48 protein-coding genes and 2 riboswitches (2 of these 50 cut by a window edge) are annotated in these 57,671 nt (G+C 57.6%); of the genes, 29 read left to right on the forward strand and 19 right to left on the reverse strand.

Annotation, left to right across the window (positions count from 1 at the left end; genetic code table 11):
- Positions 1–2,207 carry the 3' portion of an efflux RND transporter permease subunit gene (locus K419_RS0119175; protein ID WP_026842951.1) on the forward strand. It extends 901 nt beyond the left edge of the window, so 2,207 of the gene's 3,108 nt are visible here — the last part of the coding sequence; the start codon falls outside the window, past its left edge; its stop codon occupies positions 2,205–2,207.
- 27 nt (positions 2,208–2,234) lie between these two features.
- Positions 2,235–2,825: a hypothetical protein gene (locus tag K419_RS0119180; RefSeq protein WP_026842952.1), complete on the forward strand. Its 591-nt coding sequence runs from the start codon at positions 2,235–2,237 to the stop codon at positions 2,823–2,825.
- Positions 2,826–3,022: 197 nt separating this feature from the next.
- On the opposite strand, the gene cadR is transcribed toward K419_RS0119180, so the two are convergent.
- Positions 3,023–3,436 carry a Cd(II)/Pb(II)-responsive transcriptional regulator gene (gene cadR / locus K419_RS22505; protein WP_035497632.1) on the reverse strand — a complete coding sequence of 138 codons (414 nt, stop codon included), beginning with the start codon at positions 3,434–3,436 and terminating at the stop codon, positions 3,023–3,025.
- A 146-nt stretch (positions 3,437–3,582) separates the two neighbouring features.
- On the opposite strand from cadR, the gene K419_RS0119190 reads away from it, so the two are divergent.
- The 23 genes from K419_RS0119190 (at position 3,583) to K419_RS0119305 (ending at position 29,338) form a co-directional block, all read left to right on the forward strand.
- Positions 3,583–4,215, forward strand: a complete 633-nt coding sequence (locus tag K419_RS0119190; RefSeq protein ID WP_026842953.1) for a cation diffusion facilitator family transporter — start codon at positions 3,583–3,585, stop codon at positions 4,213–4,215.
- Between the two features lie 899 nt (positions 4,216–5,114).
- Complete coding sequence (gene istA, locus K419_RS22510) at positions 5,115–6,632, forward strand: IS21 family transposase (RefSeq protein ID WP_051293129.1); 1,518 nt, start codon at positions 5,115–5,117, stop codon at positions 6,630–6,632.
- Positions 6,629–7,408 carry an IS21-like element helper ATPase IstB gene (gene istB, locus K419_RS0119205; protein WP_026842954.1) on the forward strand — a complete coding sequence of 260 codons (780 nt, stop codon included), beginning with the start codon at positions 6,629–6,631 and terminating at the stop codon, positions 7,406–7,408. Before istA ends, istB begins: the two co-directional genes overlap by 4 nt.
- A gap of 656 nt (positions 7,409–8,064) precedes the next feature.
- Entirely contained in the window at positions 8,065–8,658 is a 594-nt protein-coding gene (locus tag K419_RS0119210; protein WP_026842955.1) for a YceI family protein, read from the forward strand.
- Between the two features lie 283 nt (positions 8,659–8,941).
- On the forward strand, positions 8,942–9,121 hold the full coding sequence (locus K419_RS0119215) for a hypothetical protein (RefSeq protein ID WP_026842956.1): 180 nt from the start codon (positions 8,942–8,944) through the stop codon (positions 9,119–9,121).
- A 33-nt stretch (positions 9,122–9,154) separates the two neighbouring features.
- Positions 9,155–9,769 carry an NUDIX hydrolase gene (locus K419_RS22515; RefSeq protein ID WP_051293131.1) on the forward strand — a complete coding sequence of 205 codons (615 nt, stop codon included), beginning with the start codon at positions 9,155–9,157 and terminating at the stop codon, positions 9,767–9,769.
- 319 nt (positions 9,770–10,088) lie between these two features.
- Positions 10,089–10,325 carry a CDGSH iron-sulfur domain-containing protein gene (locus K419_RS23360; protein ID WP_084154293.1) on the forward strand — a complete coding sequence of 79 codons (237 nt, stop codon included), beginning with the start codon at positions 10,089–10,091 and terminating at the stop codon, positions 10,323–10,325.
- A 267-nt stretch (positions 10,326–10,592) separates the two neighbouring features.
- Positions 10,593–11,441 carry a Fe-S cluster assembly protein NifU gene (gene nifU / locus K419_RS0119230; protein ID WP_026842958.1) on the forward strand — a complete coding sequence of 283 codons (849 nt, stop codon included), beginning with the start codon at positions 10,593–10,595 and terminating at the stop codon, positions 11,439–11,441.
- Positions 11,438–12,610 (forward strand): cysteine desulfurase NifS, encoded by a 1,173-nt coding sequence (gene nifS, locus K419_RS0119235; protein WP_026842959.1) that lies wholly within the window; start codon positions 11,438–11,440, stop codon positions 12,608–12,610. The genes nifU and nifS overlap by 4 nt, the downstream gene beginning before the upstream one ends.
- Before the next feature lie 23 nt (positions 12,611–12,633).
- Positions 12,634–13,905: an NAD(P)/FAD-dependent oxidoreductase gene (locus K419_RS0119240; protein WP_035497677.1), complete on the forward strand. Its 1,272-nt coding sequence runs from the start codon at positions 12,634–12,636 to the stop codon at positions 13,903–13,905.
- Between the two features lie 74 nt (positions 13,906–13,979).
- Positions 13,980–14,447, forward strand: coding sequence for a hypothetical protein (locus K419_RS23755; RefSeq protein WP_156912261.1), 468 nt, complete (start codon positions 13,980–13,982; stop codon positions 14,445–14,447).
- A 300-nt stretch (positions 14,448–14,747) separates the two neighbouring features.
- Positions 14,748–16,352, forward strand: a complete 1,605-nt coding sequence (gene secD / locus K419_RS0119245) for a protein translocase subunit SecD (protein WP_026842961.1) — start codon at positions 14,748–14,750, stop codon at positions 16,350–16,352.
- 12 nt (positions 16,353–16,364) lie between these two features.
- Positions 16,365–17,285 (forward strand): protein translocase subunit SecF, encoded by a 921-nt coding sequence (secF, locus tag K419_RS22520; protein WP_051293133.1) that lies wholly within the window; start codon positions 16,365–16,367, stop codon positions 17,283–17,285.
- Between the two features lie 25 nt (positions 17,286–17,310).
- Positions 17,311–19,065 (forward strand): cation:proton antiporter, encoded by a 1,755-nt coding sequence (locus K419_RS0119255; protein WP_026842962.1) that lies wholly within the window; start codon positions 17,311–17,313, stop codon positions 19,063–19,065.
- A gap of 40 nt (positions 19,066–19,105) precedes the next feature.
- Entirely contained in the window at positions 19,106–19,573 is a 468-nt protein-coding gene (locus K419_RS0119260) for a universal stress protein (RefSeq protein WP_026842963.1), read from the forward strand.
- Between the two features lie 530 nt (positions 19,574–20,103).
- Positions 20,104–20,733: a type IV toxin-antitoxin system AbiEi family antitoxin domain-containing protein gene (locus tag K419_RS0119265; RefSeq protein ID WP_026842964.1), complete on the forward strand. Its 630-nt coding sequence runs from the start codon at positions 20,104–20,106 to the stop codon at positions 20,731–20,733.
- Positions 20,734–20,745: 12 nt separating this feature from the next.
- Positions 20,746–21,612, forward strand: coding sequence for a nucleotidyl transferase AbiEii/AbiGii toxin family protein (locus K419_RS0119270; protein ID WP_026842965.1), 867 nt, complete (start codon positions 20,746–20,748; stop codon positions 21,610–21,612).
- Between the two features lie 660 nt (positions 21,613–22,272).
- On the forward strand, positions 22,273–23,013 hold the full coding sequence (locus K419_RS0119275) for a nucleotidyltransferase family protein (protein ID WP_026842966.1): 741 nt from the start codon (positions 22,273–22,275) through the stop codon (positions 23,011–23,013).
- On the forward strand, positions 23,010–23,786 hold the full coding sequence (locus K419_RS0119280) for a sugar phosphate isomerase/epimerase family protein (RefSeq protein WP_026842967.1): 777 nt from the start codon (positions 23,010–23,012) through the stop codon (positions 23,784–23,786). The genes K419_RS0119275 and K419_RS0119280 overlap by 4 nt, the downstream gene beginning before the upstream one ends.
- 747 nt (positions 23,787–24,533) lie before the next feature.
- The gene (locus K419_RS0119290) at positions 24,534–25,025 is read left to right on the forward strand and encodes a pyridoxamine 5'-phosphate oxidase family protein (RefSeq protein WP_026842969.1); all 492 of its coding nucleotides are present in this window, start codon (positions 24,534–24,536) and stop codon (positions 25,023–25,025) included.
- A gap of 220 nt (positions 25,026–25,245) precedes the next feature.
- Positions 25,246–28,239: a cache domain-containing protein gene (locus K419_RS0119295; protein WP_026842970.1), complete on the forward strand. Its 2,994-nt coding sequence runs from the start codon at positions 25,246–25,248 to the stop codon at positions 28,237–28,239.
- 179 nt (positions 28,240–28,418) lie between these two features.
- Positions 28,419–28,580 carry a hypothetical protein gene (locus tag K419_RS23945; protein WP_012528954.1) on the forward strand — a complete coding sequence of 54 codons (162 nt, stop codon included), beginning with the start codon at positions 28,419–28,421 and terminating at the stop codon, positions 28,578–28,580.
- A 38-nt stretch (positions 28,581–28,618) separates the two neighbouring features.
- Complete coding sequence (locus K419_RS0119305; RefSeq protein WP_026842971.1) at positions 28,619–29,338, forward strand: YkgJ family cysteine cluster protein; 720 nt, start codon at positions 28,619–28,621, stop codon at positions 29,336–29,338.
- A 123-nt stretch (positions 29,339–29,461) separates the two neighbouring features.
- Here the strand turns inward: K419_RS0119305 and K419_RS0119310 are convergent, their stop codons facing one another.
- Both K419_RS0119310 and K419_RS0119315 read right to left on the reverse strand, forming a co-directional pair.
- Positions 29,462–31,270 (reverse strand): amidohydrolase, encoded by a 1,809-nt coding sequence (locus K419_RS0119310; protein WP_026842972.1) that lies wholly within the window; start codon positions 31,268–31,270, stop codon positions 29,462–29,464.
- Positions 31,271–31,296: 26 nt separating this feature from the next.
- The gene (locus K419_RS0119315) at positions 31,297–31,959 is read right to left on the reverse strand and encodes a hydrolase (RefSeq protein ID WP_026842973.1); all 663 of its coding nucleotides are present in this window, start codon (positions 31,957–31,959) and stop codon (positions 31,297–31,299) included.
- A gap of 224 nt (positions 31,960–32,183) precedes the next feature.
- Between K419_RS0119315 and K419_RS22525 the strand changes: the two genes are divergently transcribed.
- Together K419_RS22525 and K419_RS0119325 are read left to right on the forward strand one after the other, a co-directional pair.
- Entirely contained in the window at positions 32,184–32,561 is a 378-nt protein-coding gene (locus tag K419_RS22525) for a response regulator (protein ID WP_051293135.1), read from the forward strand.
- A gap of 33 nt (positions 32,562–32,594) precedes the next feature.
- The gene (locus tag K419_RS0119325) at positions 32,595–34,259 is read left to right on the forward strand and encodes a sensor histidine kinase (protein WP_026842974.1); all 1,665 of its coding nucleotides are present in this window, start codon (positions 32,595–32,597) and stop codon (positions 34,257–34,259) included.
- Positions 34,260–34,369: 110 nt separating this feature from the next.
- Here the strand turns inward: K419_RS0119325 and K419_RS0119330 are convergent, their stop codons facing one another.
- The 3 genes from K419_RS0119330 to K419_RS0119340 form a co-directional block, all read right to left on the reverse strand.
- Complete coding sequence (locus tag K419_RS0119330) at positions 34,370–38,008, reverse strand: DUF748 domain-containing protein (RefSeq protein WP_026842975.1); 3,639 nt, start codon at positions 38,006–38,008, stop codon at positions 34,370–34,372.
- Between the two features lie 193 nt (positions 38,009–38,201).
- A complete protein-coding gene (locus K419_RS0119335; RefSeq protein WP_026842976.1) occupies positions 38,202–38,666 on the reverse strand; it encodes a DoxX family protein in 465 nt (154 codons plus the stop codon).
- A gap of 42 nt (positions 38,667–38,708) precedes the next feature.
- On the reverse strand, positions 38,709–38,954 hold the full coding sequence (locus K419_RS0119340; protein ID WP_026842977.1) for a hypothetical protein: 246 nt from the start codon (positions 38,952–38,954) through the stop codon (positions 38,709–38,711).
- A gap of 339 nt (positions 38,955–39,293) precedes the next feature.
- Between K419_RS0119340 and K419_RS0119345 the strand changes: the two genes are divergently transcribed.
- The gene (locus K419_RS0119345; protein WP_226377744.1) at positions 39,294–39,890 is read left to right on the forward strand and encodes a DUF922 domain-containing Zn-dependent protease; all 597 of its coding nucleotides are present in this window, start codon (positions 39,294–39,296) and stop codon (positions 39,888–39,890) included.
- Between the two features lie 73 nt (positions 39,891–39,963).
- Here the strand turns inward: K419_RS0119345 and K419_RS0119350 are convergent, their stop codons facing one another.
- The 3 genes from K419_RS0119350 to K419_RS0119360 all read right to left on the reverse strand — a co-directional run bounded on the left by K419_RS0119350 (position 39,964) and on the right by K419_RS0119360 (position 44,146).
- Positions 39,964–40,554 (reverse strand): hypothetical protein, encoded by a 591-nt coding sequence (locus tag K419_RS0119350; protein WP_226377745.1) that lies wholly within the window; start codon positions 40,552–40,554, stop codon positions 39,964–39,966.
- A 511-nt stretch (positions 40,555–41,065) separates the two neighbouring features.
- Entirely contained in the window at positions 41,066–42,886 is a 1,821-nt protein-coding gene (locus K419_RS0119355; RefSeq protein WP_026842980.1) for a KUP/HAK/KT family potassium transporter, read from the reverse strand.
- Positions 42,887–42,979: 93 nt separating this feature from the next.
- Positions 42,980–43,111, reverse strand: a riboswitch (cyclic di-AMP (ydaO/yuaA leader).
- An 84-nt stretch (positions 43,112–43,195) separates the two neighbouring features.
- A complete protein-coding gene (locus K419_RS0119360) occupies positions 43,196–44,146 on the reverse strand; it encodes an HD-GYP domain-containing protein (protein WP_026842981.1) in 951 nt (316 codons plus the stop codon).
- Between the two features lie 332 nt (positions 44,147–44,478).
- On the opposite strand from K419_RS0119360, the gene K419_RS0119365 reads away from it, so the two are divergent.
- Entirely contained in the window at positions 44,479–44,757 is a 279-nt protein-coding gene (locus K419_RS0119365) for a hypothetical protein (protein ID WP_026842982.1), read from the forward strand.
- A gap of 79 nt (positions 44,758–44,836) precedes the next feature.
- On the opposite strand, the gene K419_RS0119370 is transcribed toward K419_RS0119365, so the two are convergent.
- The 10 genes from K419_RS0119370 to K419_RS0119415 form a co-directional block, all read right to left on the reverse strand.
- Positions 44,837–45,685, reverse strand: coding sequence for a ChaN family lipoprotein (locus K419_RS0119370; RefSeq protein WP_026842983.1), 849 nt, complete (start codon positions 45,683–45,685; stop codon positions 44,837–44,839).
- A gap of 27 nt (positions 45,686–45,712) precedes the next feature.
- Positions 45,713–47,377 carry a sensor histidine kinase gene (locus K419_RS22530; protein WP_051293136.1) on the reverse strand — a complete coding sequence of 555 codons (1,665 nt, stop codon included), beginning with the start codon at positions 47,375–47,377 and terminating at the stop codon, positions 45,713–45,715.
- 306 nt (positions 47,378–47,683) lie between these two features.
- Positions 47,684–49,279: a hybrid sensor histidine kinase/response regulator gene (locus K419_RS0119380; RefSeq protein WP_026842984.1), complete on the reverse strand. Its 1,596-nt coding sequence runs from the start codon at positions 49,277–49,279 to the stop codon at positions 47,684–47,686.
- A gap of 284 nt (positions 49,280–49,563) precedes the next feature.
- Positions 49,564–49,640, reverse strand: a riboswitch (cyclic di-GMP riboswitch).
- A 108-nt stretch (positions 49,641–49,748) separates the two neighbouring features.
- Complete coding sequence (locus K419_RS0119385) at positions 49,749–51,644, reverse strand: Lnb N-terminal periplasmic domain-containing protein (protein ID WP_026842985.1); 1,896 nt, start codon at positions 51,642–51,644, stop codon at positions 49,749–49,751.
- Between the two features lie 108 nt (positions 51,645–51,752).
- On the reverse strand, positions 51,753–52,217 hold the full coding sequence (locus K419_RS0119390; RefSeq protein WP_012528973.1) for a DUF3015 family protein: 465 nt from the start codon (positions 52,215–52,217) through the stop codon (positions 51,753–51,755).
- 204 nt (positions 52,218–52,421) lie between these two features.
- The gene (locus K419_RS0119395; protein WP_026842986.1) at positions 52,422–53,732 is read right to left on the reverse strand and encodes an NCS2 family permease; all 1,311 of its coding nucleotides are present in this window, start codon (positions 53,730–53,732) and stop codon (positions 52,422–52,424) included.
- A 2-nt stretch (positions 53,733–53,734) separates the two neighbouring features.
- Complete coding sequence (locus K419_RS0119400; protein ID WP_026842987.1) at positions 53,735–54,286, reverse strand: hypoxanthine-guanine phosphoribosyltransferase; 552 nt, start codon at positions 54,284–54,286, stop codon at positions 53,735–53,737.
- 147 nt (positions 54,287–54,433) lie between these two features.
- Positions 54,434–56,038, reverse strand: a complete 1,605-nt coding sequence (locus K419_RS0119405; protein WP_026842988.1) for an amino acid adenylation domain-containing protein — start codon at positions 56,036–56,038, stop codon at positions 54,434–54,436.
- Positions 56,039–56,062: 24 nt separating this feature from the next.
- Positions 56,063–57,208, reverse strand: a complete 1,146-nt coding sequence (locus tag K419_RS0119410; RefSeq protein ID WP_026842989.1) for an acyl-CoA dehydrogenase family protein — start codon at positions 57,206–57,208, stop codon at positions 56,063–56,065.
- A gap of 39 nt (positions 57,209–57,247) precedes the next feature.
- Positions 57,248–57,671 carry the 3' portion of a hypothetical protein gene (locus tag K419_RS0119415; RefSeq protein ID WP_026842990.1) on the reverse strand. The gene runs 236 nt beyond the window's last position, so only the last 424 of its 660 coding nucleotides appear in the window; the start codon falls outside the window, past its right edge; the stop codon is at positions 57,248–57,250.

The following is a 57,671-nucleotide window of genomic DNA, read 5'->3' on the forward strand; positions in this document are numbered from 1 at the left end:
AGATACGTCTCGAAGAGGTCAAGAAAACGCTCCCCAAGGGTGTGCAGGTAGCAACAGCCTACGACCGGACCTCCCTTGTCAACAAGGTCCTGCACACGGTGGAAAAGAACCTGCTGGAAGGCGCACTGCTGGTCGTGGCCGTCATCTTTGTCTTCCTGGGGAACCTGCGCGCCGGGCTCATGGTGGCCCTGGCCATTCCGCTCTCCATGCTCTTCGCCTTCGACCTCATGCTTCGTTTCGGCATCGCCGGCAGCCTGATGAGTCTTGGGGCCATCGACTTCGGCCTCGTGGTGGACAGCTCGGTCATCATGATCGAGAACTCGGTGCGCCGCCTCTCCGAGGAGGGCGAGGAGCGCAGCATTATCGACGTGGTGCGCGACGCGGCCATCGAGGTGAGGAAGCCGACCATGTTCGGCGAACTCATCATCATGATCGTCTACCTGCCGATCCTCGCCCTGGAGGGGATCGAGGGGAAGATGTTCCGCCCCATGGCGCTTACCGTCATCTTCGCGCTGATGGGCTCCATGGCGATGTCGCTCACCCTGATGCCCGTGCTGGCGACCTTCGGCCTCAAGCGCAGAAAGGAGGAGAAGGAGCCTTATGTGGTACGCCGGCTCAAGGAGGTGTACCGGCCGGTATTGAGCCTGGCCCTGCGCCAGCGCAAAAAGGTGATTGCAACCGCCCTGGTCTGCCTGGCCGGCGCCGGCTTTCTCGCCACACGCCTGGGCTCCGAGTTCGTACCGCGCCTTTTGGAGGGCTCCATTGTCATCAACACGGTGCGTCTGGCCAGTGTCTCGCTGGACGAGTCGGTGCGCTACGGCAACCAGTTGGAGAAGGCGCTCCTGGAGAAGTTCCCCGACGAGATAGAGCGGATCTGGACCCGCACCGGAAGCGCCGAAATCGCCACCGATCCCATGGGGGTCGAGCTCTCCGACATTTTTCTGACCCTGAAGCCCCGGGATCGGTGGAAAAAGGCGAAAACCCAGGGGGAGCTGGTCGCCGCCATGGAGAAGGAGCTGAAGAAGATGCCGGGTATGCGGATGATCTTCACCCAGCCCATCGAAATGCGGGTGAACGAGATGGTTGCCGGGATACGGTCCGACGTGGGGATCAAGATCTTCGGCGATGATTTCGAGATCCTTAAGGCGAAGGCAAAGGAAGTGGAAAAGGCGGTCAAGGCGGTTGCCGGAGCTGCCGACGTGAGCGTCGAGCAGATCACCGGCGCCCCCCTGCTGCAGATAGAGGTCGACCGCAACGCCACGGCGCGTTACGGGATCCCCGCCCGGGAAGTCCTGGAGGTAGTCGAGGCCATGGGTGGTCGTGACGTGGGGGTGATGCAGGAGGGTGACCGGCGCTTCCCCATCGCCGTGCGTATCGCCGACCAGTACCGGGTGGAGCCGGAGGCCTTGGGACGCATACTGGTGACCGCCCAGGGTGGGGAGCGCATCCCGCTCTCGCAGTTGACCAAGATAAAGTCGTCCGAAGGGCCCTCCACCATCAGCCGGGAGTGGGGCAAGCGTCGTGTCGTGGTACAGACCAACGTGCGCGGCCGCGACGTGGGAAGCTTTGTGGCCGAGGTGCAGCAAGCCATAGAGCGAGAGGTGAAGTTGCCCAGTGGTTACTACGTCCGTTACGGAGGACAGTTCGAGAACCTGCAGCGTGCCCAGAAGCGGCTCATGATCGTGGTGCCGGTGGCACTGGGACTGATCTTCACGCTGCTCTATTTCACCTATGGCCGGGTTTTGGATGCCGCCCGGGTCTTCACCGGTGTCCCCTTCGCGGCAGTAGGCGGCATCGTCGCTCTCTGGCTGCGGGATATCCCCTTCAGCATCTCCGCAGGAGTTGGTTTCGTCGCCTTGTCGGGTGTCTCTGTTCTGGCAGACATGGTGCTGGTCTCCGCGGTGCGGGACCTCCTCGCCAAGGGGGTCCCGCTGCTAGAAGCGATCCAGAAGGCTGCCGAGCAGCGTCTTCGGCCGGTGCTGATGACTGCGCTGGTAGCCAGCTTCGGTTTCATACCGATGGCGCTCAACACTGGCATTGGCGCAGAGGTGCAGAGACCGCTCGCCACCGTGGTTATTGGAGGCGTCGTCTCTTCGACGCTGCTCACTCTGTTGGTGCTCCCCGTGCTGTACGCGGTATTCGGCAAGGCTAAAGCCACGGATGGTGAAAAAGAAAGTGTTAAGGTTGCTGAAGCTGGATCTATCTAAAGCTATTTTCTATCAAAGGAGTGGACCATGAAGAAAATTAACCTTTTGGTACTGATGGTAGCTTTGACAGTGACAAGTGGCTGCGCAAACAGTTCGGCGTTAATAAAGGCGTCAAGCACAAGCTCTCGCAAAGATGTTTTTCAGGAAACAACAAAAGGAGGATCTATTCCGGCCGGTTTTGCGGACATGATGACGTACATATCATTCAAGACCCACAAACCCGGCGCCTTCTCTGCAAAAGACGTTCACGGCACTCCCGAATACCGGCTGTTGATCAATATCGATGGCCAATCAACCCAGTTGCAGGGCAGCCTCTCCGAAGAGAATATCGATTCCCGTCTTCTTATGGAAGAGGCCGGCAATGGGATACGTTACCACTTCAAAAAAGGTTTCCGACTTAAAGCAGGCGCGCACAGGATTGTGGTAGCCAGTCCTGATGATGGCTTCGCCGTTGAGCACCAAATAGTGTTACCGGAAGGGATCAGCAGTGAATTGGTGTTGGAACCGATTTACGGAGAGGTAGCTGGGAAGCCGCGACCGGGATTTTACGGAGCCACCAGGTTCAGTGAGGGGCTGGAAGGGTTCAGGGTGATGCTTAACGGGAAACCTTTGCAGTAGAGTGAAGGATTTGCAATCAGGCCCCCCCGGTTCTGCCTGATTCTGATGGATGGCCTAATTTGTCCACTGGGAAAACTCCACTGCCTAGAGTCACGCTTTACCGTCGCTGCAGTACGGCGATGTTTGTTATCGGCACACCCTGTGTCCTCCTCCGGGGTGTGCCGCTTTTTGACCTACGGATGATGTTTATGTCGCAGCTACCTCTCTTTTCCCGGAGAGAGGGCCTGCAGAATGCGGCAATCCTTCGAAGCCTTGGCACTTAGGCACTGACCGCGTAAGTCTCGAAGTTGCGCTTCCAGTAATTTAAGTTGGACGATACGGTCAGCGACGTGCCCGATGTGCTCGTCGAGCAGAGCATCTACTGGACCGCAATTTTCCTCCGGTGCATCCCGAAACTTGAGCAGCAGTTTGACATTGTCGAGTGTCATGTCCAGCGACCGGCAGTGACGGATAAAGCGCAAGCGCTCCACATGCTCCCTGCCATAAAGGCGGTAGTTGCCCTCTGAACGGCCTGGTGTGGGTAGTAGCCCCTGCTGCTCGTAATAGCGGATGGTTTCTATCCGGCAGGTCACCATCCTCGCCACTTCACCTATCTTCAAACAGTTGGACATACATCCCCCCCCTTTTTCTTTGATTTTACCCTTGACCCTATAGTAGCTTCATGGTGTTGGATGGTCAATACAATGTGGCTAAGGGCCAGCGCTGAGGGACCGCATACAAAGCAGAACGACCGGGAAAGGTAAGGGGGAGGAAGCGAATGGCAAACTGTTGTGAAGATAAAAGTTGTGAACTAGCATCTATGCGCCAGAACCACGGTAGGGTTCTTTGGATCGTGCTGATCGTAAATGCGCTGATGTTTCTAGTGGAAGGCTTCGCCGGGGTGGCAGCACATTCAACATCGCTTCTCGCCGATGCGCTTGACATGTTTGGAGATACCCTGGTGTACGCGTTTAGTCTCTTCGTGCTTAAGCGTTCAGCGCGCTGGCAAGCCGGTGCTGCGCTAACAAAAGGCGGATTCATGTTTGTCTTTGGTCTGGGGGTTATTGGTGAGGCCATACACAAGATCGTGCATCCCGTCGTTCCGGGCGCCGAGACTATGGGATTTGTCGGGGTATTGGCACTCGCCGCGAATCTAGTTTGCTTCTTACTGCTTTACCGACATAGGTCCGACAACCTAAACATGAGTTCTACCTGGCTGTGCTCGCGAAACGACCTAGTCGCCAACGTGGGAGTATTGTTCGCCGCCGGAGGCAGCTTTCTATTCACATCGCGTTGGCCGGACATCATTGTCGGAACCATAATTGCGGGCCTGTTCCTCTGTTCTGCGCTCAATGTCCTGACGAACTCAATAAAAGCTCTGCGCCCACAAGCGCTACAAGGCCGCGCATGACTCTGGGCCATAGCTGGCGGGCTTGCTTCCACTTGGGAGAATTTCAGGGTCGATTATGCTCCCAACCTCAGCGCGGACATTTGGCTACTCAGCATTCTTTGAGAAGTTCATAAACCCTATAACCACACGGCATCACGCGGACGCTAACTCGCCGGTGCCGCCGCTGGCCCGTTAAATTGCTGGTCCTACCTTAGAACAACCTTGATGTACTTTAACAAGTGCAGATGCCACTCCTGCCCCGTTGTCTCCGAAGCTTTTAAAATTTTCGGGTCCTCTAGTATGTCAAACAAAGATTTTTGCTTCTTCTAGTTGCTCAAAGCTCTTTCCTTCAGAACCATAACCACCTAATTTTTCTTGATCCCATTTGGATCCTCTTGTGGATTTTACCCAGAATGGAATGAATGGGTAAGAGGGATAAGTGGAACCCAGAGGAGACAAGAGGAGCCGAATGGAGAACCGCAGATGTGAGGGGGGCTGTCGCACTTTGGGCGGGAGCATCAAGTAGCCGATATGCTCATTAGAGCACGCAAGTCCTGCAATTCCCCTTCATTAGACGTACAGGTAGGACGGATTAGGGTGGTTCAAGCAGACAGAAATCCACATTTAGGGATTTACCCCTTCGTGGTGTCCGGCGGAGGAGGCGACCGGTACTAAAGTAAATAAGAGCATTGATCACCATTCGCCGCTGTCGAGAACCATGGTAATTGAGCAGTTGGCAAGGGTGCAGTGCCAACCGAATTGAGCACCTGAACCAACGGAATTGAGCAGGTCAAGACAGGGCAGTGCCAACGGAATTGAGCACCCCCTGTTTCAGTTTTTGGTGGGCCGCAGCCGTCATGGAGTATGCTCCTCAGATCTATTGTTCTGAGGGAGGTTCCATGGCAAGGAGGCCCATTCCTATGGTTGAACTAGACGAGCTGCTTTTTCGCTGGCAGCAGGGAGAGAACCTCTCTCAGCTCTCCCGCTCTCTCGGACAAAGTCGCCAGACTGTCCGAGCGTATCTCAAACGTGCACAGCACCTGGGATTCACTAAAGACGCTGATGACTCCCGTCGTGCTGAAGTAGTCCGGTCCATGCTGCGCAAGGCCCCTGCCGCGCCATCGCCTGCCAGGGACGACCTGGAACCGTGGACTGAGCAGATCAAGCAGTGGCTAAACGAGCCGGATATGACCGTAAAACAAATCTGGCGTCTGTTAGGTCGTAAGGGACTCAAAGTCAGCTACCAGAGCGTAAACCGGTTTGTACGGGACTACGTCGCACCAGTTCTGCCGCGGAACACCGTGCGCTTGGAAACCCCTCCTGGTCGGCAGGCTCAGGTTGATTTTGGAAAGGTCAGAGTGCGGATCGGCGACGGCCTGGTCTGGCTTTGGGCCTTCGTCATGACCCTGTCCTATAGCCGCCATCGCTTCGTCCGCTTCGTTGCCCGCCAGGATCTTCCCTCCTGGCTTGAGTGCCATACCCGCGCCTTTGAGTTCTTCGGCGGAGTACCGGAGACGGTGCTTTTGGACAACCTCAAGGCTGGAGTGGTACGGCCGGACCTGTACGATCCGACCATCAACAGGGCATATGCCGAGCTTGAGCGCCATTATGGCTTCGTGGCAGATCCTGCAAAGGTGCGCACCCCCGAGCATAAAGGGAAGGTGGAGCGCTCCATGCCGGTGGTACGACAGCAATTGGCAGCGGGAAGAGAGTACGACTCGCTTGCCGACCTCAACGACGCGGCTTTGACCTGGTGTCTCGAAGAGGTAGGGACTGTGCCCAACGGCACTACCCAAGAGGCACCAGTTACCCGTTTTGAGCGCGATGAGCGCACTTGCCTTAAGGCTTTGCCGACGGCCGCATTCGCCAACCCAACTTGGTCCGAGTGCAAGGTCCACCCGGACCACCATATCGTCTTCGAGCGGAGCTACTACTCAGTGCCCACTCGCTACGTGGGCAAGACGGTGTGGGTAAGAGCCACCTTCCGCCTGGTCGAGATCCACTTCCAAGAGGAACTGATCAAGACCCATGTTCGGGCGGCACGCAAGGGAACCTGGCAGACCGACCAGAACGATTATCCGCCGCCGGCAAAGGCATTTCTCTTCTTCCACCCGGCGCATTGCAGGGCCAAGGCGGTAGAGTTGGGGCCCGATGTCTCCGCCATGATGGAGGCAATCCTTGCGGACAACGCTCTGAGGAACCTGCGCAAGGGACAGGCTCTGCTCAGGCTGGGCGAGAAGTATGGTGCAGCAAGGCTCAACGAGGCTTGCCGACATCTGTTGGCTTTTGACTCAATAGAGCTCAAGCGGCTTCAGCAGGTGCTTGAACGAGGTGTGCCGGCTCCTGCCGCAGAGCCAGCAGTATCGACCGAACTGTCTCAGCAGACGCTGGCGTTTCTCCATCCGGCTGAGAGCTTCGTAGCTGGAGGTGCACGATGAACATCTCTCCAGCGATAGTCTCCCAGTTCAAGGCTCTCAAGCTTGGCCGCCTCCTGGAAACCCTGGAGGCTCGCCTCGATCAGGCACGTCAGGGGCAGCTTGGCTATGTCGAGTTTCTCCAACTCATCTTCCAGGACGAGATCCAGCGCCGCCACTCTCAGAGCCTGAAGCTGAGACTGCAACGGGCCGCATTTGAGGAGCCCAAGACCCTCGAAGAGTTCGACTTCAACTCGCGGCCCCAGCTCAACCCCGCGGCCGTGCACGACCTGGCTTGCGGCAGCTTCATCGATAAGAAAGAGCACGTTCTCCTGTACGGTCCCGCCGGCACCGGCAAGACCCACCTCGCCCAGGCGCTCGGGCACCACGCCTGCCGGGCCGGGCGGTCAGTGCTGTTCATCAAGGCCGCCAAGCTCTTCAGGGAGCTTCACGCCGCCAGGGCCGACAACAGCTGGGATCAGGAATTGCGGCGCTATCTCTGCCCTGACTTGCTGATCATCGACGACTTCGGGCTGAAGGCCATGAACTTCACCCAGGCCGAAGACTTCTACGAGATCGTCGCCGAAAGGCACCTGCGCGGTTCCATCATCGTGACCTCGAATCGCACTCCGGCCGACTGGCTCCCCCTGTTCCCGGACCCGGTGATGGCCAATTCAGCTCTCGATCGCCTTGCGCACAAGGCCCATCACATCGTCATGAAAGGAGAGTCGTACCGAGCCAAAACCAGACCTCAGTCACCCGTACCGTTCTCATCATTCACCGAGCCCACTGAAGACTAGACTGCTCAATTCCGTTGGTTCCAGGGGTGCTCAATAACGTTGGTATTTGACACGCCGCCGCAGTTCGGCCTTTGAGCAAACAAAAATCCAGCCCTTCGCGGTTACAGCTAATTTGCTGATTTCGTTTTATTTTTAGCGACTTACCATTCCTTCTTTTTTGTTCCGAACCTGCTACAAATTCAACTCGCATAAAAAAATGTTGACAACAATCCCGACATGATATAGCTTAATGTTAAATCATTTGATGGCGAGCGAATTCATGCGCAATGAGAAATATACGGAAACCGAAAAAACGGCGTTAAGCACCTATACCAAACTGATGAGGGGCGCTCCTTGATTTCAGAGGTTTTTCCCCGCGTTCTAGCGACCATTGTAGAAGAGATGACCTTTCTTCAAAAAGCTGAGCAAGAAGAGCTTGGGCGCCTGTGTCGGATGCTAGATCTAAAAGACAGAAGGTAAATAAGAGCTAAGTTTTTTCGTAATCATAGTTTGACGTTAAGTCGTTTTACCCTAAACCTGACAAAAGGAGAACTTTGAATGTAAACAAGTTGCGAGGAGCTGTCGCCAGCCGAAATTTTTTTAGAATATTAGTTTAACATTCAGCCACTTAATTTCAACCTGAATCGCTAACCAAACAACACCAAAGGAGAATCGCAATGAAACGAATCATCACATCTATCGCAGCCATCATCGCCCTGGCATTGCCGGTTGTGGCTTCCGCCTCAACCTGGAGCATCGACCCTGATCACTCCACCGTCGGCTTCCAAGTCAAACACATGATGGTCTCCAACGTAAAAGGCAACTTTGACAAGCATGCCGGGAACCTCGACCTCAACGACAAGGACATCACCAAGTCCAACGTACAGGTCACCATCCAGACCGCCTCGATCAACACCAACTCCGCAAAACGTGACGAGCACCTGCGCAGCGCCGATTTCTTCGATGTCAACAAGTACCCCACCATGGCCTTCGTCTCGCAGAAAGTGGCCAAGGCCGGCAAGGACAAGCTCAAGGTTACAGGGCTGTTAACGCTGCACGGCATAACGAAACAGGTCGTCCTCCTGGTGGAGGGGCCGACGAAAGAGAGCAAGGACCCTTGGGGCAATATCCGCCGCGGGGTGACTGCGACCACAAAAATTAACCGCAAAGACTTCGGATTGGTCTGGAACTCTGCCCTCGAGACCGGCGGCGTTGCGGTCGGAGAAGAAGTGACCATCACACTGGACATCGAGTTCATCAAGAAGGGCTAACCAACCCAGAAGACAGGAGAAAACCTAAAATGAGTAACGGACCTATCGTACTTGAGCTGGAACCCGGCACCTACTACAGATGCACCTGCGGCAAATCAACCACGCCTTTCTGTAATGGCGCCCACATAGGGGGTGACTGTGAACCCCTTGCCTTCGAGGTCAAGGAAAAGCAGCAGGTATACCTATGCAATTGTGGTAAAACCGCCAACGCCCCTTACTGCGACGGAAGCTGCCAAAAAGGGTGATAGGAGGGAATGCAGCACAGCAAAAGAGGAAAAGAAAAATGTTGAAGTGGGTCGGTCGTGTATTGCTGGCTGCTGCGCTTACCTACAGCGCCTGGGTTGAATGGTCGGTGTTGACTCATGCAGGGATCTTCTGGGGGCTTTTTTTCGCCATGTTTTTCGTTCCCTTTGCCCTGTCTGCGACTCTCGCCTTTTTTCCGGCAAAAGAAGCGAGGGATTAACATCGTAGCCATTGAGGCAGCAGAGTGGAGAAGATGAAATTACAGCAAATCGAAAATGCACTGAACCGGCACCCATTTCACGTTATCGAAGCACGTGATCGTGCCCATGCAGCGGTCGCCATTATCCTTGAGGAAAAGCTCGACGAGGGAGTAAATGTCCTGTTTATCGAGCGATCCAAAACTGAAAGCGATCCTTGGTCCGGACACATCGGTTTCCCGGGAGGGAAGGTGGAACGTAGCGACAAATCCCACAGAGATGCAGCGGAAAGGGAGGTTATGGAGGAAGTTGGAATTGAGCTCTCCCGGTCGCGGTACCTCGGTCGAATCAGCGACATTGCTCCTGCCGGACTAGATATAGTCGTTTCCGGTTTTGTGTATGCGGTCAATTCCACCCCCGAGTTGCAACCCGATTCTCATGAAGTTACCAAGGCATTCTGGCTGCCGCTCACTGAGATGGCGAACCCGCTGCACCGTTGGTACGTGGAATACAAGTGGCACGACAGGATGAGGCGGTTCCCAGCGCTAAATCATTTCGAGGAGAACGCAAAGCCGATCTGGGGTATCACTTATCGGATGCTCAGGAACTTCTATAAAGCAATGCTCCCCTGCTCTCAATCAACCAGCAGGCGGAATGGAGAATGGTCATGAGCAAGTGAGCGGGGTCACGCCGACCACGGCTGGCTCGATACCTACCACACGTTTTCCTTCGCCAGTTATTACGATCACAGACACATGGGGTTCAGGGCACTGGCGACTGCGCCGAACGCAGGAATGCGTGAAGGGAGACAGCTGCAAGTATGAGAGGAAATGACGTAGAAGGGAGCTAAATTTTTTTACCCGTTTAGTTTAACATTGATTTGTTTGACGCTAAAACGCCTTCAGGTGCGTCCAAGGTTACAAAGTCTGACCGGAAGGGAAAAGCCTTCCCCCCGGCAGTACAAAACACATGCAAAAAGGTGAAGATCAGATGAATGAAGTAACGATTACCCCGAACAAGCCGATAGTCCTGGAGTTGGATCCGGGTACCTACTACCGTTGCACTTGCGGCAAATCGGCCAAGATGCCTTTCTGCGATGGCGCCCACACCGGCAGCGACCATGCACCGATCGCTTTCGAGGTTAAGGAAAGAAAACAGGTTTATCTCTGCAATTGCGGCAAGACCGCCAATGTCCCTTACTGTGACGGTAGTTGTCACAAAGCCTGAAGCTCCATAAAGAAGTAAACACGTTTTGACGAACACAGATGGAATGATGGAGGCGGGAGGGTTCCACTCTTCCGGCTCCATAAGGCACTACGATGGCTATATTGACTCAGGAAAAAAATCGAATTGTGGAACTGGTTCAAGGACTTATGTTTTCTGTAGCTTTAGGCAGCTATGCCTGGGTTGAATGGTCGATTGTGCCGCATTCCGGTATAACCTGCGCAATTATTTCTGGTCTTTTTCGTAACCTTTTCACGATAGGGAGCATAGATGTGGGATTACACAGATAAAGTCAAAGAACATTTCTTGAATCCGAGAAATGTTGGGGAGATTAGCAATGCCGACGCGGTAGGAGAAGTGGGAAGTCTTGCCTGCGGAGATGCTCTGAAACTTTTTCTAAAGCTGGATGAGAACAAGGAGCGGATTGCGGAGGCGAAATTTCAGACCTTCGGCTGTGGCAGCGCCATCGCCTCGTCCTCGGCCCTGACGGAGTTGATCAAGGGGAAGACCCTCGATGAGGCGCTGGAGATAACAAACCAGGAGATCGCTGACTTCTTGGGCGGACTTCCAGAAGAGAAGATGCATTGCTCTGTCATGGGACAGGAGGCGCTGGAAGCAGCCATTACCCAGTATCGTGGGGGGACTATTGCGACCCATGAGGAAACCGGGCAGGAAGGCAACATTCTTTGCAAATGCTTCGGCCTGACCGACAGTTTCCTGAAGAAAATCATCGTCACCAACAAACTTCGTACCGCAGAGCAGGTCACGCATTTTACCAAAGCGGGGGGAGCTTGTGGTGGTTGCATAGACAAGATCAAAGTGGCGATCGCAGAGGTCCTGGAAGAACAGGTAATGGAAAAGCAAAAAAGCCCTGAAAAACTGACTAACTTGCGGAAAATGCAGCTTATCCAGAGTGTGCTGGAAAACGAGGTTCGGCCACAGCTCTGGTCTGACGGCGGCGACTTGGACCTGATTGACATAGACGGGTCCAGGGTGCAGATTGCCTTTCGCAAAGCCTGCGCCGGCTGTGGCTCATCCGGGTCCACTGCTCGCTTTGTCGAGCAAAAGCTACGTGGTCTTGTCTCTGACGACATCTCAGTTGAGGAGGTGGAGGGGTGAAAGAGATATATCTCGATAACAATGCCACGACAAAGGTCGACGAGGCGGTCTTCGAAGAAATGCGGCCCTATTTCTGCGAGCTGTACGGCAATCCTAGCTCTATGCACTTCTTCGGTGGGCAGGTGCAGAAAAAAGTGGACGAGGCACGTCGCAGGGTCGCGGACCTCCTCAACGCCGCGCCCGAGGAGATCATCTTCACAGCCTGCGGCACGGAAAGCGATAACACCGCCATCCGCTCGGCACTCGAACTTTTTCCCCATAAACGGCACATCATCACCACCCGGATCGAGCACCCCGCCGTGCTCACTCTCTGTCGCAACCTCTCAAGGCGGGGCTATCGGGTTACAGAACTGAACGTTGATGGCGAAGGCAGGCTTAACCTTGATGAGCTAGAGGCAGCCGTCGATGATGACACGGCCATTGTTTCCATCATGTATGCCAACAACGAGACCGGCGTGCTCTTTCCAGTCGAAGAGGCAGGCGCGATCGCGAAGGCGAAAGGGGCGATTTTTCACACCGATGCCGTGCAGGCAGTCGGGAAAGTACCTCTTGACGTGACCTCATCGACTATTGACATGCTGTCGCTGTCAGGGCACAAGCTTCACGCCCCCAAAGGGATCGGTGCTCTCTACCTTCGTAAAGGGGTGCCGTTCAGGCCGTTTCTGGCAGGAGGGCATCAAGAGCGGGGCCGACGTGCCGGCACTGAGGCAACCGCCAACATCATTGCCCTTGGCAAAGCGTGCGAGTTGGCGGCGAACCTCATGGATGATACGAACAGAAGGGTCAAGGCCATGCGCGACCGCCTGGAAAGGGAACTCCTGACTCTGATTCCCAACAGTCGAATCAACGGCGGCGAGGCCGAGCGGCTCCCCAATACTCTCTCCATCGCGTTCGAGCATGTGGAAGGTGAGGCGATACTGCTGCTGCTTTCGGAAAAAGGGATCTGCGCTTCCTCCGGGAGCGCCTGCACGTCCGGGTCGCTGGAACCGTCCCATGTGCTCCGTGCCATGGGAGTACCGTTTACCTGTGCTCATGGCACGATCCGCTTTTCCTTCTCCCGTTTCAATACCGAACAGGATGTCGAAACCGTGATCCGGGAGCTTCCGCCCATTATCAATCGGCTGCGGGAGATATCGCCATTTGGAAGAGAACTCCTGGCACATCCTTAATGCCGACGGCATGTGAGAGTCAAATGAAAAAAAGAATCGTCATCATAGGGATGGGGTTTGGCGGCATCCACGCAGCGCGGACTTTAGCAGGTAAAGGACACGAGGTGGTCCTCGTGGATCGTAACAACTACCACCTGTTCCAACCGCTTCTCTACCAGGTGGCTACTGCCGGTCTGGAACAGGAATCGATCGCCCATCCTCTGCGAGCCATGGCTCGACACTGGCAACCGGGAACACGCTTTGAGTTGGCGGAGGCGACCGGCATTGACTTTGCTCGTCGCGAGGTACACACCGATGCCAGAACTATCCCATACGACTACCTTGTCATCGGAGCCGGAAGCGTCACCAACTTCTTTGGTCTTGAGGGGGTTCAGCGCCACTCGTTCGACCTCAAGGAATTAAAGGACGCCGAGGTGCTGCGCAACCATATCCTCACGGCATTCGAACGGGCAGTGCACGAGCCAGACCCAGCCCGGCGGCGGGCGCTCATGACGTTTGTCATCGTGGGGGGCGGGCCGACGGGAGTCGAGTTTGCGGGAGCTTTGATCGAACTCGTCCATTTCGTGTTGGCCAAGGATTATCCCGAGCTAAGTACCCGCGCTGCACGCGTGGTGCTGGTTGAGTCAAACGACAAGCTGCTAGCTGCCATGCCGGAGAACCTGCAGGACTATACCCTCAAGAAGTTGCGGCGGATGTCTGTCGAGGTCCTCCTGAACGCCCGCGTGGTGGATGCCGCACCGGATCGGGTCATCTTCCATGACGGCGCGGTCATTCCCGCGCATACCCTCTTCTGGTCGGCTGGGGTAAAGGCGGCACCGCTGGCTGCGGCCTTGGACGTCACTGCAAAACCAGGAGGAAGGGTCCCGGTCGAACCCGATTTGACCCTCCCCGGACATCCCGAAGTTTTTGTCATCGGCGACATGGCCTATTTCGAGCAAGAAGGGTTGCCGCTTCCCATGACAGCTCCCGTAGCCACGCAGATGGGGATTTACGCGGGGCAAGCTATCGTGGCGAAGGAAGCTGGCAGCCCTGTCAAGCCATTTCGGTTCCGAGATAAGGGAAGCATGGCAACAATTGGCCGCAATTCCGCAGTGGCACGGGCCTTCGGCATTAACTTTCGTGGCTACGCCGCTTGGCTGATCTGGTTGCTCCTTCACCTTTACTACCTGATCGGCTTTCGCAACCGGATCGTGGTGATGCTCAACTGGGTCTGGTATTACTGGTACCATGAAAGGCAGGTACGTCTAATCACCCACCGGACAGGCGGTCACCGGCAATTCGAAGAGTGTAAGTGAGTCAGCTGCTGCCGCGATGTTGCGAGAGGAGGATAGGAGGATGATGATCGTGGTGTTGGCAGCAGGTGGTGGAAGTGGGTGTAACTGACCTTGAGCTGTTGGCACGCCAGACTGCAATGCATGTGTGCAATAAAGTCATGGCTAGCAATCTATTCTTGCAACTCACTATGACTTCATATAAAGTTTGCATTATGAAGTTATTTACTGCTGATTCCACAGCGAAAAAATTTATGCTGCCCTTAATCTTGGCTGTAGCAGTCTTTTTTGTCACGCAAGGGATAGAAGTACCTAACTTCAAAGATTTGCTGGAACCTCAGCTTTCCTTGTCACAGAAATCCAATGGCTCCGATACCGCTGTTGTTAAAACTCTGACAAAATGCTCGCATATAAAATCCACAAAAAACGTCAATTTTTCAGCTCTCGTCAGCAATGCATTCCAGATAAATAGTCCAGTCGTTCCCGTTACGGTTTTTCAGCATCAATCCCAATCCTTTATCTCGTCTGTAGTCTCAATTCTTCCTGTCAGAGCACCACCCGCGTAGCACACATCATTCCTCAGTAGCAGCCATAGTTTGCACTTTCCGCGCGTTTTTTTGCGCAGGAAAAAATGCGTTCGCAGCGTATTCATTTTTTAATGCACGTGCTGCGAGCAAATGACGCGGCATATCTGCGTGCGTGCAAGCTAAAGCCAAATAATAACAGTAGCTTAGTGATGTCTAGGCCAAAAACAATGGCTTGGCGCCGTCGCCGGCTCCAGTGCGAGGTGCAAAGGTCCAGGCGCGCCCGATGTATTTCTGCGCTCGCAGCCAAGATAATCACAACAACTGGAAAGGACACACGCTATGCCAAAGAGCATTTCATGGCGCATAACCATCATTGCGTTTTTTGTACTCTTATCGTTTCTATACCTCACGCCTACTCTGGTTTCCAACTTGCCTGGCTGGTGGACAGGGTATTTCCCCAAAGACAAAATCCATCTGGGGCTTGACCTTCAGGGCGGCACCCACCTTGTAATGAAAGTGGACACGCAAAAAGCAGTTGAGGGCTATATCGATTTGATTGCCTCGGATCTCGAAGATTCACTCAATGTCCGTCGCATCCGCATTCACCAGATTAACCGGGTTGGTGAAGATGCCATACGACTGGCATTCTACGACCAGAATAGTGCGGAAAACGAGGCACAACTTATAAAGAAAAAATATCCAGAACTAGAGCAGATACAAATACGTGATTCTGAGGGTGGGATGGTACACCTCGAATTCCGAATGGAAAAGACGGCCGTGCAGGACAGGAAGGACAAGGCTGTTGCCCAGGCTCTTGAAACCATCCGCAACCGAATCGATCAGTTCGGAGTATTGGAGCCGGTAATACAGAGAGAAGGAATAGATCATATAGTGATCCAACTTCCAGGCATCACTGATCCCAAACGAGCTATTGAGTTGATCGGAAAAACTGCGCGCCTTGAATTCAAGCTCGTGGACGAAAATCTCAGCGCATCGTCCTCCTCTCCCTATGCTTTGCCGGACGATGCAGAGATTCTGATGGAGCAGCAATCGAGTTCAGCCACCGGAGCTGTTCAGGGAGTGCCTATTGTAGTGAAGAAAAAGGCCATCATCACCGGCGATCTCCTCACCGACGCCCAAGTGAAGATTGATTCTCAAAATAACGAACCATATGTGGCAATTGATTTCAATTCCACCGGTGCCAGACTCTTCGACCAGGTGACTGCTGCTAATGTAGGGAAACGCTTTGCTATTGTCCTTGATGGCAATGTGTACTCGGCACCGGTTATTCGGGAACGGATCTCCGGCGGCTCAGCGCAGATCTCCGGCAACTTCAACGAAAAGGAGGCTGCGGATCTGGCTATTGTCCTGCGCGCGGGATCGCTTCCCGCCCCGGTGAAGATTGTGCAGAACGTCACGGTCGGTCCCTCGATAGGCGAGGATTCCATCTCCAAAGGGTTGATGGCTGGTGGAATAGGCGTCCTTCTGGTTGTGCTCTTCATGGTGTTTTACTACCGGATGGCAGGACTGGTGGCAAATTTCGGCATGGTGCTCAACGTGCTGTTTCTCCTGGGAGCGCTGGCGGCTCTCGGCGCCACGCTGACCTTGCCCGGTATCGCGGCCATCGTTCTTTTGGTCGGCATGTCGGTTGACTCGAACGTGCTTATCTTTGAGCGGGTCAAAGAGGAAATCAGGCTCGGCTGTACCCCCAAGATGAGTATCGATGCCGGATATGACAAGGCCTTCCTGACCGTCATGGACTCTCATGTTACCACCCTGATCACAGCGGCTGTCCTATTCCAGTTTGGGACAGGACCGGTCAAGGGATTCGCGGTCTCACTGAGCCTTGGCGTTATCATCAACCTTTTTACCACGCTTGTCACAACCAAGGTGGTTTTTGACAGCGCCTTCAGCCGCTTTCAGATCAGACGGCTCAGCATTTAGGAGGAAAAGACCATGCAACTTATCAGCAATACCAACATTGACTTTATCGGCAAGAGGAAAGTCAGCTTTGTCATATCGAGTATCATTGCCATCATCGGCTTGATTGGTATCCTTCAAATCGCCAGGAACTCCGCCAACATGGGCATTGGTTTTTCCGGAGGCACCTCGGTCCAGCTAAGCTTCACACATCCTATCCCTCAGGAAAAAGCACGCAAACTGCTTACCGACCACCTCCTCAGAGAGGTCAACTTGCAGGAGATAAAGGGAGGAAACAGGATTCTGGTAAAGGTCGGTAAATCCGGGGCGGACGTTTCCGAAACGATCACGGCAGTATTTAGCAAGGAGTTTCCTGGCAACGCCTTTGTCGTTGAAAGCTCGACTGATGTCGGTCCCTCGATCGGTAACAAACTCAAAACGGATACTCTGAAAGCTGTGGGCCTTTCCATGATCGGCATCATCCTCTATATCGCTTGGCGGTTCGATTTTAAATTCGGAGTAGGTGCCATAGCCGCCACACTGCACGACGTGCTCGCAATGGTCGCTTTGTTTTACCTTATGAACAAGGAGATCAACCTTCTTTTCATAACCGCAGTCCTGACCATTGCCGGCTACTCCCTTACAGACACCGTGGTGGTTTTCGACAGGATCAGGGAAAACCTGCATAAGTATGTGGATGATACCAAAGAGGGCCTGTTCAACAGGAGCATCAACGAAGTTCTCCCTAGAACCGTGATCACTTCACTGACCACATTCCTTGCAGCCATCTCGTTATTCCTGTTCGGCGGCGAGGTGATTCACGATTTTGCCCTGGCACTGGTAGCCGGCATCATCATTGCCACATATTCATCCATATTTATAGCAAGCCCGATCGTTGCGGTGCTTGAGGCAAGGCGGGGCGGATGGGAGTTGGCGGAACGGGCACGGCTTAAGTAGGACCAGTAAGGAGGAACTGTAAAAAATGCACAACCTCGATCTCATCATGACAATAACCGGCGGCTTTACGGCAGCACTGCTATTTGGGTACCTTACCCATCGCCTGGGCATGTCGACGATTGTCGGCTACCTTTTGGCCGGCATTGCCGTCGGATCGCATACCCCTGGTTTTGTCGCGGACCGAGCCATGGCTGAACAGTTCGCCGAAATCGGTGTCATCCTGCTCATGTTCGGCGTAGGCCTTCAGTTTCACCTGAAGGAGTTACTTGAGGTGCGGCGCGTAGCCATACCCGGAGCCCTTTGTCAGAGCGCCGTAGCAACCCTCCTTAGCTGCCTTGTGGCGAGGTGGCTGGGGTGGGGGTGGTCGGCAGGGATAGTGTTTGGCTTTGCAGTTTCGGTGGCCAGCACGGTGGTTCTGCTTCGCGTCCTGGTTGACAACAACGAGATGCACACTCCGACCGGCCACATCGCAGTGGGGTGGCTGGTCGTCGAGGATATATTGACCGTGTTTCTGCTGGTAATTCTGCCGATACTGTTCGGCGCTGGTACGGCGGACTCGGCGAGTCTCCCTGCGGCTATAGGCATCTCTTTGGCTAAGATAGCAGTTCTCGTGGGGCTGACCTTCTGGGTAGGTGGGCGCATCATCCCATGGTTCCTGGAGCGTGTGGCCGCTACCCATTCGCGCGAACTCTTCACCCTCACCGTCCTGGTCCTTGCCCTGGGGATTGCCGTTGCATCGACAGAGGTCTTCGGCGTCTCCATGGCGCTAGGCGCATTCCTGGCGGGGATGGTGGTGAAGCAGTCCGACTTCAGCTTTCGCGCCGCCTCGGAGGCGCTTCCCATGAGGGACGCCTTTGCGGTCCTCTTCTTCGTCTCGGTGGGAATGCTTTTTAACCCGGGCCATCTGATGCAGGAACCGGGTCTCGTGCTCATTACCTTGGTGATAATCCTGCTGGGGAAGCCGTTGGCCGCGCTGGCGATTGTGCTTGCCCTGAGGTATGCCCCTCGTGTGGCACTCTCAGTTGCCGTCGCCCTGGCTCAGATCGGCGAGTTTTCGTTCATTCTGGCCACGGCAGGTAGGGACATGGGGGTGTTGGGAGAGAGTGGAGCAAATACTATAGTTGCCGCTGCGATCATCTCGATCAGCCTCAACCCGCTTTTGTACCGGCTTATTGGTCCCTTGGAGCAGCGGGCAAGGCACACCCGTCTGTGGCAAATACTTGAAGCAAGGTCAAAACCACATGCGCTAGGCGGCGCAGCGGTCCCAGGCCTGCATTCGGTATCCCGTGACCGTGCAATCGTGGTGGGGTACGGCCCGACAGGAAAAACTCTGGTGCGCCTGCTAGTCGACAACGGAATTGATCCGTTTGTGGTGGAGATGAACATACATACGGTTCGGCAATTACAGGCCGATGGGATTGGAGTAATTTATGGTGACGCAACCAACCGCGATACGCTCTGCGCTGCCGGGATACAGGATGCCGTCGCCCTCATCCTCACCTCTTCCGGAATGCAAGGGAGTGAGGAGACTATCCAGTTGGCCCGGGAGATAAACCCGAGACTGCGGATCATCGCCCGCACCACCTATTTGCGGAATATACAAACGCTTCGCGAGGCTGGAGCTGAAGCGGTTTTTTCAGGTGAGGGTGAGATTGCGCTCAACATGACCGAACACATGTTGCGTAAACTCGGAGCGACTGATGAACAGATAAGCCGTGAACGAGACCGAGTCAGAGACGAATTGCTCGGTGGCTCAATGACCGGGCCTGGTGTGACATGACGTTGTAAATTCCCTACCTGAACTACGGAGAGGTGCTGAAATGAGAATTCTTCTCGCAATCGATGGATCTCCGTCTAGTGACGCCGCAGTAGACGAGGTGTGCCGGCGACCTTGGCCTGCCGGCAGCGAAATTCGGCTGCTAACCGTGCTTTCTCTTGTTGAGTTCAGCAATTTGCGTCAAACTTCTCATCAACCTATGACATATGAAGACATTTTCGAAAAGACGGGCTGGAAAACAGTAAAGTTTCTGGCCGATGCCGTAACTAAAATCGAACAACGCGCGCCTGATTTGTCAGTAACGCCGGTAGTGCTTGAGGGGCGGCCGAAGGATGTCATCCTCGATGATGCGGAAAGCTGGTGCCCGGATCTCATTGTTGTCGGATCCCATGGCTATGGCAAGATCAGGCGATTTTTCCTTGGATCAGTGTCACTGGCCATCGCTCTCAATGCAACTTGTTCTGTTGAAATTGTACGTCCCCCATTCTATGACCTGGATTCCGAGGAATAGTGTTAGATTCGGTAGGATATTGGAGTCACCATTCTCAATGATCATCCTCAGGCAACGGCATCGTAAGCTTCCCCTTCAAACAGACACATACCCCTTCACGGTGGTCCGTCCGGGCTTTTTCGCATTGCGGTTTTGGTTTCATCCTTTTGTGCTCGGCAACCATTTCTTTGATCTCGGCAAGAGGCTCTCATCTCCCTGTACCGGGTGGGGCTGGGAGATGAAGTTGATGATGCCTGAATCGGAAATTTATTCCTCTGCTTGTCGCCAATCGGTATATGCAGTTGCTGGCTAAATGACTGACACGCTTGCCTTTTTGTCCCACTTAGTGGTTTTACCCATGCCGCCGCAGGCCGCCTCGCTAGATGCACCTAGTGACAATCGCACCGAATCTATCTATCGCCGTAGCTGGGGGCAGCTTTATGCATGGTATGTATAGTATTTAATTACATGTGAGGCGTAATTCTGCCGCAACACCCATAGTAAGTATAGTTTTTCTATACATACTATGGGTATTACGGTATAGTCGCCATATGAGGAAAAATCCACTCGCCAACATCCCCTTTGAAGAATTCGACTATCAGATGCTCCTGGATGCCCTTCAGGAGTACCGGCAGCCGCGCATGAAAATCAACCGGTTGCTTGCTGATGTAATCATCGTCCGCATCAAAAAAGGTCTGTATATCTTTGGCGAATCCACTCGAAGACGCCCCTTCTCGCGAGAGATCCTGGCGAACCTATGCTATGGGCCGTCCTACATTTCGCTGCAATACGCCCTGCACTACCACGGCCTCACGCCGGAAAGGGTAGAGACGGTCACCTCTGTCACCACAGGGCGTTCGCGTGCCTTTTCCACTCCGGTTGGTCAATTCAGCTACCGCACTATTTCTCTTGAGGCTTTCCCAGCCGGCATGGGGCAGTACGATCTGGCAGATGGCCGCCATTTCCTCATGGCCACGCCCGAAAAGGCTCTCGCCGATACCATCGTTGCCGACCGTGGCACCGGCATTGTCAATGTGAAAGAAATGCGGGAATACCTGGCAGGACTCAGGGTTGACCAAAGTGTGTTAAAGGACCTGGACCGGAAGCTCTTAGCTAATATCGCGCAACGTTACCGCTCCCGTCGCTTGAGGTTTCTCTGTGATCTGGTGGGCTGGCTGTAAAAAGGATGAGAGATGAACCAAGCGATTGCACAGATGCTTGAGAAGTACAAACCCCAGAGCCTTGACGACACGACAAGAGCTTTGAGAGAAATCATTCAAGAAGTAGCTCTCTTGGGTCTTTTTCGTGCAAAATTCTTTGAGCACGCTGCCTTCTATGGCGGGACTGCTCTTCGCATCCTTTACGGCCTGGACCGTTTTTCCGAGGATCTCGATTTTTCTCTATTGGCACCCTCGAAGGATTTTGACCTGGCGAAATACAGCACTGCGCTGGAGGTGGAGCTGCAGTCCTTCGGTTTCAAGATCACGGTCGAAAAGGTGGATAAAGCAGTTGGAACAGCGATGCAGTCGGCCTTTCTGAAGGGAAACACCCGGAACGAATTGCTCGTCATCGAGACCAGGATGGATCTGGTCACTTCGATCCCCGCGAATCAAACAGTGAAGGTGAAGCTCGAGGTCGACACGGACCCGCCCTCTGGGTTCAATACGCAGACGAAATACCTTTTGAACCCTACCTCCTTCTCTGTGCGGACTTACACCTTGCCCGACCTGTTCGCCGGCAAGATGCACGCATTGTTATGTCGTAAATGGAAAAACAGGGTCAAAGGGCGGGACTGGTACGACTTCGTTTGGTACTTGGCGAACCACCCTGAACTCCACCTCGCCCACCTCGAGCAGAGGATGCGGCAAACTGCTCATTGGACCGGAGATGATCCCTTATCTGCCGATGCCTTTAAAGTCATTTTGAACAGTGCCATTGATCGGCTCGACGTTGATCAGGCCCGCCAGGACGTGGCTCCATTTGTAAAAGATCAGCGGGCGCTCGATATCTGGTCACAGGATTTCTTTCGAGACATTGCGGGGAAAATCAGAATAGCCTGATGCCCCACTTCAGCGAAACTAACACACGTATCAAGGGGGACAGGTCCAGTTTGGAACGCTTGTCGCCAAAGTTCTTCCAGATGCGTCTCTGGAAATGAGATACAGCCATGTGGACCTCAACGGCGAGATGATGACAGGCGAGTGCGGCTCGACGCCGGAATTATTGAAAGACGGACGCATCAGACTGAATGAGAAATGGAAGTGGACCTGCGGCGATTGCTCACAAGGTGAATCTACCGTGGAAGAATTACTGCCTGGCGATTTCAGCTAGCAGCCTGCTCTATCACCGCCCACCTCCCAATGCTTCTGCTCCGGCATCCGCTTGTTAAGGTGTCCAAGACTTCAGGCGCATCCTCTCATGCCCCTTTTCAACAACCCTTCGCACCCTCTTCCTTCCCCAAATAGGCTGCTTGCCCAATTTCCCTTTTCCAGTACTATTGGGTATTGTTAATCTTCTGCTTCTTTCTGTACCCCCGCTAAGGCCTATTCATATTCCCCCAAAGCTTCTCTCTGCTAGTAAAGCACGTGGTACATGGCACCTGTAGTTTGTTGGACTAAAGGAGGCTGACTGTTTTCATGCGCAACAATGCAGTGAGGTTCAGGGGGTAAGGTCACCGCAGGCATTATGAGTTGTCATCCTCAAAACGGGAGGGCGAAGCTTTGCAAGCATCACACGGCCCGGAAAACGCTTCTGAAATAATGGCGGGGCTCATTCCGCCGGAGCAATGGACGGTCTACGCCGATTTCATCACGGAAATGGCCAGGCGCGGCCTCCCGCACGCTATCGGCGGCGGGTTGGCGGTCTCGGCCTATTCCGCCTGCGTCCGCAATACCAAGGACATGGACATTTACCTCCTGGAGAAAGACAGCCGGCAGGTCATCGAGATGAGCAGGCAACTCGGATTCGAGGAGTACACCGAGGTGCCGTACGATCGGACCTGGAGTTACCGCTGTTCTCGCGGGGGCTATATCATAGACTTGCTCTGGTACATGCTGAATGGAAGGAGTTCCATAGACGAGACTTGGCTCACCTTGGGGTGGGATCTTCTGGTTCGCGAAGTGCCGATCAAACTCCTCCCTGTGGAAGAGCTGATCTGGTCGAAGCTCTACATTCTCAGGCACGATCGTGCCGACTGGCCCGACATCCTAAGTCTGCTCTATGCACGCGGAGTGGAACTCGACTGGGACCGCTTGCTTACAAATCTGGGGGCGGACCAGATGGTATTGGGGAGCGTGGTGAATCTGCTCCGCTGGTTCTGCCCTGGCCTTGCCTGCCGGCTCCCTGAGTCCATCTGGGCTCCGATGGGGCTGCTTCCTCCGTCGTGCTCTACTGCGGAGACCGACCACGATAGGGTGGCGCTTTTCAACTGCGAGCATCTTTTTGGTGGAGGCTTGTCATGAAAATAGGAGCCATGAACCATCCCTGCCGCAATCCCGCCGACGAAATACGCCGCTTCGCCGACATGGGGCTCGACTTCATCGACTTGACGCTGGAGCCGCCGCAAGCCGGATGGTGGCAATGCAACGTGCAGCAGATAAAGGCGGCGCTGGCGGAGACCGGAATGGGGGTGGTAGGCCACACCGCCTACTATCTCCCCATCGCCCATCCCTTCGAGGAGGTGCGGCGTGGGGCGATCGACGGATTTCGCCACTGTATTGAGATTTTTGCCGAGCTAGGGGCGAAGGCGATGAACATACATCCCGACGCCCACGCGCCGATGCATGACCGGTCCTTCGTAATCAGCCAGAACCTGAAGAGCCTGACCGAAATCATGAAGGCGGCGGAGGGGACAGGCGTGAGTGTCATGGTTGAAAACCTTCCCCGCAACTTCAACAGCGCCGCTCAACTGGCGGAACTGCTCGATCCCCTGCCGCAACTGGGGCTGCACCTCGACATCGGCCACACCGAGTTGATGGTGAAGACGAGCACCGCCGACGAGATCTTGGAGCGTTTCGGCTCGCGCCTCATGCATGCCCATCTCCACGACAACAAGGGGGGGGATGCCGATCTCCACCTCCCGCTCGGTGCCGGGGTCATCGATATTCCCAGACACCTCGCTATCTTGAAGAAGTCAGGCTATGACGGCACCATCACCCTCGAAGTATTCACACCGGATACCAGCTACCTGAAGTACAGCGCCAAGAGGCTTCGTGCCATGTGGGACGAAGCGTGATTTGCTGGGAGAAGCCGTAACCGTGCAGGAGATGAGCGATCGTGGAATACCTGAAGTCGATCTAGCGCCAGCACAACACCAATGAAGGTTGAGGAGGTTACCGATGAAAAAAGTTATGGTCATAGCGCTAGCAGTGAGCGCCGGCGTCCTTGGCGCGTGCTGCACACCGTGTGTTTCACCCACAACCAATGAAGTCCCTATGTACCCGGTTACAGTGGGGGAGAAGACGTCGCTTTATGAAGTGGTGGCGCCCAATGCCCTGAGACTGGCCCCGGGTGTCGGCTTCAAGGAAGTACCAGGGCCTGGAGGCAAGAACAACGGCATAATCCTGATGAGGCCAAACGGGGCTACCGGCGGATACATGGCCTGCGGATGCATCGGCGCGACAACGAGTTCCTGCGTGACGACTTCTGACAACCCGGACCACCCATCCTGCAGCGGCGGCTGCAGCGACAGTGAGGGGAACCCGCAACCTTGCCAGTTGTTTGGGCCCATCATAGGCCCTCCGAGGGATCCCTTGATGATTCGATTCCTTGCCGGCCCACCCCCGGGGTAAAGGCGGGTTGAGCGGTCGTTGGAAAGAGGCAGTTATCTCTATGAAGGTAGCTGCCTCTTTTGCTTTATACGGTCTGGAGCTTTCATGACAGCACAGGCGGTTTGACTTTGGATATGTAGACGTAATATAGTGCCTGCTTATTTGAAAATTCTTACCTAACTTGCTCGCCACCTAAACAAGGAGAGAGGGACATGGAGATAGAAAAGCACTGGCCCATGATAAAAGCGGTATTGGAAAAAGCGCACTCGACTAATCGTCATTGTGCCATTGCAACAGTTAGTGAGGACGGTACGCCCCATGTCACGCCGATAGGCTCGCTCTTTCTCAGGGACGATTGCACAGGTTTTTATATCGAGAGTTATTGTCAAAAGATGGCGGACAATCTCAAATGCAATAATCGTGTCTGCATCATGGGCATCAACAGTGGGATTGGATACTGGTTGAAGTCGCTTTTTTCCGGACGTTTCCCTACTCCTCCTGGCATAAGGCTTTATGGGACCGTCAGCGAACTCAGATTGGGCACTAAAGATGAGATAGAGTATTTCCAAAACCGGGTGCGGGCATTCCGGAAGCTCAAGGGGCATGATCTTCTTTGGAAAAACATGAGACATGTGCGGGAAATACAGTTTCGGTCGTTTGAGCCCGTGCATGCGGCAAAGATGACACAGCATTTGTGGTTATAACGGTAGGTACGGAGCGGTACAGCGAACATGCCACAGGTGCTAAAGAACTCGGCTAAAGTGGTTGCCTTATATGTATTAAGTGATTTGGCAGACGGTATTTCGTAATCCCTTGTCCAATCGAGATTTATCTCTGATAAGATCTGCCGATATTACATTGAAGGTAAATAGAGCTTTGGTCAGCTGTTCGAAAACTGTCCAGTGTCCCTTCCGAGGCATGTGAATGTTACGTCTTTCGTCTCTCTCAATCCGGTCACTTTTGCTACTGATAACATGTATTGTGGCATTGCCTGCTGCGGTGATAATCCTGTACTCAGGGATCGAGTTTCGTAACGCCATGCTTGGAGAAGCACGAAAAGAGACAGTCAAATTTGCAGAGACGATAGTAAACGAACAACGGAACCTAGTTGTGGCCGCCGAACAGTTGATGACGGCATTGGCGCAACTTCCAGAGGTGAAGGCGGGCGACACGGCGAAGGTCGAGTCGGTCCTGAAAGAGCTGCTCAAGTTGAACCCGATGTACGCAAATATCACCATCGCCGACTACGAAGGCAAAGTTTGGGCCACCGCAGTCCCGGCAGCCGTGCCGTATAACCTCTCCGACCGCTATTATTTCAAGAGCGCCCTGGCAACCGGAAAACTCTCCTCCGGCGAGTACATCGTCAGCCGCATTACCACCAAACCAGTCTTCAACTTGGGCTACCCGGTAAGAGACGACAGCGGCGCAATCGCCGGGGTCATCGGCGTCGCCTTCAATCTCGAGAACTACCGGGATCTGTTGCAGCAGATGCGGTTGCCGGCCGGTTCCAGCTTCACCATCATAGATCATCGCGGCACCATCCTTGCCAGGGGACTGACCGAGGGGAATTTTACCGGGAAGGCTTACACAGCAGATTCCTTCCGCAAAATGGTGGAGGGGTCGGACGAAGGGGTGAGCATCAGGAAGGGGCTGGCAGGAGACACAAGGATCATCGCCTACCGCAAACTGTACCTCCCCGGGGAAAAGACCCCGTACCTGTACGTCACCGCAGGTATCCCCGTGGAAGCGGCAACCCAGAAGGCGAACCGGGCGCTTGTCCTGAGCGCGTTGCTTTTATCGTCATTTCTGGCCCTTGCCTGCCTTTGCGCGGTGCTTATCGGCAAGCGCTGCATCGCTGACCGTTTGCAGCTTCTGGAAGACGCATCTAGGCGGGTTGCCTTGGGGGACCTGCGCATTCGCGTCTCCGAGGCTGTGACAGGAGGCGAACTCGGCAGCCTCGCCCAGACACTGGACGGCATGGCTGATCAGCTTTGTACCAGAACGGATGCCCTGGCTCACAGCAAGGTCTTTATGAACACGATCATCGAGACCGAGCCGGAATGCGTCAAGCTCCTGGACGCAGAGGGGAGGGTGCAGATGATGAACGGCGCCGGCCTGAAGATGATTGAGGCAGATTCGCTGGCGCAGGTTCAGGGGCAGTGCATTTACCCGCTGATAGCTCCCGAACATCGGGACGCCTTCATTCAATTGACCCAGCGCGTCTTTGATGGCGTTGCCGGCAACCTGGTCTTCGAGGTGCACGGCCTCAAGGGGGGGCACCTCTGGGTCGATAGCCATGCCGTCCCTTTTCGCAATGACAGGGGGGAGATCGTATCCCTTCTTGCCATAACCCGGGATGTCACTGAGCTTAGGAAATCGGAGGAGGAGCGCCGGGAGAATCTGCTGCTGTTCGAGTCTCTTATGCGGCACTCGCCGATGGGAATCCGCATCTTTGAAGGGGGTTCGGGCAAATGCATCCTGCTTAACCAGGCCACCGCCGATATTGCGGGTGGCAACATGAAAACGATGCAGGAGCAGAACTTCCGGGAATTAAAGTCATGGCGGGAGAGCGGCCTGCTCGCCGCTGCGGAAAAGGTGCTCGCGGACGGCGTGGTTCGGGTAGTCGAGGCGGATATCTGCACGAGCTTCGGAAAATCCGTGGTGATGTCCTACATCCTGTCCAGGCTCCTCATCAAGGAAAAGCAGCATCTGCTCGTCGTCGGCCGGGATGTGACTGACGAAAAAAGGCTGACTGAAGAGAAGAAAAAAATGGAAGCCCAGATGCTGCATGTCCAGAAGCTGGAGAGCCTGGGGGTACTTGCCGGCGGCATCGCCCACGACTTCAACAACATCCTGATGTCGGTCATGGGGAACGCGGAGTTGGCGCTTTTGACTCTTCCCCCTGAATCTCCTGCCCGAACCAACCTGCAAAACATAGAGATCTCTTCACAGCGTGCGGCTGACTTGGCTAGGCAGATGCTGGCCTATTCCGGCAAAGGGAATTTCATCATCGAGGAGATCGATGTCAACAAGCTGATAAACGAGATGAACCACATGTTGGAGGTCTCCATCTCTAAAAAGGTGGATGTCCGCTTCAATCTGGACAGTGGGCTGCCGCTGGTGTCGGTCGATGCGACCCAGATCCGGCAGGTCATCATGAACCTGGTGATCAACGCTTCCGAAGCGATAGGCGATCGCAGCGGAGTGATATCGATCTCCACCGGCGCCACGGAGTGCGATGCCGCGTTTCTCTCCAAGTTGTGGCTGAACGACACGCTTAAGGAGGGAACCTACCTCTACTTTGAGGTTGCCGACGATGGGTGCGGCATGGATCAGGCTACCTTGGCCAAGATCTTCGACCCTTTCTTTACCACCAAGTTCACGGGGCGGGGCCTCGGCATGGCTGCAGTCCTCGGCATCATACGGGGGCACAAAGGGACTATCGAGGTTCACAGCGAACCGGACAAGGGCTCCAGGTTCACCGTATTTTTGCCGGCTCTTCCTCCAGGCTCTGCACGTCCAGTGCAGGAGGCGGAAGCGGGTCAGCTGTCGCCGGGTTCCGGCACCATACTGTTGGTCGACGACGAGGAGACCATCCGCAACCTCGGCAACGAGATGCTCCAAATGTTGGGATACCGCGTGCTTACTGCGGAAGACGGGTTGGTCGCTGTGGAGCTTTTCAAGGAGCACCACGGCGACATCACCTGCGTCATTCTGGACCAGACCATGCCGAACCTGGACGGGGAACAGACCTTCCGCATCCTGCGCAGCATGGATCCGTCCATCAAGGTGATAATGTCCAGTGGTTTCACTGAACAGGACATCGCCGAGAGGTTTATCGGAAGGGGCTTGGCGGGTTTCATACAGAAACCGTACAAGCTTGCCAGTTTAAGCAGGAAGCTCCAGGAGCTGGTGTAAACCTCCCCACTTTTAACACTGTTCAACCCCCGCCTGATTCGCTTCTCCCCCGGCGTTCAACTCGTAGCTTTCCCTCTTTTTCTTGCCATCCTGCGGTAATTAGCTTATTTTAAGTGCCGTTTTTCCGGCGTATTGGAGCGCGCCCATCACCTGTATCTCAAGAACCGTTAGGAGGGATTATGTCCACACCACTGATTGCTCTGGCAGTTATTCTCGCGGTATTCGCCGTGGTGTTAATACCTTTGATGATGGTGAAGTCGGGCCAGGCACCGGTAGACGAGCCGCGGCACGATCATGGCGGCCAGGCGAAAAAGAGCCACAGAAAGAAAAAGAAGCGCTGACCGGGATCCTGTCACGGGACCCGCAAGAAAGGAATGAGATGACGGCAGAAAAGGCGATGGGCGACCTTCTGGATATGGTCAAACAGCAGCAGGTTTTTCTCGAGATGTTCGTGCGGTCTTGGGTCGACGACTATCGCTCCAGCGGCGGCGCAATCTTCTGCGGCAAGGGGTGCCGCAACTGCTGCAGTCTTGCCGTCCATACCGGCTTTGTCGAGGCACTCGCCGTCGCCCGGCAGCTGGACGAGGCGCAGGGGAGGGCGGTCGAGAGCTACGCGGTGAAACTCAGGGACCTGCTTAAGGGAGTGACCGAGCTTCCTGAATATCTGCGCCTGCACCGGCAGACGATGGGATTTTGCCCGCTTTTGACCGATGCCGGCGCATGCGGCGTCTATCCGGTGCGTCCCCTGTCCTGCCGCTCGCTCATCTCCACCCGGGAGAGCGTCTGGTGCGGCGCCGATTTCTCACAGGTTTCTCAGGCGGAACGGGAAGCGTTCGTGGCCGCGCTGGACCGGAAGGTGGTCGCCTTCCCGAGCCACTACGTCGCAGTGCTCCAGGAGAGCGGGAAAGAGCTGGAGGAGGCGGGCGCAAAAAACATGGGCGAGTTTCTCGGGTTCTCCCTCTATGGCAACCTCGGCGTCCTGGTCCATCTCTGCCGCAGCCACGGCCTTGCAGAGGCCTGTCTGGAGGGGAAAAGTTCTGCTGCCGGCCGCATCGCCGGGGCGGGTTTCGACCACCCGCTGCTTATGACCCTCGCCTAGCCGGAAACCTTCTCACCCCGCAGTGTCCGGTTAGGTCTTTGCACCACATGAATCAAGCAGTTTCCAACTCTCCCCCTCCCGCCGGGCGCCCCTTTCTCACAGTGTCGTCTGCTGCCTATCGCCTCAGAAGGCGAAGCAGTCGCAACCTCCCCCCCAGGGGAACGAGCCTGGCGCCGTGCGCAACGGTCTTTCGATGGCGTGGCGGCAGCATGACCTGAAGGCGTTCTGGTCGTGAACGCGGCTGTGGTATCCGCCATAGCTGCCGACCGGGGACCAGTCGGGGCTCACCGGGAGAGGCGGCGGCGCCAGGCTGCCGAAATCTCCCGCGCCATGAACCACCTTTCCTCCCACGATAGTCAGCACCGATTCGATGCCTGGAATTTCCTCCTCGGCGACTTTGAAGTAATCCGCTGAAAGAACCGCCAGGTCTGCCAGCTGTCCGGGCACGAGCCTTCCCTTCTTTTCCTCCTCCCCGGAAAACCAACTGCTCCCGACCGTGTACAACCGCAGCGCGCCCAGCCTGTCGATGCGGTTTTGCTCGGGGTAGAGCTGCATCTTTCCCACCGTGCGACCGCTGACAAGCCAGTACAGGGCAACCCAAGGGTTATAGCTGGCGACCCGGGTGGCATCGGTGCCGGCGCCAACCGGTATGCCCATGTCGAGCATCCTGGCGAAGGGGGGAGAATTCGCGGCGGCGTCCCTGCCGTAGCGTTCCCTGAAATACTCCCCCTGGAACGCCATCCGGTCCTGAATGGCGATGCCTCCGCCCAGATTCCGCACCCGTTCCAGGTTTTCCGGCGTGATGGTCTCGGCATGGTCGAAGAACCAGCGCAGGTCGTTGAAGGGGACGTCCCGGTTCACCGCCTCGAAGACGTCGAGGAAGCGGGTGATCGACTCGTTGTAGGTGGCATGGAGGCGGAAGGGCCAACGGTTCTCCGCCAGCAGGCGAACGACTTGTGACAGCTCCCGCTCCATCATCGGCGGGAGATCGGGGCGCGGTTCCAGAAAATCCTCGAAATCCGCGGCGGAAAACACCAGCATCTCTCCTGCCCCGTTGTGGCGGTAGAAATCGTCCCCGGATCCGGGCGACGAGCTCCGCACCCACTCGGTGAAATCCTCCAACTCGCTTTTGGGGTGTTGCGTGAAGAGGTTGTAGGCGATGCGCAGGGTAAGCCGGCCGCTTGCGGCAAGCTCCTCGATGACGCGGTAGTCGTCAGGGTAGTTCTGGAAGCCGCCTCCCGCGTCGATGGCGCTGGTAAGTCCCAGCCGGTTCAATTCGCGCATGAAGTGCCGGGTCGAGTTGAGCTGGTCCTGGTAGGGAAGCTTCGGCCCCTTGGCGAGGCTTGCGTACAGCAACATCGCGTTCGGCCGCGCTATCAGGAGCCCGGTCGGATTCCCCGCCTTGTCGCGCTGGATCTCGGACCCCGGCGGGTCCGGCGTGTCGCGGTTGTACCCAAGAGCACGCAGCGCAGCTTTGTTGACCAGGGCCCGGTCGTAAAGGTGGAGGATGAACACGGGGGTGTCCGGCGCCGCCTGGTTGACTTCCTCCAGGGTCGGCATGCGCCGCTCGGCGAACTGGAATTCCGTCCACCCTCCGATCACGCGCACCCACTGCGGGGGCGGGGTGCGCCGCGCCTGCTCGCGCAGCATCCCCAGCGCGTCGTGCAGCGAGGGGACGCCATCCCAGCGCAGCTCCATGTTGTAATTGAGCCCGCCACGGATCACGTGGATGTGGGAGTCGTTCAGCCCAGGAATCGCCCGGTGCTTTTTGAGGTCTACCCTCTTGGTGCTCTCGTCGGCGCTTTCCAGCAGTTCCGCTCCGCCGATAGCGGTGACGCGGCCTCCGGAGACGGCTAAAGCCGTCACCTCGGGGTTATTTTCGTCGAGTGTGGTTATGGCGCCGTTGTAAAGAACGAGTTCAGGTCCCTTCATACCTTTTCTCCTCCGGCCTTTCCCCTCTAGCCTTCGCTGGCGTGTTCTCCCAGCATGCTTTTGGCGTAGTTGATGCCCAAGCCGTACCCTCCCGCATGTTCTTTGGCCACGGCCATGACCGCGTTGTAGGTCTCTTGGCGCGCCCAGTCCCTCTGCCATTCCAAGAGCACCTGCAACCATGTCGTCGGCACCGCGCCTGCCTGGATCATCCTCCGGATGGCCATTTCGTGCGCCTCGCTGGTTACCCCTGCCGACGCGTCGGTGACGATGTACACCTCGTAGCCGTCATCCAAGGCCGACAAGGCGGCGGTGGCAAGGCATACCTCGGTCCAAAGCGCCGCCATCACCAGCTTTTTACGGTCGGTCCGCCGGACCGCTTCCACCACCTTGGGGTCCTCCCACGAGTTCATGGTGGTGCGGTCGATGGGGTCGGTTTCGGGATACACCTCCTGCAGGTTGGCGAATATGGGTCCGCTGAAACTCTTGGCGGCGACGGTGGTGAGAACAACCGGGACGCTGAAGATCCTGGCGGATTTAGCCAGGCCGGTCACGTTGTTGATGAGGAGCTGGATGTCGATGGAGTGGGATGCAAATGCCATCTGAGGCTGGTGGTCGATAAGGAGCAGCATCGAGTTGCCGGGTGTCAACAAGCGGGGGCTTGCTCCGCCATTTCCTGCTGAATTTGCCATGGTTAGCCTCCTTTGATTTCCTGTCGGTAGGGTTTGAAACTCAAAGAGCGTATAGTATTTTAAGTGTGAGTCAATGTTAATCCCGTTCGGTCCGTCTTCCCTTCAGCCGTTAGGGGGCGTGTCTGTCATATCTTGCTCACAGTCTTTACTTTGGATAACCGGATGCTATCTTGATACCGGCTTGTTATTGCAGTCGTTGCACCTGTGAGCTCAGGAGTAAGCCAATGCGGATCTTAGTAGCAGAAGACGACCCAACCATCAGGCAGATGATGGCGACGCTGCTGTCACGGTGCGGTTTTGACTGCCGCAGCGTCGATAATGGCCGCAAAGCCGTGGAGGCGTGGGAAGATGAAACCTTTGATTTCATCTTCATGGACGTACAGATGCCGGTCATGGACGGTTTCGCCGCTACCAGGATGATCCGCGAAAAGGAAGCCCTCAAAGGAAGCCACACTCCGATCATCGCCCTGACCGCTCACGCAATGGAGCAAGACCGGCAACAATGCCTCGACTCCGGCATGGACGATTACCTCTCTAAGCCAATCGACCTCGACGAACTGTTCTCTCTTTTAAAAAACGACTACTCAAAAGGCGTCAGCTAAGCCTTACCTCCCTCTCCCCTTACAAGGGAATCCATGATGCCGGAAAGCCGAAACGACATGGGCGATCAGAACCATCAGCAGTATTCCGCGCTCTACAAGGAGCTCATCTTCGCGGAACAGGTCAAGCAGCTTTACCGTCTGGCTCCGCTGGGGATGGTGGCGACGTTAGTGAACGCGCTGCTTGTGTTCTTCGTCATGAAGGACGTCATGCATCGGCGGTTTCTCATCTTCTGGCTGTTCGCGATCGTCTTAGTCACCATCCTCAGAGGCTTGCTCGGGTTCCAATATGCGAAGCACCAGCCTGAACCGGCGCAGGCGCGGCCTTGGGCAAACCGGTTCCTGGTCGGCTTGCTGGCTATAGGCGCTGCGTGGGGAAGCATCGGAGTCTTCTCCTTTGCCGAAGCATCCATGGCGCACCAAGTCTTCATCTCCTTCGTCTTGGGCGGGATGGCGGCCGGAGCGTCAACGACCTTCGCGACGGTGCGTCATGCCTACCTTGCATTCAGCATCCCGGTCCTCATGCCGCTTATCGTGCACTTCGTTCTGGTCCAGGACACCTTCCATTCCTTCATGGCTGCGATGACCGCTCTTTTTGGTTTTTTGCTTTGGCGCATCTCGCTGCACAATTACACGATAAACCGCGACTCGCTGCTGCTCAGCTACGAGAACAGGGAGATAATCGAGACCCTGAAGCAGGCGAAGGAGCGGGTCGAAGGTCTGAACTCACAGTTGATGGAGGAGAATGCTGCCAGGCTCGAAGCTGAAGCGGCGTTAAGGGGTAATCAGGAGCAGCTCGAAAAACTGGTGGAGGTCCGGACCGCGGACCTTGTCAGCAGCAACGAACAGCTGAAAAAGGAGATCGAGGAGAAAAAGCAATACGAAAAGGCGCTGCTGCAGGCCGGGGAACGGCTGGCCGTCGCCCAGAGGCAGTCGGAGGCGGCGAACAGGGCGAAAACCGAGTTTCTCGCCAATATGAGCCACGAGATGAGGACGCCCCTGGCGGGGGCGCTCGGTATGATCAGGCTGGTCCTCGACATGAACATCGGCGCGGAGGAGCGGCAACTCCTTGAGATGGCAAAACGGTCCGCGGATTCCCTGGTGAGGATCATCGCCGATCTGCTCGACTTCTCCCGGCTGGAGGCCGGGGTGATGACCTTCGAGAATAAGCCGTTCTCGTTGAAGGAGGTGGTCAGGTCGGCGGTGGAAGTGGTTTCCCTGGTCGCGGAAGAAAAAGAGCTCCACCTTTCCTGGCCCGTCGACGGCGCTGTTCCCGACCAATTGAGTGGCGACGAGGGAAGGCTCAGGCAGGTGCTGGTGAATCTCTTGGGGAACGCGGTGAAGTTCACCGAGCGAGGCGGGATAGAGGTGAGCATCAAAACCTTAGAGCCCCTTGAGGCCCAGGGGGAGCGATACGTCGAGTTTTCCGTGAGGGACACGGGAGTCGGTATTCCCGCCGATCAGTTGCAGAGGATATTCGACCGCTTCACCCAGGTGGATTCATCGCTTACCAGGCGGCATGGCGGCACCGGCCTGGGCCTCGCCCTCACGCGCCAGATCGTCGAGAAGATGGGGGGGAGCATCTGGGCTGAGAGCGTTATCGGCTCAGGAAGCACATTCCATTTCACCGTCCCCATGGTGCCGAACGCGGCAGCCGGGCCTGAGCGTGATTCGGACCGCCCTTTGGAAGGCGATCTTTAGCGGGGCTCGGAAAGTCAGTCACTTTAGCATGGAGAAGCAATGGCACGCCACGGACCCTGAAGCCCTGGCAGGCGCGGTTACTCTCTGGCCTGCCAGGGAACGTTGTGCCATCAGCGGGCGATGGCGTTGAACTCGACCCTGCTGCGGAGCGCACTCTCCTGGGCCGGCGGGTGGTAGATGTCCTCGCTTCCCTGGAAAAGCCGCTCGGGCGGGAGCCCGCCTTTTGCCACAAGGTAGTTGACCACCGCTGCCGCCCGCTCCCGTGCGAGGGACTGCAGGTCGGCTTCTGCTACGACCGTGTTGGCGATGATCAGCTTCCTCATCTCGTTTGCCGGCAAGTCCTTCACAAGCCCCAGCGCGTTGCGCGGCTTGGGGAACTTCTCCTTCTTGTAGACCGCCTTCAGGAAACTCTTGTATTCCTCATCGGACAGTTTGACCGTCTCGCCGCTCTCCCCTTCCTTCGACTCTTTCGCCTTTTGTTCCTTTGCCTGGTACAGGTATTTCTCGTGGCGCAGTTTCCGCTCCAGGAGTTCCTGCCGGTATCCCTCCGGGTCCTTTGCCTTGTCGACGAAACCCTTGATCTCCATCTTCACGCCGGGGCGGTCCGCGAGCACCTTGGCCAGCTTTTCAAGTTTCTGGCTCTCCCCCTGAGACAGGATGCTTGAGCCCGGCTCGAACTGGACGGTGCTGAAGTCTTGGCCGCCTCCGGTCAGTGAGGACAAAAGCGCGAACGGCGAGGTCGCCGCCTTCACTAGCAGGTTCTTCAGCACCTGTCCGACCAGCCTCCAGATGCTGAATTGAGGATCGTCGGTGCGGCCGGTGACCGGGAGGTCCAGGTGGATCTCCCCCTTGCGGTCCTTCAGTAGGGCGATGGCGAGGCGCACCGGCAGATTGGTCGCCTGGTTGCTATCCACCTTTTTGCCAAAGGTGAACTGGTCGATGAACACCCTGTTTTCGGAAGAGAGCTGCTTTTTCTCGATGAGGTACTTGAGGTCGAGGAAAAGCTTTCCTTTGTCTATTTCGTAGCCGAGGTAGGTCCCCGAGTACGGGGTCACCGGGGAGAGCTCGATGTCCCGGAAGGAAATCTTGAGGTCGACGAACAGGTCGTCCCGCAGCGGGTTGAGCCTCCCGGTGATCTGCATCGGGGAGTGGTTTTCCAGGTTGCCCCGCAGGTCGACGTCGGCGAACTTGGACTCCTCAGAAGAAAGCCCGCTCACGCGCCCACCGAGGTTGTAGAAGGTGCTGTTGAAGGTCTGCGGCAGGTGGTTGTCCGTGAAGGAGAGGGTGCCGTTTTGGATGGTGACGCTGCCGACGGATACCTGACGCGCTGGCGGTGCGGCTTTGGGGGGCGACGTGGCGCCGGTTGGCGCGGGAACAGCCGGTGCCGTGGCCGTGGCCGTGGCGACGCGCGGCGGTTGCATGGCGCTGGCGGGCGCGGCTGCCGCAGGCTGTGGCGCCTCCGCTTTTACCAGGTCCTGCAGGTTTAGGCTGCCGTCTTTTCTGACGATGACGCGGGAGTAGACGTCGTTCAAGGCGACCTGTCGGATGTTCAACGAGAACGGCTCCAATTCGCCCTGGAATTCGTCGAACTGCAGGCTCTCCCACTTAAGGAGGTCCTGGTCCCCGACGGCGTCGATGCTGTGGAAGTCGCGCACCCCCGCGCTCCCCTTGAAGCGCCCCTTGGTTTTGCCATCCCTGGCGGCGACGTCCAGATTGAGGGAAAGGTCGGCGGTGCCGCCGATGACGGAGAAGTTGAAGGAGTCTGGAAAGTACGGTTCGAAATCCCGGATGGGGAGCCGCGCGACGCTCATCATCCCCTGGTAGCGAAACGGCGCCGGCGTCAGCGTCCCCCGGGCCTTGAGTCCCGCGGCTTTGCCGTAGGTGGATGCGAAGGTCATCGGCATCGGCGCGAATTTCGGCCCCTGCAGGTTGGAGAGGGTGAGGCTCGTGTTCTTAAGCGTGTAGCGGGGGGGCTCCTCGTAGGTCTTGTCCGTGAAGGCGAGCTTGAAGCCGTCGAGCTGGAGACGTTGCACGCGATAGGCGAATTCTTTGGATTTGTCACTGGCCTCCCTGCGTGGTTTCCGGGGCGGCGCCGGCTTTGACTTTGGCTGCTCGGCGAGAAGGGAGAGAGGCGACAGCGTCCCGTCGGCTTCCCTTGATAGGGAAAGGTTCCCCCCTGAAAGCCTGACCTCGCCAACCTCCAGCCTGTTTGCGCTCTGGCGGAAGCTGGCGTCCTTTACCTGGAGCGTCGCCAGGTCGAACCCTTCCTTACTGCCGTAGCGGGTGGAGAGCCCGGCAATGGCGAGATCCCCTTTTTGCACCCTGAGCCCCTCAAGCTCGCTGTAGAGGAGTTCTGCAGAGAGCCCCACCGTCCCTTGCACCGGCGCGGTAAGATACTGCCGCAGGTAGGGCCAGGCGCGCCCGAGCTTTGCCCCGGCAAGCTGGATCGAGGCGGTCAGCGACAAAGGGGCAAGGGCAAACTGCCCTCGGCTCTTGAGGGTCGCGTCATCGACCAGAAGCGAAAGGTCGTAGCTGGCGGAGCCGCCCGGTCTGGTGCTGAACTCCTTCAGTGTCAGGTTGAGATCGGAAACGGTGCTGGTGAAGCCGCCTTTGGGGATGGCGTCGTGAAAGTGGACGGTTCCATTGCTGCTGACAAAGGATCGCGCCGCGAAGATGGCTTTTTGCTCCCCCTCGCGGTCCTTAGCCGCCTTCGGTTCTTTTGGTTCCTTCGGTTTTTCCGTGGCACCCAGTATGCGGTCGTACATCCAGCGGCCATTGCTGTCGCGGTCGATGAAGAGCTCCAGCCCGTTCAGCGCGATGGAGCCGAATTCGAAAGATTTTGCCATTACCTCCAGCCTGTCGGCTTTTAGCTCCAGCGAGGGGATCCGCAGCAGCGGTTTCCCATCCAGCAGGTTCACCCGGACCTCCGCCAGTCCCGCCCCGCCTTTCAGTATCAGCTCCGGTTTCTTTTCGGCGGATACCCTGTAGGCGAGATCCATGTCCAGGGTGAGCCGCCCGGAGGTCAGGTCTACCGGGGGAGGGACCGGGGCATAGGCAAGGTATTGGGGGAGGTTAAGCCCCTTGAGTCCAATATGCACCGATGTTTCCAGCGACTTGCTGAGCGGTTTCAGCTTTCCGGTGAAGTTGAAGGGGGCGCCGTTCACTACCGCGGCCAGGCGGGGATCCACGTACCTGTCTGCGAGGTAGGGGATGTTGCTGATAAAGGGGATGGTGATCTGCAGATCGCGGACTGTGTGCTTCCGTCCTCCAGCCGTCATCCGGTCGTCGAAGTCTATGGAACCGTTCTTCACGATGATGTTGTTCAGGGAAAAAAGGAGCGGTTTTCCTTGCTCCGGTGCTTTGCCCTTGGGTTGCCGGTCGATGATGTCGCTGAAGTTGAACCGGTTGGGTGCAGTGCGGACCAGGCTGACGCTGGGTGTATCGAGCGCGATTTCGGAAAGGACCAATGCCCGCTTGTAAACCGATGCCAGGGCGAGGGACGCTTTAGCCTCACGGAAGGCAACCAGCGGAGGGCCTGTTTTTTCGGCAATGGCAAAGTCATTGACGGTGACGGTCAGGGTGAAGGGGTTGATACGGACGGTGGAGAGACGCACCTCTCGTCCCGTTGCTTCCTTCAGGGCGCTGATTGTCTTGTTCCTGACAATGATCGGGAGAAGCGCGGTCACAAAGACGATAATCGAGATGACTATTGCTGCGGATATAAGTATGTACTTTTCAGGCTTAGACACACGGACCTCACACGGAGAGAGTCGTACAGTAGCAATACTATTATAAGCTAGCATGGATTGCGAATAAACGCATCTTCTCAGTGGCTAAAAGAGTTGAGCTGGCGCTGTATCAACAACAAGCCCGTTCCGGTTGATCGGAACGGGCTTCATTGAGGCTCAGGCAATTTTCTCCTGCCAGTCGGCACTTCAAGGATCAATGCGGTGTCCTCCCTGTCGGGTCAACGGCTATCTTACGGTCGAGCGATGCCTTCCCTCCGCCGCCGACGATGAGAGCCAATGCCATTCCCAGGACCAGCAGGTGGTACTCGAACCCTTCCCCAGGCTGCTTGCCGGTCCAATTCATGAAAAAGCCGTTGGGGAGGTGAACCATGAAGATGGCCACGACCATGTTGGCCAGGATGCCGAAGGCGGCGATTCTGGTGCAAAGGCCAACGAGCAGTCCCAAAGAGCCTAGGAACTCGGCGCAGATGGCCAGGAAGGCGAAGACCATCGGGACCTTCATGTTCTGGGTGAACATCTGCATGGTGCCGGAGAAGCCTGGACCGCCAAACCAGCCCAGCATTTTCTGCGCACCGTGGGGGAAGAACACTAAGCCCAGGAATACTCTGACTATGGTCAGGTTGATGTCGTCGCGGGTGGCGAGGATCCTATTGAACATGGCGATCTCCGTTTGCTGTCTTCCGTACCTCTGCCTGTCAGTTTACTTCTGGAAAAGTGAGCCTTTCTCAATCTGATTTTTGCGGATCTCATACTCCTGCTTGTTCATCTTTCCTGCCTTGTAATCCTGATCAAGTTGCTGCATCTGGCGGTAAGCGTTGTACTCATATGCTCCTGCGCCGATCGCCGCACCACCTAACGCTCCGCCTGCAGCGCTGCCGCCGCGGCTGCTGCAGCCAGTTGTCATGGCAACTAAGAGCAGAGCACCTATAACGTATGACTTTTTCATAGCTTGTACTCCTTTTTGAGGTTATTTGAACGCCTTGCAGATCATAACGACCGATTAAAATATGTCAATTGTTGAGCTTGCGCCTGCCGTCTCATCCAGCCCCCGCTTTTCCAGTACCGTCGGGAAACGAAAAACCGGCTGTGCCACCCCTTCGGCCCGCGGAATTTTCTCCGTCGCGCCGTGCGAGCTTTCTCTGCGCTGCAAAGGTCCGGAAATGCGCGCATTTTGTGACCTGGGTCACCCCTGACTCCTTCGGTATGAGTTATGTTTACCTCGCACTTTAATTAGATTAGGAGGGACCTCTTCATGTTCCGGCGCGTTACCACTCTTGCGGGCCTTATGGCTATTCTTCTCCTTTGCGCCTCCCCCCTTTCAGCCGGCACCAGGAGCGCTCCTTCCTGCGAGCTGACCGCCAAGGAACGTTACACCTACTACGAGATAAGCGGTAAAGATGTCGATGACCTGCGCAGGGAGATGAACCAGAGGGGTACCGTTGGCGAGGATGGCCGGGTCTATTCCGCCCTTACCAGCTGGGACATCAACTTCTCTTATGACATAGCGCAGGACGCGAGCGGCTATCGGGTCAAGTCGGCCACTACCAACGTCGATATCGAGTATCGCCTTCCGCGCGTCGGCGCCAGTTGCACCGACCCCGAGCTGAACCTGGTGTGGGCGCGCTACTCGGAGCGCCTGCAACAGCATGAGTTCGGTCACAAGAATCTGGCCTTACAGGCTGCTTCGGAGATAAACGAACTGCTGGCGTCGTTGCCTGCGTTCCCTACTGCAGATGCACTGGCTGCGGAGATCACACGGGTCACGGACGAGAAATTCTGGGTGCTGAAAGAGAAGCAGGTGGGATACGACGACGAGACACGGCATGGCGAGACGCAAGGGGCCATCCTCCCCAGTCGCGGCACTCGCTTCGCCGGTGCATAAGATAAAAAAAGGGTTACAGAGAGATCTGTAACCCTTTTTAACTTCAGTGCTTTATTCGGCAGGCTGAAGACCATTACCTCCCGCCAGAACCCATGCCGCCGCTGCCGGTGCCGGTCGTCCCGCCGGTACCCATGCTGCCGCCGGTGCCGGTGCCGGTCGTTCCACCGGTACCCATGCTACCGCCGGTGCCTGTTGTTCCGCCAGTACCCATGCTGCCGCCGCTGCCAGTGCCGGTCGTTCCGCCGGTACCCATACTACCGGTACCCTGATCGTAGGTTCCGGTACCTCTTTGCATGGTGCCGCCGGTCCCCTGGTCATAGGTCCCGCCGGTGCCTCTTTGCATGGTGCCGCCGGTACCCTGGTCATAAGTGCCGCCGGTGCCTCTTTGCATAGTGCCGCCGGTACCCTGGTCATAGGTCCCGCCGGTGCCTCTTTGCATGGTGCCGCCGGTACCCTGGTCATAGGTGCCGCCGGTGCCTCTTTGCATGGTGCCGCCAGTACCCTGGTCGTAGGTGCCGCCGGTGCCTCTTTGCATAGTTCCGCTAGTACCGACGTTTCCGCCGGCACCGGTACCCATTGCGCCGCCGCTACCCGTTTCCGGCCCCACTTTTTCCACGCTGAAATCCTGCCTGGTGGTGGAATGTGCTCCCACACCGCTTGGCATGCTGGATTCTGTCAGGCCACCACCAGCAGTCCCTCTGGCGCTGCCTGTTTTGTGAGTCATTGTTTTGTGGTGCGTCTTGGAAGTTTTGCTCATGGTCCCGGCTTTGTGGTGCGTACCGGAATGTTTGGTTCCGGCGGCGTAGCCTGTACCTGTCACCAATCCCATCAGGCCTGCCATGGCTATCACTGTAAACAACGCCCTTCTCACGCTTCTCATTTTTGGGACCTCCGTTCCTCTGCTGATCTAACAGCATGAGGGGGACATCGCCGTTTCCTTCCTTTCGTTGTACCGGCGATGCCATCTTCGGGGTTGGTTCTACCGCCAACTCCCGTCCGCTTCGCCTCTGCTTGTGGGGGGATCAACCCGCCTCACACCTCATCTTTCCTGCCTCTGTGGGGTGCTGCCAATGGATATTGCATACATCTTCCCTTTCGCCTTTTCTTAACGGTAGCACACGAAATATAAAAAGGCAACGAGTGTCATGCTGCGTAAGTGGTTGATTTTGTGCTATTTACATTTCGACCCTGGTAACCACTCCCTGTAGTTTTCCTGCTGGGAGGTTGTGGAACTGGACGAAGTTGGGGGTCTGTTTCTTCATAGTGGCGAAAAATTTCCAGAACGGATTGGCCGTCTTGATGTCCTCCACACCGTAGAAGATGACCTTTTCCTCGATCCCGTTCGCCTTCAAGAGTTTCTCGATCTCTACCACCTCCATGTAGCCAGCTTTGATGACAAAGGCGTCCAGCCCGGGGCCGAGCGCAGAGGTAAGCGCGCTCTTGAGACCGAAGGGGACATCTGTCCTGATCATGGAGATGAAGATATTGCGCTCGTAGATGATGTTGCTTCTGATGATGCTATGCACCACATAGGGTGGTACCACCGGCGTCTCCCTGGTAAAAAAAAGCCCGGTCCCGGGGATGTTCTTTCCCTTGGCGTAGATCTGATTGTAGGAGACGAGGAAGGTGTCGAGATCGAGCGGCTTGAGGGCACGGTAGAGCGCCCGCTGCCCCATGGTCCAGACCACTATGGTGGCAAAGGGGATCGATGCGAGGACGATGGACCAGTAGCCGCCATGGGGGATCTTGTTGAGGCAGGCTGTGAAAAACACCAGGTCGACAGCGGTGACGATGACGGCGAAGGGGACCTTCCACTTCATGGAGGTGCGGCGGTAGATCATGACCATCATGATCCCGGTGATGGTCATGGTCCCGGTTACCGCCAGCCCGTAGGCGGCGGCGAGGTTCTCCGAGCGGCGGAAAACCAGCATGATGAAGATGACGGCGGCCAAAAGGCACCAGTTGACGGAGCTGATGTAGATCTGGGACTTCAGATGGCTTGAGGTGTAGTCCACCTTCAAAAGCGGCATGATGCGGGTGTTGATCCCTTGGTAGATGACGGAAAACACCCCGCTGATCATGGCCTGGGAGGCGATGATGGTGGCCATTACCGCGAGAAGCAGGAAGGGGACGTAGAGCACGGGGGCCTGGTGCTGGATCATGGAGAAAAGGATGTTTTTCCCGCCGCCGTGGGAGAGGACGAAGGCGCCCTGGCCGAGGTAATTGATTGCCAGCGCGCAAAAAGCGAAATACCAGGCGATGACGATCGGCTTGCGCCCCAGGTGCCCCATGTCGGCGTAGAGCGCCTCCCCGCCGGTGGCGCACAGGATGACCTCGGAGAGGACGAAAAAGGAGGAGAACCCGTTGTCCTGGAAGAACTTGAGGGCGTAAGCGGGGTTCAGGGCTTGAATCAGTTCCGGGCGCTGCAGCAGCGAGGCGAGGCCGGAGAGGGTGAGCGCGGCGAACCAGAGCACCATCACAGGGCCGAAGAGGCTCGCCACCCGGTCGGTGCCTTTGTATTGGAACACGAACAAAAGTACCGCGATCGCCGCGGCTATCGAGATCAGCACCGCTTGGGGCATCTGCTCCAGTCCCGGTATCAGTTCCAGCCCCTCGACCGCCGACAGGATACTGATGGCGGGGGTGATGACGCCGTCGCCCAAAAGGAGCGAGACCCCGAGGTAGGAGAGAAAGGCCACGAAAGCGACCGTTCTCCCCGGCTTCAGGAGCCGCACCAAGATCTCCTTGAGCACGATGGTCCCCCCCTCTCCTTTGCGGCTGAGCTTCATGGCGAGCCAGGAGTACTCGGCGCTGACCAGGATGGTCATGGTCCAGAATACCAGGGAGAGGATCCCCATCACGTTGTCGTAGGTGGGCTTGGTGAGGGCGAAGATGACGGTGAGGGTGTAGATGGGGCTGGTGCCGATGTCGCCGAACACCAGGCCGAACGATTTCACCACGTCTTTCCAAAGCGGTGCTGCTGCAGTTTGTTTCATGGGCTCCTCCGAGCAGTGGACTGCGAAGAGCGGAAACAGCCCGTCAGGACGCAAAAAGCCGCCTGCACGAACAGGCGGCTTTATGGCCGTATTCCATGCTCTCCCAAATGCCTACGAGGTTAGCTGACGGGCTCGGGCTTGGAAGTGCCCTATCCATTGTCTGGAATACGCCCCTTAATTGGGTCCCCCGCATCCGTCGGTGACGGATCTCGGCTGCTAATTTCCGGTCGATCTTACGCTTTTGAACCTTTTTGTCAACCTCCTCATGAAGGGCCCTCCTTCCTCCCGTCCCATGAACACCGAACGCCGCTACTCCTTCTGGGCGGTCATCAGCTCGAGGAAGCTTCCGAGCAGCGGGGCGCTGAAGGCTCCCGCTTCCGTCCGCATCGCCTTGATCGCCTCCTGGTGCGAGACCGCCTTGCGGTAGACCCGGTCGAGGGTCAGGGCGCTGTACATGTCGCACATGGCGGAGAGCTGGGCGCTGCGGGGGATCTGGTCCCCCTTCATCCCGGTGGGGTAGCCGTTGCCGTCGTACCTTTCATGATGGTGGCGCACGATGGTGAGCGACATGTCGCCGAATCTCCCGCTGTCCTTCAGGTATTCGTACCCCTTCTGGGTGTGCTGCTTGATCTTGTAGTACTCGACGTCGGAGAGGGCGTCCGGCTTGTTCAGGATGTCGTTGGTGACGAAGATCATCCCGTAGTCGTGGAGCATGGAGCCGATGCCGACGTCTATTAACTCGTCGGGATGGACCTGGAACAGCTTCTCGTGGGCGAGCAGGTTCAGCGCGGCCACCTGTACGCTGTGGGAGAAGATGTATAGGTTATGCTCCACGACCGACCCGACCGATTTGAGTGCGTGGGGCTCGTTGCTCAGATAAGACATCATGTGCTGGACCAGTTGCCGGCAGCGCTCCAGGTTAGACGCCTCCTCCGGCGCCTCGAAGGCATCTACCAGGTAGTTGATGGAGGTCTGGTAGAGGATCCTCCCCTTTCTTTCGCTGTCGAGGTCGTCCCTGGTCAGCATGTCCTTCAGGCTGTTCTCCAGATAGGTGGAGATCTCTGACATATCCCCGGCCCTGACGTACATGAACTCGGTACCGGTACGGTCCATCCGGCTGCGGTCGGCCGAGGAAAACTTCCTCTCAGCGTCCTTGTACAGGACGTAGTTCCCGGCGGTTTTCATGAACAGCGGTACGGATGGGAAGTAATCAGGGTCGATGCTGTCAATACTGATGGCCCGCCAGTAAAGGTCTTTCATAACATCCTCTCTTCATCTCTCAGTATTTTTAGCTGACTCTCAATTGCCTTGGAAGATCTCGCTGCCATACTCTGAGCCGCCCCATCTTGTCGCATTCAGGTACTACTCGTCAAAACCGGATAAAACTGAAGGGACTCTTCAAAGATATCCGCCTCGGCGGGATAGTGCCCCGCCTCCTTGCTTGACACGACCCTCTCTGGCTGCATCGTAAATGTGTGTAATTACATACAGTTAAGCTGGGCGAGAATGGAGAGGGTTGGGAGGCACCAAAGGAGGAGCGGAAATGAGGACAACGACGGGGGGCTACGACCAATTGCAGCGTCTATAAGCCCGTGCTGACCGGGGCCGAGTCGGCGGATGTCTTCAACTACGAGAAGAAACACGCCGAGTTTCCCCACGAGCCGACCTCAGAGCAGTGGTTCGACGAGGCGCAGTTCGAAAGCTACCGCAAGCTGGGGGCGCACTCGCTGGAGCACTTTCGGGAGAAGCACGAGCTGACGCTGGAGAGGCTGTTCGAAAAGGCGGAGAAGCTGCACCGGCACGAAGTGCAGAAGGTGCTCGACGAGGAGAAGGAGCGGGTTAGAAAGGATCCCTTCGAGACCGCACGCTAGAGCGCCCGGCTGCATCGATAAAGGGGGACAGGTATTTCCCGCCCCGGGAAATCGCCTGTCCCCCGTTGCGTTTCGCCGGTTATTGCTTCACCAGGTAGTCGGCCTCGGCGCTGCCGGCGTTTTCCTTGTTGATGAAGGGGGTTTCGGGGAGGATCACCGTGTAGCTAAGCTTCCCCAGGCGCTGGAGCTGGTCCGGTATGCCGTATTTGACCGCATGCCAGATACCGGTCAAAACGACTATCCTGCGACCCGGTTGCTTTTCCAGGTAGTGCGCCATGTTGAGCGCCATGCCGCTGTTGCGGACCGTCTGCGCCTGGCAGAAGTTGCTGAACATCTTCCCATTCTCACCATGGTGGCTGACCCCCTGGAACGATTTCCTGAGGAAGGCGATCTGCGGGTTTCTCAGGTCGCAACTGGTTCCGGCCGGCAGGTCCCCTTTCTCTTCGGGAGTGAGGGAGCTGAAGCCTTGCTGCGAGACCTTCCTGACGATGTGAAGCGGGACGTTCAGCGCGATCATCGGGATGCGGTTGTCCCGGGCGTAGAGGAATATCTCACGGTACAGCGGCCAGTCGGACCAGTTCAGCTCGAATACCGCCTGCATTACCTCTTCGCTCAGTTTGCCGGCGCTCCAGGCGTCCAGTTGCACTTGGAAGTCCGACTGGATCATCTCCATCCCGATTGCCAGCGGCAGCTTGCTCTCGTTCAGGGAACGGATCAGGTCGAGTTGCAATTCGTGGTGGTACTCGTTGTCGTGCGACTCCCCTACGACGATCACCTGGGAGTCCTTGGCGGCTGCGGCAAGCTGGGGCAGGGTGACGGTCTCGTCGTCGCTGGTCCGGGTTATTATCGTGTGGGCGCCGGCCTCGGCGCTGAAGCAAAACAGTGAGATCAGCGCCAGCAGGAGCCAAGATGAGGGTGCGCGGGTCATGGTCGACCTCCCTTGCTTGCGGCGAGTTCAGACCTCGATCTTGAACTCGGCGCCGCCGTTGACATTGCGAACGGTGAGGCTGCCCCCCATGTTTTTCTCGATGATCATCTTGGACATGAAAAGGCCAACCCCGCTTCCCTTTCCCAACCCCTTGGTGGTGAAGTAGGCGTCGAAGATCTTGTCGATTATCCCTTCGGGGATTCCCCCGGCGTTGTCGCCGATGGTCACCACCGTCTTCCCCTGCTCGGACCCCGAATGAACCCTGATCACCGGATGCTCAATATGGCGCTCGGAGAAGGCGTCCTTCGCGTTGGTCAAAAGGTTCAGGATCACGTGGCTGTACTCGTTGGGAAAGCCGCTCACCTCCGGCGGATTGGTGCAGGCGACCTCGATGTTGATCCCGGCCTTCTTGAGATTCTCCTCGATGAACCCGACCGTCTTTACCACCACCTCGTCGACCTGGAACAGGGTCTTTTCCTTGTTGAGGACCAGGAAGTCGCGGAAGTCGTCGATGGTCCTGGAGAGGTGCCTGATGATGCCCATCGTTTTTTCCACGCTCTGCTCCAGGAGTTCCTGGCTGAAGGTCCCGTGCTGGTAGGAAAGCCCCAGCACCTGCAGGTGCAGCCCGAGGACGTTAAGCGGCTGGCGCCACTGGTGCGCGATGTAGCCGAGCATCTCCCCCATCGCCGCGAGACGGCTTTGATGGATCAGCAACTGTTCCTTTTGCCGCAGTTCCTCTACCATGCGGATACGCTGCGCCGTTTCCGCCTCGAGCTCGTGGTAGGCGCGCTGCAGCTCCGCATTCTGCGCCTCCCGCTCGCCCAGGATCTGGTCCAGTGTCTCGGTGCGCTGGGCCACGCGCAGTTCCAGCTCCTCGTTGAGTTTTTGCAGCGCGTCCTCGGCGCATTTTCTGTTGGTGATGTCCTCGCTGAAGATGACGATCCCCCCCACTTTTCCTCCGGCGTCGTACCAGGGACGGAGTTCCCAGCGCAGCCACTGGACCGTGCCGTCGGCGCGCCGGAATTCTTCGGCCTCCTCGCGCAGGATCTCTCCGGCGAGCCCGCGCTGGTGCAGCTCCTTCCAGTGCTGGGGGATCTCCGGGAATATGTCGTAGTGACTGACCTTGACGAGGTGGCGGTCTCCCAACCCGTAGTCGCTGCGCCAGCGCCGGCTCGCGTAGAGGTAACGCATCTCGTGGTCGAACATGGCAAGCGGCACCGGCGCGTACTCGATGAAAAGTTTCAGCAGCTCTTGGGACCTCCTCAGGTCCGTCTCCTTGCGTCGCAGCTCGTCGACCAGATCGACCAGTTCTTTGGTGCGCTCCTCCATTCGCCGTTCAAGTTGCTCGCGCCCCGAGGTCGCCTCCGCCAGCGCCAGCCGGGTCTGCTGGTCCGCTTTTCTCAGCCGCTCGTGGAACAGCGAGAAAAGGATGCCCATGCCGGCGAAGATGAGCAGCGCAATTGCCGTCGAGGGGTGCTCCAGCGAGAAGCTTTGTTCGGGGGGGATGAAGAAATACCAGACGACCGTAGCGGAGAAAGCCGTAGCCAGGAGCCCGGCGACCCTTCCCCCGGCCCAGGAACTAAGGAATACTGCCGGGTAGAAGAAGAGCCAGACGTAGGGGCGCAGCTTTTCCCATAAAAGCCACTGCAGCGCCAACGCCGCCAGGGGAAAGAGCGCGGCCAAAAGCCACATCCCCAGGCTCCTGCGCGGGTTGTGGCCGGGCATCTCGGTTGCTGCCGCGGTAGCGCGCCGGCTGAAACGCCGACGTGAATGGGCATTATCATTGGGGTTTATTAATTGCACCGGCCTATTCTAGCAGATGGCGCGGTAGGGGCCAGTGGGGGGGAGTTTATTGCCGCAAGGAAGGTAGCTGCCGGCCAAGGCGGGAAAAGGGGCATGCCTTGGCGGTGGAAGAGGGTGCGTCAGGCGGGGGGACCTCTGCTGCATCACGGGAAGAGCAGGTGAGTGGGACTCTTGAGCGACAGGGTGAGAGAAGCTCTATGCAGTTTTCCAGAGGGCAGCCAATGCCGATCGCAGTTGGGCCAGCTGGTACGGCTTGGCGATGAAGCCGGCGCGGGGGTCTTCGCCTGTGCAGGGGCGGATGTCCTGGTCCCCGTATCCGCTGCAAAAAAGAACCGGAAGTGTGGGGGTATCTTCGCGCAGGGTGCGGTAGGTCTCGACGCCGTCCAGTTCCGGCATGGTCAGGTCCATCAGCACGAGGTCTATCTCGCTTTTCCGCTCCTGCCAGATCGCGAGCGCCTCGCTGCCGTTATTGGCGCCAATCACCTTGAACCCCATGCTGGTGAGGAGTTCACAGCCGACGGCACGTAGTTGCTCCTCGTCGTCTACCAGCAGGATAGTCCCTTCAAGCCGTGCGGCAGCTGTGAGCGGCAAGGGGAGGGGCGCAGCGACTTCATCTCCGGCGGGGCAGCATGGGGGGAGGGGGAAATAGACGCTGAAAGTGGTCCCCGCGCCGGGGGCGCTACAGAGCTGCAGCGAGCCGTTGTGGGACCTGATGATGCCGCTGATGGCGGAAAGCCCCAGCCCCCGCCCGGTGAACTTGGTGGTGAAAAACGGCTCGAAGATCCGCTTCTGGGTCTCCTGGTCCATGCCGCATCCGGTGTCGGCAACCTGCAGGCATTGATAGGTTCCCGGGGGGATGGCGTTGCCGAAGCAATCGATTTCCTGCTCTGCCTGCAGCACCGTCTTGTGCGAGAGGGTCACCTTGACCTTGCCCCCCTGTTCTCCCAGCGATTCGGCCGCGTTCACCACCAGGTTCATCACGATCTGCTGGATCTTTCCCTCGTCGCAGGTCAGTTTGGGGAGGTCCCTGCCGAGATCGCATTCTATGGTCACTTTCTTGTTGAACGCGGGCTGCAGCATCTGCACCATGTCGCGTACCAGCGCTGGCAGGTCGATTCTCGTCTGGATCAGCGGCGCCTTGCCGGCGTAGGCCAGCATCTGACGGCAAAGGTCGGCGGCACGGTTTCCGGCGGACTCGATCTGATCCAGGTGGCCGACTACCGGGGCGCTGGCCTGGTTCTCCTTGGCGAGCAGGCAGTGCCCGAGGATTATCATCAGGATATTGTTGAAATCATGGGCGATGCCGCCGGTGAGAACACCAAGGCTCTCGAGCTTTTGCGATTGCAGCAGTTGCTGCTCCAACTCCAGCCGGTACTCCTCGGCCTTCTTGCGCTCGGTGACGTCGCGGGCCACGTGGACGCAGGCGGCGAGGGTTCCGTCATCGTTGTACAAAGGGGAGACCGAGATGTCGAAGAAGCCGCAGAATTTGGCGACCTCGACTTCCTTCGCCCGCGGCGCACCTCCCTCTTTCAGGCCATTGAGCGGGCAATAAGGGGGGGGAGATGCCAGGTCGTGGAAAAGGTCGTAGCATTTGCGTCCCGGTAGGTCCTCCGGGCGTAGGCCGCAATGCCTGGCCATGGCGCGGTTGGCCCGCGAAATGGTGTGGTTGGTATCGGTGATGAAGATGAGGTCGGCGATGGAGTCGAAGGTCTGCTCCCACTCGCGCTTCCCTCGGCTGACCGCCTCGTAAATGAGCTGCGGGATGGCGACGGTGCTTTCGTCGGTCACCATGCGAGCACCCGGGTGGCTGCTGCGGGGCGCCTGGGGGAGAAAAAGAGTTCCTGCGGCAAACAGTGCAGGTGAACGCCTGCGTCCAGCGCGGCAAGGCTTGTCTTGTCTGAGGCAACTGTCATTACAGCGTTCGTGCTGCGGCGCACGACTGTCAAAGGGTGGATTATTCCGACTGGCCTCAGTATATGGCAGCACATGGACTATGCCTCCTCTTCCGGATCCAGCTCACAACAGCCTGCTGATCCAGAACGCAAAAAAGCCGGGCGCAGAATATCTTAGGATATTTCGGCAACCCGGCTGTCTCAGGGAGACCCTATAGGCTTTCCGCCCCATCCTCGCGGATGGTTGAGTATTATCGTGTATCCCAAATAGGGATATTATTTTTGTTCAGATTATGCACAGCTGGAAAAATTATGTCAATGCTTTTGCTAAGACATGGAACCGAGTTGTCTAAGACAGTGGGTGACCTTCAAAAGTAGCGGTTCCACAACATGGTTGCTTCCCGTACCGGGTGCCCCTGGACCTCCTGATAGCTTAACTCGAGGCCTAACGACTCGTTTTGCCCCAGCCGGAAGTTCTGCGCCACGGTCCCCTTGAGCGCGAGGCGGTCGTCGCCCAGCAGGTAGTAGAAGCCCTCCCCCCGCAACTGCAGCTTCCACCAAGCGGTAAGCTGCTCCAAGGCTCCCAGGCTCACACCCGGCCCCGCAGCGACGTTGCCTGCGAACCTTCTCCCCGCGTTCAGGTCCACCTCCCCGAGGGCATGCACGATCCCCCCGAAGGGAGAGCGCGCGGCGAACCCCCCGCCGGTGTTGACCCGGAAGATGAGGGAATCCCTGCCCTCCTTCATGGCCTCGGTGTCCCAGCCGGCGGCCACCTTCCAGGAGAGCGGAGTGAAAAAGCGGTCCCTGGGGGCGGTGGAGAAGATGTCCACGAGGTGCATGCTCTTCAGCCAGAACCGGTCGTGCTCCGGCGCGTAGCGCAGCGCGGTTTCCAGGAACTTTATCTGCGCCCCCCGGATGTACCCCTGGTCCGGATCGAGCATGTCGTGGAACTCGGGCTGCAGCCTAACCTCGCCGAACCACTCGTCCCGCCGGATTCCTCCCCCGACTCCGAGCTTGGTGGTCCTGTGGCCGGCATCGGGCGGGGGCGGGGGCGCGACAGCGTAGGCGTCATCCTCGCCCTTCCCGAGCCGGCTTCTTTGCGCCAGGATCTTCAGGTACAGCTTGTTGTATTCGTCCTTCTCCAGTTCCTTGCGGGCGTACCTCAACTGGGCCACCTCCGCCGCCAGGTCCAGTATCCCCCTTTGCTCCTCAACCGATGCGCCAGCGTTCGCAGCCGCGGCAGGATCGCTTTCCCCCTGGCCCAGCTTCAGGGCCGCCTTTTGGCGCTCGCCGTCCAGTAGCGACGCCATCTTCACGATCCTCGCCCCCTGGGACGGGCGGTAAACCCCCTCTTCCAGGATCCCGCTTTGTTTGGTGAGTTCTATGGTGTCGGTGGGGTGTACCAGAAGGCCGGTCTGGTCGGTTAGGTGCAGGGTCGGGCGCGCCGCCTCGATCAGGAACAGCAGGTTGAAGGCGCAATTCTCATCCAGGAAGAAGTAATCCGAGGAGATCCGCTCCAACTCCAGGGTGTGCAAAAGCATCCGCTCCACTTCCGCCTGGGAGAGCCTGAGCCGGTATTCCCACATGTCCCGGTGCTCCATGTCGCCGTACTCCTTCACCTTCAAGTAGTAGGGCATCAGGGAGTAGTACCCCTTGTACTTGCCGAAGAGCCCCTTGTAGGCGTAAAGAAGCCCGTTCGAGTCGTTGGCGTCCGCGGCGTAGTTGACGGCGAAGGAGATGAGGTTGCTCTTAGTGGGGCCGTCGAATCTGAGCAGCGTGTGCCCGAACATGGACGCCGGGCTGTTGATGTGCCCTACCGGAAAGACCAGCACCGCCGAGCGCGCGTCGACCGTTTGCAGCAGCTCCTTTTGCGCCGGGCAGGCGACCTCCTGGAGGTCCCCCGGCCCGATGCCGAGACGTTCCTTAAGCCACTCAAGCCGCGCCGGGAATCGGCAGATGGGGTGCTCTCCGTCCACGCTCCGGGGCTGGAAGAACCCGGCGATGGTGGCCTCCAGCTCCGCCTCGGGGTTTTCGCGCCCTTCAGGGGAGAGGAAGAAGTTCGGATCCGAGATCCTGCTCTTGAAGCCGCCCGAGGTTTTCTTGTAATGCAAGAGGATGTGCCAGTTCCTCTCGGCGGCAAGCCCCATGCTGCGGGCGCGGGCGGTCAGGAGGTCGGGCTGGGATGGAGGCGCTGCTGCGGCTGCGGGGGAAAAGAGGAGCAAGAGCCAAAGAGTGGCGAAAACGGCGCTGCGGGGGATGGCCATGGAAGAACCCTGCTTTCGGGACAGGAAGTCGGGCGGCAACCGCCCGGATTAAAAAAGGTGCACGGCGTAGGCCGTGCACCCGGCATTTGACCATTTGGAATGACACGGCTACCTGGTGATCGCCACCGCGTTGTCGATGACCTCGGCGAGGACGATCTTGTCGGAGGTGAAGATGTTGTTGAAGTTCGCCTGCAGCGAACTCTTGTAGGCGTCGCCCTGTGCAGGGTTGACCCCCAGCATCTCTACGAAGGTGTCCAGCGTCTCGCCCTTGCCCATGGCGATTTCCTTGGCGAGGTTGTCCATGTTGGCGCGGACGAACTCGTTCAGCTTCTCGTTTTGCGCGATCTTCCCGGGCTGCTGGCATTCGGAAGTGCCGGAAGAGATGCCGAATGTCTGGGAGCCGAAGCTGCCGTTGGTGGTGGCCTGAAGTACTTGCAGCGCGATGGAGTTGTCAGCCTTGTTCTGGAACAGCATGGTGCCGAGACCGCAACCGGTGTTGGTGTGGGCCTGTGCGGCGTAAGCTGCACCTGAAACAGTGAGACTCAGTAGAAATCCCAGCAGAAGTTTTTTCATGGTCCTCTCCTTGTTAGAGAATTTTGAACTTATTATAGGGGAGGGTTCTGCGCTGTCAATGAGAGAAAGGAAAAACTTTTTTCAATAATTGCGCGGGAGTTCTACTTGGCGTCGGGTTGTTCATTAGATTAGAAGGATTCCTGGGGGGAGGGGAGGCGTCCCCCTCCCGTGGGGGGAGGGGGACATGTCTCTTTCGAGGCCTGTCTATTTTGCCCCGAAGATGAAGTAGGAGAGGGAGAGCAGGGCAAGCACCCACATCCCCCCTTTCATCTCCTTGATGCGCCCGGTGGCGCCCTTCATGAGCGGATAGGCGATGAACCCGGCGGTCATGCCGACCCCGATGTTGTAGGTGAAGATCATCAGCACCACGGTCAGAAAGGCGGGGATCTGTTCGGTGAAGTCGTCGAAGTCGATCTTCGCCAGCGGGCTGATCATGAAGGAACCGATCACGATCAGGGCTATGCCGAAGGCGTGCGCCGGGACCACGGTGAAAAGGGGTGCGAAGAAGAGGGCCAGAAGGAAGAAGAAGGCGGTGACCAGCGCGGTGAAGCCGGTGCGCCCCCCCTCCTCGATCCCTGCCGCGCTCTCGATGTAGGCGCCGGTGGTGGTGGTCCCCAGAAGCGGCGCCGCGACCGTCGCCAGCGCGTCGGCGAGCATCGGCTTCTCTATCTCAGGAAGATTCCCCTTCTCGTCCAGGAGGTCGGCCCGCATGGAAAGGCCCAAAAGCGTCCCGACGGTGTCGAGGAAAGCCATGATGAAGATGGTCAGGATGATCGGGAAGAACCCGGGGGAAAGCGCGCCGGCGAAATCGAGCTGGAACAGGATCGGGGAGATGTCCGGCGGCAGGCTGACGAAGGAGTGCGGCAGCGGGGTCACCTTGAGCGCGATCGAGGCGAGCGTGGTGGCGACGATGCCGATCATCATGGCCCCCAGCACCTTGCGGGAGATCAGCACCACGGTCAGGAGAAGGCCGCAGACGGCCAGGAGCACCGAGGGTTGGGAGAGGTCGCCAAGCTTGACCGGCGCCCCGGGAACACCGAGCACCACGATGCCGGTCTCGTTCAGGCCGATGAAGGTGAGGAAGAGGCCGATGCCGGTGGCGAAGGCGCACTTGAGCGACAGCGGTATCGATTCGGCGAGCCAGCTCCGCACCTTGAACAGGGTGAGCAGGGTGAAGAGGATTCCGGCGAAGAAGACGGCGGTCAGTGCGGTCTGCCAGGAATAGCCCATCACCTTCACCACCACGAAGGCGATGAAGGCGTTCTCGCTCATGTACGGTGCGATGGCGAAGGGGCGATTGGCGAAGAAGGCCATGAGCACGGTGCCGAAGACGGCGGCGATGATGGTCGCGGTGGTGGAGGGGCCGCGCGGGATGCCGGCGTTTTCCAGGATAGCCGGGTTGACTATGATGATGTACGCCATGGTGAGGAAGGTGGTGAGGCCTGCGACGACCTCACGCTTCATGTCGGTGCCGTAGCGCTGGAACTGGAAGTATGCTGCTATGCGGGAGGTCATTTCTAGTTCTGCTCCTTCATTGCGTAGAGCGCGGGGAGGTTGCGCCAGTAGCCTGCGATGTCCATGCCGCAACCGAAGAGGAAGCGGTCCTCTACCTCTAGGCCGACGAAGTCTGCCTTGGCGCCGGGCGCCTTCCTGTCGTGGATCTTGTCCACCAGGACCGCGGTGTAGACCGCAGCGGCGCCTTCCTCGCGGCAGTAGCGCTCGATCTCCGCGAGAGTCACCCCTTCGTCGAGGATGTCGTCCACCAAGAGCACCGTGCGCCCCTTGAGCGAGCGCTCCGGCTTCACCTTCCAGAGCAGGTTCCCGCCGGTCAGCTCAGCGCCGTAGCGGGTGGCGTGGAGATAGTCGAGTTCCAGCGCGAAGGAGAGCTTGTCCACCAGCTTGCCGGTGACGAACAGCCCGCCGTTCATGATGCAAATCGCCACCGGGTTGCTCTCCGCCAGCCGCTCGGTTATCTGCTGCGCCATCCGTGACAGCGCATCGTCGACTTCCTGTGCGGACTTCAGACAATCGGCCTTCTGCCGGATGTCCTCCATGTCTTTCAGTAACATTCAGGCTCCTTGGAAACTTTTGTTTCAAGCGGCGGAACCATAGCAAATTTTCACCGTGAAATCAATTAATTGTGCTTTAATTATCTGCCTTGAATCGGCGGGGCGCAAGAGGGAGAGAGGAGGGGAGGCGGGGCGGGTGCCCCCGCCTTATGGTTCAGCAGGCCCGTCGAGAAACGCCTGCACCAGGGCCTTTCTGTCTATCTTGCTGTTGGAGGTCACCGGCAGGCAGGAAAGGTACCTGATCTGCTCCGGCACCATGTATTTCGGGAGATGGTCGCTGCAAAGAACGATCAGCGTATGGGGCTCGAGTTCCACCCCTTCGCGCAGGCATACGTAAGCGACGATCTTGCTTCCCGCGAGGTCGTCGGGGATGGCCACCGCAACCGCCTGCCGGATGCCGGGGTGGCTGTTCAGTACGATCTCGATCTCGTCCAACTCCACCCGGAACCCCTTGCTCTTCACCATGTGGTCCTTGCGGCCGGCGAAGACGAAGTTGCCGGCGGCGTCCAGGCGCGCCATGTCCCCGGTCTTGTACACCCTGGCGTGGGCGGAGGGGTTGCGCGGGTCCGGGGTGAACTGCGCCTGAGTTCTGCCGCAGTCGTTCCAGTAGCCCAAGGCCACGGTGGAGCTGAGAACGTGCAGCTCACCCTCCTCTCCCGCGCCGGTCACCACGTTCCCCCCCTCGTCGATAGCGAACACCTCGAAATTGGGGAAGGGGGTCCCGATCGGGATCTTCCAGGCCGCTTCTTCCCCGACATCCGGGACCCTGAAATAGAGGGAGGAGTTGGCCTCGGTCTGGCCGTAGATGTTGTAAAAGACGGCAGCCGGCATGCACCGCTTCAGGATCTTCAGGTATTTGACCGGCATCAGGTCGCCGGAGAAGTGGACCAGGCGCAGCTTTTCCAGGGTGAGCCGGTCCAGCGCCCCCTGGTCCGCGAGCTTGGTAAGAAGCGACGCCACCGAGTTCCACACCGTGACTCCCTCGCTCTGCATGAAATCCGCCAGGCGCACCGGGAAGGCAGAGAGCGCTTCCGGAACCAGCACCATGGTTGCAGCGCTTCTGGCGGCGCAGAAGATGTCGAAGATGGAGAGGTCGAAATGCAGCGGCGCGTGATTGGCCAGGCGGTCCTGCGGCGAGATCTCGAAGAAGCGGACCGCCATCTCCACGAAGGTGAGGGCGTTCATGTGGGAGATCACCACCCCCTTGGGGGAGCCGGTGGACCCTGAGGTGTGCAGGATATAGGCGGGGGCTGCGCCGCAAAGCCCGTCGTCCGCAGGGCACCCGCAGCTCTCGGCCAGGATCTCGTCCCAGCCGCTGCAGCTCATGCTGCCGGCCGGGTGGGGGAGTGCCACTGTCGGGGAGCCGGTGACGATGGCTGCGCGCAGCGGCAGGGGCTCCCCTGCCTCGGCCAGAAGCCCCTCCAGCAGTTGCGGCGCGGCGAGGATCGTCTCGATGCCGCAGTGCCTGATGATGGAGGCCTGCCTGCTAGCCGGCGCCCCTGGGTCCAGGGGGACATAGATCGCGCCCGCCTTCAGGATGCCAAAGACGGAGACGATGGACTCAAGCGATTTGTGCAAGAGGATCCCGACCCGGTCTCCTCTATGCACGCTGCGCGCCTTCAGCGCTGCGCTTAGCTGGTTGCTTGCCGTCTCGAGCTCGGCGTAGGAGAGCTCCTCGTTGCGGAAGGAGACCGCGGTATTGTCGGGGAAGGCGGCGGCGCTTCGGGTGAGTAACCGTTGCAGTAGGTACATGATTGCCTCGCTGGGCCCCCTCTGCTAGAGCCCCAGGAAGGTGGCGATGATGTTGCGCTGGATCTCGGAGGTGCCGGAGTAGATCTTTCCGGCGATGGCGTCACGCAGGTTCCGCTCGAAGTCGTACTCCGCGCTGTAGCCGTAGGCCCCATGGATTTGCAGCGCATCGGTGCAGTTTTGCACGTAGCTTTCGCTGATGAAGAGCTTCGCCATCGCCGATTCGAGCGGCGCCCGTTTACCCTGCCCCTTGAGCGTCGCCACCTGGTGCAGCATCAGCCGGGAGAGTTCGATGCGGACCTTCATGTCGGAGATCTTGTGCGAGATGGACTGGCATTTGCCTATCGCCTTGCCGAACTGCTGTCGCTCCTTGGCGTAGGCCACGCAATCCTCCAGTATCTTGTCCATCGCTCCCAGGTGAGCGGCGAAAAGGCAGCTCCGCTCCCATTCCATCTCGGAATTGAAGATCGCGGCGCCGCTTCCTTCCTGCCCCAGCCGGTTCTCCTCGGGAACCTCGCACTCCTCCAGAAACACTTCGCCCAAAGGGCAGGTCCTAAGGCCCATGGTTTCCAGCGGTTGCCCGGTGGAAAACCCGGGAAACCCTCTTTCCACGATGAAGGCGGAAACCCCGGCGAACCCCTTTTGCTTGCAGGTCACGGCGAACACCAGCAGCAGGTCGGCGATGGGGGCGTTGGTGATGAAGGTCTTGGAGCCGTTCAGGATGTACCTGTCCCCCCGCTTCTCCGCCCGGCACCTCATGCTGAACGCGTCGGAGCCGGCATCGGGCTCGGTCATGGCGTGCCCGCCTCGGAGGCTGCCGGCGATGAGCCCGGGGAGATAGCGCTTTTTTTGCTCCTCGCTGCCGAAGCGGTTGATGGGGGACTCGCAGGTCCAGACATGGGAGTTCAGGGAGAAAAGAAGGCCGCTGTCGAGGCAGGCGTAGCCCAGCCCCTCCATGGTGGCGATGGAGGTCATGGTGTCGAGCCCGAGCCCTCCGTACTCCTCGGGCATGGTGATGCCCGGGATGCCGAAATCGGCGCATTTTTCCCAACCGCGCTGGGAGAACTCGCCTTTTCTCTCGCGCTCCTTGGCGCCCTGGTTCAGTTCGCGCCGGGCGAACTCGATCGCCATCTGCTTGAAGTTCCTTTGCTCCTCGTTGAAGATCGCTTCCATGGGCAGGCCTCGTGCGGCCGGTTCGGCCAGGATGTGGAATCACAGGGTGAATAAAAGCGAGGCCAGCCCGTAATAGGGAGGAAACCCCGCCTCGCACTTAAGGGCATTGAAGGTGGCCAGGGAAATCCCCACTAACTCCCGGACCGACCCGAGGTATGCCAGCCGCGTCGCCTGGTCCAGCGACTTTTTGAGGCTTGGGCAGGCGTAGATCAGGCATTGCAGCGGGCGCTCGGCGTGCGGCAGCAGGCAGCCGCACGCCCCCAGGTGGGCGCATCTGCTCCCCTGCCCCAGGTGGCTCCCTTGGGCAGTTGTCCTGGGCTTTCCCCCCCCGGCCAGCGCTGACCCGATGCGGAGCCGGTAATAGGCCGGTATCGGCTGGAGGGGCTGCTCGGAAAAGGCGGTCACCTGCTTCTGGCTGTACTTCCTCAACCAGAAATCGATGGCGGTGAAGTAGTGTTCGGCC

The sequence above is a fragment of the Citrifermentans bremense R1 genome, from assembly GCF_000426865.1.
In the GTDB taxonomy this organism is placed as follows: domain Bacteria; phylum Desulfobacterota; class Desulfuromonadia; order Geobacterales; family Geobacteraceae; genus Geomonas; species Geomonas bremensis.

Bases quoted from the DNA above. Each gene is read 5' to 3' on its own strand.
- K419_RS0119180 (WP_026842952.1), top strand. From the start codon at position 2,235: ATGAAGAAAATTAACCTTTTGGTACTGATGGTAGCTTTGACAGTGACA.
- cadR (WP_035497632.1), bottom strand. From the start codon at position 3,436: ATGTCCAACTGTTTGAAGATAGGTGAAGTGGCGAGGATGGTGACCTGC.
- K419_RS0119190 (WP_026842953.1), top strand. From the start codon at position 3,583: ATGGCAAACTGTTGTGAAGATAAAAGTTGTGAACTAGCATCTATGCGC.
- istA (WP_051293129.1), top strand. From the start codon at position 5,115: ATGGTTGAACTAGACGAGCTGCTTTTTCGCTGGCAGCAGGGAGAGAAC.
- istB (WP_026842954.1), top strand. From the start codon at position 6,629: ATGAACATCTCTCCAGCGATAGTCTCCCAGTTCAAGGCTCTCAAGCTT.
- K419_RS0119210 (WP_026842955.1), top strand. From the start codon at position 8,065: ATGAAACGAATCATCACATCTATCGCAGCCATCATCGCCCTGGCATTG.
- K419_RS0119215 (WP_026842956.1), top strand. From the start codon at position 8,942: ATGTTGAAGTGGGTCGGTCGTGTATTGCTGGCTGCTGCGCTTACCTAC.
- K419_RS22515 (WP_051293131.1), top strand. From the start codon at position 9,155: ATGAAATTACAGCAAATCGAAAATGCACTGAACCGGCACCCATTTCAC.
- K419_RS23360 (WP_084154293.1), top strand. From the start codon at position 10,089: ATGAATGAAGTAACGATTACCCCGAACAAGCCGATAGTCCTGGAGTTG.
- nifU (WP_026842958.1), top strand. From the start codon at position 10,593: ATGTGGGATTACACAGATAAAGTCAAAGAACATTTCTTGAATCCGAGA.
- K419_RS0119240 (WP_035497677.1), top strand. From the start codon at position 12,634: ATGAAAAAAAGAATCGTCATCATAGGGATGGGGTTTGGCGGCATCCAC.
- secD (WP_026842961.1), top strand. From the start codon at position 14,748: ATGCCAAAGAGCATTTCATGGCGCATAACCATCATTGCGTTTTTTGTA.
- secF (WP_051293133.1), top strand. From the start codon at position 16,365: ATGCAACTTATCAGCAATACCAACATTGACTTTATCGGCAAGAGGAAA.
- K419_RS0119255 (WP_026842962.1), top strand. From the start codon at position 17,311: ATGCACAACCTCGATCTCATCATGACAATAACCGGCGGCTTTACGGCA.
- K419_RS0119260 (WP_026842963.1), top strand. From the start codon at position 19,106: ATGAGAATTCTTCTCGCAATCGATGGATCTCCGTCTAGTGACGCCGCA.
- K419_RS0119265 (WP_026842964.1), top strand. From the start codon at position 20,104: ATGAGGAAAAATCCACTCGCCAACATCCCCTTTGAAGAATTCGACTAT.
- K419_RS0119270 (WP_026842965.1), top strand. From the start codon at position 20,746: ATGAACCAAGCGATTGCACAGATGCTTGAGAAGTACAAACCCCAGAGC.
- K419_RS0119280 (WP_026842967.1), top strand. From the start codon at position 23,010: ATGAAAATAGGAGCCATGAACCATCCCTGCCGCAATCCCGCCGACGAA.
- K419_RS0119290 (WP_026842969.1), top strand. From the start codon at position 24,534: ATGGAGATAGAAAAGCACTGGCCCATGATAAAAGCGGTATTGGAAAAA.
- K419_RS0119295 (WP_026842970.1), top strand. From the start codon at position 25,246: ATGTTACGTCTTTCGTCTCTCTCAATCCGGTCACTTTTGCTACTGATA.
- K419_RS23945 (WP_012528954.1), top strand. From the start codon at position 28,419: ATGTCCACACCACTGATTGCTCTGGCAGTTATTCTCGCGGTATTCGCC.
- K419_RS0119305 (WP_026842971.1), top strand. From the start codon at position 28,619: ATGACGGCAGAAAAGGCGATGGGCGACCTTCTGGATATGGTCAAACAG.
- K419_RS0119310 (WP_026842972.1), bottom strand. From the start codon at position 31,270: ATGAAGGGACCTGAACTCGTTCTTTACAACGGCGCCATAACCACACTC.
- K419_RS0119315 (WP_026842973.1), bottom strand. From the start codon at position 31,959: ATGGCAAATTCAGCAGGAAATGGCGGAGCAAGCCCCCGCTTGTTGACA.
- K419_RS22525 (WP_051293135.1), top strand. From the start codon at position 32,184: ATGCGGATCTTAGTAGCAGAAGACGACCCAACCATCAGGCAGATGATG.
- K419_RS0119325 (WP_026842974.1), top strand. From the start codon at position 32,595: ATGATGCCGGAAAGCCGAAACGACATGGGCGATCAGAACCATCAGCAG.
- K419_RS0119335 (WP_026842976.1), bottom strand. From the start codon at position 38,666: ATGTTCAATAGGATCCTCGCCACCCGCGACGACATCAACCTGACCATA.
- K419_RS0119340 (WP_026842977.1), bottom strand. From the start codon at position 38,954: ATGAAAAAGTCATACGTTATAGGTGCTCTGCTCTTAGTTGCCATGACA.
- K419_RS0119345 (WP_226377744.1), top strand. From the start codon at position 39,294: ATGGCTATTCTTCTCCTTTGCGCCTCCCCCCTTTCAGCCGGCACCAGG.
- K419_RS0119350 (WP_226377745.1), bottom strand. From the start codon at position 40,554: ATGCCAAGCGGTGTGGGAGCACATTCCACCACCAGGCAGGATTTCAGC.
- K419_RS0119355 (WP_026842980.1), bottom strand. From the start codon at position 42,886: ATGAAACAAACTGCAGCAGCACCGCTTTGGAAAGACGTGGTGAAATCG.
- K419_RS0119360 (WP_026842981.1), bottom strand. From the start codon at position 44,146: ATGAAAGACCTTTACTGGCGGGCCATCAGTATTGACAGCATCGACCCT.
- K419_RS0119370 (WP_026842983.1), bottom strand. From the start codon at position 45,685: ATGACCCGCGCACCCTCATCTTGGCTCCTGCTGGCGCTGATCTCACTG.
- K419_RS22530 (WP_051293136.1), bottom strand. From the start codon at position 47,377: ATGTGGCTTTTGGCCGCGCTCTTTCCCCTGGCGGCGTTGGCGCTGCAG.
- K419_RS0119380 (WP_026842984.1), bottom strand. From the start codon at position 49,279: ATGGTGACCGACGAAAGCACCGTCGCCATCCCGCAGCTCATTTACGAG.
- K419_RS0119385 (WP_026842985.1), bottom strand. From the start codon at position 51,644: ATGGCCATCCCCCGCAGCGCCGTTTTCGCCACTCTTTGGCTCTTGCTC.
- K419_RS0119390 (WP_012528973.1), bottom strand. From the start codon at position 52,217: ATGAAAAAACTTCTGCTGGGATTTCTACTGAGTCTCACTGTTTCAGGT.
- K419_RS0119395 (WP_026842986.1), bottom strand. From the start codon at position 53,732: ATGACCTCCCGCATAGCAGCATACTTCCAGTTCCAGCGCTACGGCACC.
- K419_RS0119400 (WP_026842987.1), bottom strand. From the start codon at position 54,286: ATGTTACTGAAAGACATGGAGGACATCCGGCAGAAGGCCGATTGTCTG.
- K419_RS0119405 (WP_026842988.1), bottom strand. From the start codon at position 56,038: ATGTACCTACTGCAACGGTTACTCACCCGAAGCGCCGCCGCCTTCCCC.
- K419_RS0119410 (WP_026842989.1), bottom strand. From the start codon at position 57,208: ATGGAAGCGATCTTCAACGAGGAGCAAAGGAACTTCAAGCAGATGGCG.